A 57,671-nucleotide genomic window follows, 5' to 3' on the forward strand; every position below is an offset into this window, starting at 1 on the left:
ACGTCATCCGCGAACTCGGCAACTCCCGCGCCGTGGAGTACAACGGCGCGACGCTGCAGTTCCCCTGGAGCCGCGGGTCGGAGCTCGAGGTGTGGGTCGCCGCCTACGGACCGCTCGCGTTGAAGCTGACCGGCGAGGTGGGCGACGGCTTCATCCTGCAGCTGGCCGACCTCGACATCGCCGAGTGGATGATCCGCACCGTCCGCCGCGCGGCCGGAGACGCCGGGCGCGACCCCGACGAGATCTCGTTCTGCGTCGCCGCCCCCATGTACATCGGAGACGACACCCCCGAATCCCGCGCGCACATGATCGAGCAGTGCCGCTGGTTCGGCGGCATGGTCGGCAACCACGTCGCCGACATCGTGGCGAAGTACGGCGGCGACTCGTCGGTGCCCGCCGCGCTGACCGACTACATCGCGGGGCGCACCGGGTACGACTACAACTCGCACGGAAAGAGCAACAACGACCACGTCGACTTCGTGCCCGACGAGATCGTGGAGCGCTTCTGCGTGCTCGGCACCGCCGAGGAGCACATCGCCAAGCTCGAGAAGCTCCGCGCCCTCGGGGTGACGCAGTTCGCCGGGTACCTCCAGCACGACAACAAGGAGGAGACGATGCGCGTCTACGGCGAGACGGTCATTCCGGCGCTCACTCCCCCGGTGACGGCGAAGCGGTGACCGACCAGGTGCTCGCGCCGGGGACGACCACCGCGGTCGTCCCCGAGGAGCGGATGCCGCGGGGCGGCCGTTCCTCGCGCGGGCGCGCCACGGCGATCCGCGTCGGCTGGGGAGTGCTCGGGATCGCCGCGGTCGTGGCGGTGTGGGAGCTCTACAAGCTGCTCGGCCCCGCCGACGGCGTGACCGTCGGAAGTGACGGATCGGCCGGATCGGGCGTCATCCTGCTGCCGCGCAGCCACGATCGCGCCATGCCGCACGTGGGAGACATGGTGGTGCGCATGTTCGCGCCCACGAGCGGAGGAGACACCCCGCCGCTGATCGTGTCGGTCGCGGGAGCCGCCGGCATGACGCTGGGCCTCGCCGCCCTCGGCTGGGTGATCGGCGTCGTGGTCGGCTCGCTCCTGGGCGTGGCGATGCAGCGGTGGCGTCTCGTCGAGGCGGGGCTGCTCCCCTGGATCGTCGTGAGCCAGATCGTGCCGCTCATCGCTTTCGCTCCGGTGGTCAACGCCATCGGCACGCAGGTCGACCGCTCCGGATTTCCCTGGCCGCCGTGGCTCTCGGTGGCCCTGATCGCGTCGTACCTGGCGTTCTTCCCCGTCGCCGTCGGCATGTTGCGAGGCCTCTCGGCCCCGGATGCGATGCACCTCGACCTCATGCGGGCGAGCTCCGCCGGGTGGTGGCAGACGCTGGTGCGCCTGCGGCTGCCCGCGGCCGTTCCCCACCTGCTGCCGGCGCTGCGCCTCGCCGCCGCGTCGGCGGTCGTCGGCGCGGTCGTCGCCGAAGTCTCGATCGGCCTGCGGGGCGGCATCGGGCGCATGCTCATCCAGCTCGCCGGCCAAGCCTCATCCGACCCGGCGGCCCCCTGGGCCCCCACCTTCGGCACCGTCGTGATGGGACTCGTCGCGGCCTTCGGCGTCGCCCTCGTCGGCGTCGCTCTACACCGCTTCCGTCGCGGGGAGGACACCGCATGACCGCTCAGACCGCCACCGACCTCGCCGTCCGCGCCGCGGGCGTCGGCAAGGTGTTCCCCAGCGCCGGGGGCGAGGTGACCGCGCTCACCGGCGTCGACCTCACCGTCGCCGCCGGCGAGTTCGTCTCGCTCATCGGACCCTCCGGCTGCGGCAAGTCGACGCTGCTGCGCCTCATCGCCGACCTCGACAGTCCGACCGGCGGCGAGCTGACGCTGTACGGGAAGTCGGCGCGCCAGGCGCGACTCGACCAGGACTACGGCATCGCCTTCCAGCAGGCCGCGCTGCTGCCGTGGCTGACGGTGGCCGCGAACATCGCTCTTCCCCTCGACCTGCACAAGTGGCCCCGTGCCCGCCGCGACGCCCGTGTGGCGGAGCTCGCCGAACTCGTCGGACTCACCGACTTCGTCGGCCGCTACCCCGACCAGCTCTCGGGCGGCATGCAGCAGCGCGTCGCGATCGCCCGCTCCCTCGCCGCCCAGCCCCGACTGCTGCTGATGGACGAGCCGTTCGGCGCACTCGACGAGATGACCCGCGAACGGTTGCAGTCCGAGCTCGCGCGCATCGCCGCCGAGACCGGAGCGGCCGTGGTGTTCGTGACGCACTCCATCCCCGAGGCGGTGTTCCTCTCGGACCGCGTGGTCGTCATGAGCCCTCGACCCGGACGGATCACCGACGTCATCGACACCCGCCCCGGCCGCGAGCGCGACGACGACCTGCGCGAGTCGCCGGAGTTCTTCGCCCGCGTCACCGCCGTGCGCGAAGCGTTGCACGGCACCCCCGTCCACCGGGCCAACGAGCGATGAGCGGGGTGCGCCTCGTGGCGCGGACGTGCGTGGCATCCGGGGTCTCGATCAGCGCATCGGAGGCCATGACCCGGCGCACCGTGGCCTCCCTTCCCGCCGGAGGTGGTCGATGAACGCCACTCCCCTGCCGGGCTGGGCGCGCCTCGCCGCCCCCGTCGTCGTGGGTCTCGCGGGGTTGCTCGCCTGGTACGCGTTCGTCGCCTCGGGCAGCGCGCCCCGCATGCTGCCCGACCCGTTCGCCGTCGCGACCGAGCTCGTCGCGCGCTTCCCCCTGGTGGGGGAAGCCGCCGGCATCACCGGCACCAATGCCCTCGTGGGACTCCTCGCCGGAACCGTCGTCGCCGTGCTGATCGCCGCCCTCGCCGCGACCTGGCGACCGGTCGACGGCATGACCGCCCCGCTGGTCGCGGCCCTCGCGGTGGTGCCGATCGTCGCGCTCACCCCCATCCTCAACACGATGTTCGGGGCCTCCAGTCAGTTCGGCCGGCAGGCCGTGGCCGGGATCGCGGCGTTCGTGCCGGTGTTCGTGAACACGCTGAGGGGCCTGCGCCAGACCCGGCCCGTGCAGCGCGACCTGTTCCGCGCGACCGCCGCCACCGGCGGACAGACCTTCCTGCGTCTGACCCTGCCCACCGCGCTGCCCTACCTGCTCACGGGCGTGCGGGTCGCGGCATCGCTCGCCGTCATCTCCGCCCTGGTCGCCGAGTACTTCGGCGGTCCCGCCGACGGCATCGGCACCGCCATCGCGACCTACGCCAAGTCGGGCCGCGCGGCCCTGGCGTGGGCGTTCGTGGGCGGCGGTATCGCGATCGGTCTCATCTTCTTCGCCGTGACCGCGCTGCTCGAACGCGTCGTCGCGCGACGCCTCGGCGCGCTACGCCCGCCCGGCTGACCGGCATCCCGGTCCTCACAGAGCCTGCACCACCACGACACGCTCCACCCGAACCGGAAGGACCATCCATGAGACACAGCACCCGTCGCGCCCTCGGCGCGGTCGCCGGGGTCGCCGTCGCGGCCCTCACACTGTCGGCCTGTTCGGGCGGAGGCTCCGAACCCGCGGCATCCGAGGGCGACTTCACGCCCCTGACCTCGGTGAAGCTGCAGCTGCAGTGGCTGCCGCAGGCGCAGTTCGCGGGCTACTACGTCGCCCTCGACCAGGGCTACTTCCAGGAGGAAGGCTTCGACGACGTCGAGGTGCTGCCCTCGGGCGGCGACATCGTGCCGCAGGACGCGCTCGTCGCGGGCGATGTCGACTTCGCCGTCGCCTGGGTGCCGAAGGTGCTCGGCACGATGGAGAACCAGGGGGTCGAACTCACCGACATCGCGCAGGTGTTCCAGAAGTCGGGAACCACCCAGGTGTCGTGGAAGGGCTCGGGCATCACGAGCGTCGACGACTTCGAGGGCAAGCGCATCGGCTCGTGGGGCTTCGGCAACGAGTGGGAGATCTTCGCCGCGATGGCCGACAAGGGCCTCGACGCCTCGACCGTGCAGATCACGACGCAGGACTTCTCGATGAACGCCCTGCTCGACAAAGACGTGGATGCCGCCCAGGCGATGACCTACAACGAGCTCGCACAGCTGCTCGAGACGGTCAACCCCGCCACCGGGAAGCTCTACACGATGGACGACATCGACGTGATCTCGTACGAGGACACCGCCGGGGCCATGCTGCAGGATGCCCTCTGGGCCGACACGCAGCGACTGGCCGACGACCCCGCCTACGCCGACGCCGCGAAGCGCTTCCTCAAGGCCGTCGTCAAGGGCTGGGTGTACGCCCGCGACAACCCCACCGAGGCCGCGGACATCACGTACGCGGCAGCGACAGCGCCGGGCGTCGACGCGTTCCCCGTGGGCCCCACCCACCAGCTGTGGCAGATGAACGAGGTCAACAAGCTCATCTGGACCGGCGGCGACTTCGGCATGATCGACACCGCAGCCTGGGACAAGACGGTCGCCGGAGCGATGAAGGCCGTCAACCAGGACGGTCTGAACCTCATCACCACCGAGCCCGCCGACACGGCCCACTCCAACGAGTACATCGAGGCGGCCCTGTCGGAGCTGAAGGACGAGGGTGTCACCGTCGACGGCGACTACACGCCGATCGAGGTGACGCTCACCGAGGGCGGTCAGTAGGACCCCACCGACGGGGCGGCCGGGTCACCGGTCGCCCCGTCGGCGTGCGTGACGGCGTGCGGCCCCGCCCGCGGCCGGGCCGTTCTCACGGGTTCGCCCCGACGCGCCGCGCACAGGTGGGCGCGGGTCAGCGTGGTTGACTGACCCGATGCAGAGCTCGCCCCCCGCCCAGCGCTCGCGGGTCCGCCCGGCATCGCCTCGTCGGCGGTGGATCAGAATCATCGCCCTCACGGTCGCCGTCGTCGTCCTGGCCGCGCTGGTCGTGGGCGGCTACACGGCGTGGTCGCTGTCGCAGAGGCTTCAGGATGCCGCGGTGCCCCTCAACGACGCGCCCTCTCAGGCTCCGTCGCTCAGCACCTACGACGAGCCGTTCTCGCTCCTGGTCGTGGGCACCGACGAGTGCGACGATCAGGTCAAAGACGCCTTCGGCGAGCGCTGCACCGACCCCGGCGCCGAGGGCAACCGCAACGACGTCAACCTGCTCGTGCACGTCTCGACGAACCCGCGGCGCGTGACGGTGGTGTCGTTCCCCCGCGACCTGCAGGTCGCGATCCCGGACTGCACGCGCGAAGACGGCTCGGTCTCGTCGGGCGTGTGGAAGGCCTCGATCAACACCGCGTACGAAGCGGGCGGCCTGACCTGCGTCGCCGACACGGTGTCGGATCTGTCGGGCCAGCCGATCCCGTTCGCCGCGAAGGTCAGCTTCGGCAACGTCGTGAACATCACCGACGCCGTCGGTGGGGTCGAGGTGTGCATCGGCGGCGACGGCATCGACGACTACGACGCGGGCATCGCGTGGGAGCCCGGGCTGCGCGTGGTGAAGGGGTACGACGCCCTGGCGTTCCTGCGCACCCGCAAGGGCATCGGCGACGGCAGCGACCTCGCGCGCATCGGCAACCAGCAGCAGTACCTCTCGCGGCTTCTCAACAAGCTGCGCAGCGACGAGGTGCTCTCGAACCCGGCGACCTTGATCGGCCTGGCCAACACCGCCGTCGACAACATCACCCCGAGCGAGAGCCTGGCCGACCCGCTGCGCCTCGCGCAGCTCGGCTACACGCTGAAAGACGTGCCCCTCGGCGACGTCACCTTCGTGCAGTACCCCGTGGTCGACGACCCGTCCGACACCAACCGCGTGATCCCCGACGACGCGGCGGCGGCCGTGCTCTGGGATGCCCTCGCCCGGAACGCTCCCCTCGCCCTCACCGGTGAGGCGGGAGCCAACGGCGGCGTCGAGATCGATCCGTCGCAGCCGCAGCCGGCACCCGTCGAGACGACGCCGGCACCGGATGCCACGACGGCGACGCCGGCGCCGGAGGTCGTCGAGCTGCCGGGCAACGTCAGCGGGTCGAAGGCCGACCAGTCCACGTGCTCCGTCGGAAACGGCTGATTCCCGGGCGGAGCAGACGGGGGCGTCCTCGATGCGAGACGATCGGGGGGTGAAGAACGCCTCGCGCTCCGCGGTCCTGCTCGTGCTCACCGCCCTGACGTTGACCGGTTGCGTGCCGCCACCGGCTCCGGCGCCGAGTCCGACGGCATCACCGTCACCGACGCCGACGCCGACGGTCACACCGACGCCGACGGCCACGCCCGACCCGGCGGCGGCTCTCAGCCTGGAAGACAAGGTGGGTCAGATGTTCATGGTCGGCACCTCGGTCGACGGAGCCGATCCGACCACCCTCGCCGCCGTGACCGACGATCACATCGGCGGGATCTTCCTGCACGGACGATCGGATGCCGGAACGCAGGCGACCGCCGCGCTCGTCGACGGATTCACCTCGGCCGTCGCCGCGGGCGACCCCGAGCTGTGGGTCGCCACCGATCAGGAGGGCGGGACCGTGCAGGTGCTCTCGGGCCCGGGGTTCGACGAGATCCCCTCCGCCGTCGACCAGGGCGGGCAGGACGACGCCACGCTGCGGGCGAACGCGGCGACCTGGGGCGCGCAGCTCGCGCAGGCGGGCGTGAACATGAACCTCGCCCCCGTCGCCGACATCGTCACGAGCCCCGAGACGGCGGCATCCAATCCCCCGATCGGCGAGCTCGCGCGCGAGTACGGCTACGACGGCGCCATCGTCGCCGCGAAGGCCGGTGCCTTCGCCGACGGGATGCGCGACGGCGGCGTGCTGCCGACGTTCAAGCACTTCCCGGGCCTCGGTCACGTGGGCGAGAACACCGACACCACGGCCGGCGTCACCGACGACTTCGTCACCGCCGACGGCGCCGACGTGGGCGTGTACTCGACGGTGCTGCCCGCGGGTCCCGCGGTGGTCATGCTCTCGACCGCGGTCTACGCCAAGATCGACCCGAACGCCCCCGCCGCCTTCTCGCCCACCGTGGTGGGTGTGCTGCGCGACACGGTGGGGTTCGACGGCGTCGTGACGACCGACGACCTCTCGGCCGCCCAGCAGGTGCAGGCGTGGTCGCCGGCCGACCGGGCGACCCTCGCCGTCGAGGCGGGGATCGACCTGCTGCTGGTGTCGGCCGACTCGTCGGTCTACCCCGAGATGCGACAGGCGGTGCTCGCCCGGGCGCAGGCCGACAGCGCGTTCGCGGCCAAGGTGGACGCCGCGGCCTCCCGCATCCTCGCGCAGAAGGCGTCGATGCCCTGACGGGTCTCGGCGCTCCGCCCGCATCGGGGGGCACGCACGGCACCCGACGGCGGACACCGCGATAGGCTCGAAGGCTGTGTCTGTCGAACCCGTCATCGTCTACCCGCCCGAGCTGCCCGTCAGCGCCGCGCGGGACGAGATCGCGCGCGCCATCCGCGACCACCAGGTCGTGATCGTGGCCGGGGCGACGGGCTCGGGCAAGACCACGCAGCTGCCCAAGATCTGCCTCGAGCTCGGGCGCACCTCGATCGCGCACACGCAGCCCCGCCGCATCGCCGCGCGCACGATCGCCGAGCGCATCGCCGAAGAGATGCAGGTGCCGCTGGGCTCCACCGTCGGGTACAAGGTGCGCTTCACCGACAAGGTGTCGGCCGACACGCGCGTCGCGCTGGTGACCGACGGCATCCTGCTCAACGAGATCCACCGCGACCGCCTTCTGCGCCGCTACGACACGATCATCGTCGACGAGGCGCACGAGCGCTCGCTGAACATCGACTTCCTGCTCGGGTACCTGCGCCGCATCCTGCCGAAGCGCCCCGACCTCAAGGTCATCGTCACCTCGGCCACCATCGACCCCGAGAGCTTCGCGCGCCACTTCGCCGCTCCCCCGGCCGAGCCCGGCGGCGATCCGGTTCTCGCGCCGGTGATCGAGGTGTCGGGCCGCACGTATCCGGTCGAGATCCGCTATCGACCGGCCGGTGGGGCCGAGATCGTCGAGGGTGCGGGCGAAACTCCTGAGGATGGGGATGCCGACGGCACGGACGCCGCGTCATCCCGCCGCCGCGAAGCATCCGGCCCGCAGAAAGTCAGGAGTTCGGCCCGGCCCGCCGCCAAGCCCGGGCGCGACGCCGACGACATCGACGAGGTCGGAGCCGTGGTGGCGGCTCTGCGCGAACTCGACCGGGAGTCGTCGGGCGACGTGCTCGTCTTCTTCCCCGGCGAGGCCGAGATCCGCGATGCGGCGGATGCCATCCGCGGGGCGTACCGGAACGACGCCGCGCCCACCGAGGTGCTGCCGCTGTACGGACGCCTCTCCGCCGCCGAACAGCACCGCGTGTTCGAGCGTTCGAGCGTCGCCGGTGTGCGCCGCCGCGTCATCCTGGCCACCAACGTCGCCGAGACGAGCCTCACCGTTCCCGGCATCCGGTACGTCGTCGACACCGGCACCGCGCGCATCTCGCGCTACAGCAACCGCTCGAAGATCCAGCGCCTGCCGATCGAGGCCGTGTCGCAGGCCTCGGCGCAGCAGCGTTCGGGCCGCGCGGGACGCACGTCGCCGGGCATCGCGATCCGCCTGTATTCCGAAGAGGACTTCACCCGGCGTCCGGAGTACACCGAACCCGAGATCCTGCGCACCTCCCTGGCATCCGTCATCCTGCAGATGCTCTCGCTCGGTTTCGGCGACATCCAGGCCTTCCCGTTCCTGACCCCGCCCGATTCGCGCGGAGTCAAGGCGGCGTTCGACCTGCTCGTCGAGCTCGGCGCGGTGAAGCTGCCCGCCCGCGGGGAGTCGGGAACGCCCCGTCTGACCGAGATCGGCCGCGAGATCTCGCGCCTGCCGATCGATCCCCGCTTCGCCCGCATGCTCATCGAGGCGCGCCGCAACGACGTGCAGTCCGAGGTGCTGGCGATCGTGTCGGGCATGTCGATCCAAGACGTGCGCGAGCGCCCCGAGGAGCGCCGCGACGAGGCAGACCGGTTCCACGCACGTTTCACCGACCCCACCAGCGACTTCCTCTCGCTGCTGAACCTGTGGGAGTACCTGCAGGAGAAGCAGGCCGAGCTCGGCTCGAGCGCCTTCCGACGCCTCTGCCGTAGCGAGCACCTCAACTACGTGCGCGTGCGCGAGTGGGTCGACGTGCACCGGCAGCTGCGATCGTTGGGCGGCGAGCGCGGCTCCAACGACGGCGGGCGCGGCGGTGAGGGCGGGCGCGGGCGCGGCGGGCGGAACCCCGTCCCACTTTCGGCTGTCTCAGACCCCTCCAGGCCGCATGATTCGGGACACGGCTCGCACGAATCGGGACGAGGTTCGCACCGCGGCCCCCAGCAGCACGCCTCCGCCCCCGAGGGCCACGCCGCCGGCGATGCCATCCACCGCGCCATCCTGTCGGGGCTGCTGTCGCATCTCGGCATCCTGGATCCGCGCACCGTCGCGCAGGCCAAGGATCGCAAGGCACCGGGAGAGACCCGCCCCACCAAGGGCGAGTACATCGGCGCGCGCGGTGCGCGATTCGCGGTCTTCCCGGGCTCCGGGCTGAAGAAGCGGCGTCCGTCTGCGGTCATGGCCGCCGAGCTCGTCGAGACCTCGCGGCTGTTCGCGCGCACGGTCGCCGCCGTCGACCCGGCGTGGGCGGAGGAACTCGCCCCCGACCTGGTGAAGCGGTCGCTGAGCGAGCCGCACTGGTCGAAGGATGCCGGGGCCGCCGCGGCCTACGAGAAGGTGACGCTCTTCGGGGTCGAGCTCGTCGGCCGGCGCCGGGTGCAGCTCGCGCGCTTCGATCGTCCGCTCGCGCGCGAGATGTTCGTGCGGCACGCCCTCGTCGAGGGCGAGTGGGACCCCTCGGTGCTCGACAAGCGGCTCACCGCGTTCCTGCGTCGCAACCAGGAACAACGCCGCCTGCTCGAGAAGATCGAGGAGCGCGAGCGCCGCCGCGACATCCTCATCGGCGACGAAGCGGTCTTCGCGTTCTACAACTCGCGGATCCCCGCCGACGTCAGCGACGTGCGCTCGTTCGAGGCCTGGTGGAAAGACGCCTCGAACCGCACGCCGCACCTGCTCGACCTGCGCGAATCCGACCTCACCGGCGACCGCGCGCAGGGCGATGACCGGGCTTTCCCCGCCCGGTGGCAGCAGGGCGACCAGACGCTGAACCTCGCCTACCGTTTCGAACCCGGCGCCCCCGACGACGGCGTGACGGTCGTCGTCCCCCTGCCGTTGCTCGCGCAGCTGCGGCCCGACGGCTTCGACTGGCAGGTGCCGGGCATGCGCGACGAGCTCGTCACGGCGCTGCTGCGCGCCCTGCCCAAGACCATCCGCCGCAACGTCGTGCCGGCCGCCGACTGGGCCGAGAAGTTCAGCGCCGAGCTGGCGGAGAAGGGGCCCGAGCAGGCCAACGGCCTGCCCCGCACCACGCTCGTCGACTCGCTCGCCGCGCTCGTGCAGCGCGTCGCCAACCAGCGCGTGAGCGCCGCCGACTTCGAGCTCGAGCGCGTACCCGGTCACCTGATGGTGTCGTTCCGCGCGGTCGACACCCGCGGCCGCGCGATCGGCAGCGACCGCGACCTCGGCGCCCTGCAGCGCCGCCTGGCCGACAAGGCGCGCTCGAGCGTCGAGTCGACCATCGCGCGCCCCTCGACCCGCGCGTCGGCGCGCGTCGCCGAGGCCTCGCCCGCGTTCGCTTCGCGCGCGAAGCTCACGACCTGGGACCTCGACGAGCTGACCGAGGTCGTCGACACCCCGGTCGCCGGCGGCGTCGTGCGCGGCTACCCGGCTCTCGTCGACGAGGGCGACAGCGTGGCGCTCCGCGTCGAGGCGACCCCCGAGGACGCCGCGCGGAACACCCGCGCCGGCATCCGCCGGTTGATGCTGCTCGCCGTGCCCTCCCCCGCGACGTACGTTCTCGATCACCTCACCGCGAACGAGAAGCTCGCGCTCGCGGCATCCCCGTATCAGAACGCGAAAGCGTTGATCGAGGATGCGCGCGTGGCCCTGGCCGACGACGTCCTGCGGCGCGAGGCCCCCTCGGGCCTGGTGCGCACCCGGGCCGACTTCGAGCGGGTGCGCGACGCGTTCTCGGCGGCGTCGGTGGACCGCACGTTCCAGACGGTCTCGCTCGCGGCGAAGATCCTGCTCGGCCAGCGCGAGGTGGAGCGGGCGATGAAGGATGCCGCGTCCATCACCCTGCTCGGAGCCCTCAACGACGTGCGGGGGCAGCTGAAGGGCCTGCTGTTCTCGGGGTTCCTCTCGCGCGCGGGCCTGCCCCGACTGCAGCACTACCCGCGCTACCTCGCGGGTGCTCTCGACCGGGTGAAGACCCTGTCGGACAACCCCGGCCGCGACCGCCAGCGCATGACCGAGTACGAGCGGACCGCCGCCGGCTTCGTCGAGGCGGGGGGTGCCATGCCCCTCCCGGCGGACGCGCCGGCGAACCTCGTGCAGACCCGCTGGCTTCTCGAGGAACTGCGCGTGAGCCTCTTCGCCCAGCGCCTCGGCACGGCCGAGCCCGTGTCGCCCCAGCGCATCGCCAAAGCCCTGAAGTCCTAGTCCCCGCCGACCCGACCCGGCCCGGCCCGCGGCGCGGGAGGCACGGGGGCTCAGACGCCCAGAGCGCTCCCCCACTCGCGCAGCAGCGACTCCAGGGCGCGGCGCTGGGCGGGAGTCAACGACGCGAGCAGGCGCTGCTCGTTCGCCGCGTGCGCGACCACGGCCTCATCGATCACCCGGCGGCCCTCGGCGGTGAGCGAGACCACGCGACCGCGACCGTCGCCGTCGCTCGCGCTGCGCGAGACGAGACCGGATGCCAGGAGCCGATCGACGCGTTTCGTCACCGCGCCGGTGGTCACCATCGTGTGGCGCGCGAGCTCACCCGGGGCGCAGGCGTAGGGCTCCCCGCCGCGGCGCAGGGCGGCCAGGATGTCGAACTCACCCTCGCCCAGACCGAAGCGTCGGAAGACGCCGAGCAACTCGGCCTCGAGGTGATCGGTGATGCGGCTGAGGCGCCCGAAGATCTGCATCGGTGAGGCGTCGACGTCGGGGCGTTCGGCGGCCCATTGCTCGACGATCCGGTCGACGTGGTCGGCATCCATGCTCCCACTATATCTTCCGCGGAAGCTATAGTGCCTTCCATGGAAGACAAATGACGTCTCGTCGCCGTCACCGCGGTCGCCCCCATCGCCTGGGGAGCGACCTACGTGGTCACGCGACATCTTCTGCCGGCCGATGCCCCGCTCTGGGGCGCGGCGCTCCGCGCCCTCCCCGCCGGTCTGCTGCTGTGGGCCCTCGCCCGCCGCCGGCCGCGCGGCAGCTGGTGGTGGAAGGCGCCGGTGCTGGGGCTGCTCAACTTCGGCGCGTTCTTCGTCCTCGTCTACCTCGCCGCGCAGCTGCTGCCCTCCTCGATCGCCTCGTCGGTGATGGCGCTCTCGCCGCTCACCCTCGCGGGTCTCGCCTGGCCCCTGCTCGGTCAGCGCCCGACCCTGCGCTGGGCCGCGGGAACCCTGCTCGGCGTCATGGGTGTCGTGCTCGTGGTGGGCTGGAGCACCGGAGTGGTGCCGGCGCTCGGGGTGGTGATCTCGGCCACCGCGCTGCTGGTGTTCTCGCTCGGCGGCATCCTGGCCACCCGCTGGAGCGACGAGGTGCCGCTGCTCGCGACCACCTCGTGGCAGCTGATCGCGGGCGGACTGGCCCTGACGGTGGCGGCCGTCGCGGTCGAAGGCGCACCGCCCCGGGTGGATGCCGCGGGGATCGCCGCCTACGCGGGCATCGCCGTCGTCGCGACCGCGCTCGCCTTCGTCTGCTACTTCACGGGCCTGCGTCACCTGCCCGCCGGCACGGTGGGACTGATCGGACTGCTCAATCCCGTGACCGGGGTGCTGCTCGGCGTCATGGTCGGTGGCGAGTCGCTCGCGGTCGCGCAGATCGCCGGGATCGTCCTCGTGCTGGCCGCCATCGCCGCCTCGCGCCCCGCCCGCACCCGCACGTGAGTCGCCGGTGTTCGTCGCCCGCGAGCCGAGCGGGGCGACGAATACCGGCGACTCACGCGGTTCAGGACGTCAGGGACACCTGCCCCAGCTCGGCCTCGACGTCGACGACCGACGTCGCCGACGGTGAGGTGCGCAGGCGGTTGTCGACGTTGCCGAGGCCGCCGTCGATCGTCACGTCGTACGCGTCGTCGGGCAGGGTGACGTCGGCCGAGCCCGCGGTGACCTTCACCGTGGTGCGGGCGGGCGCGCCCCCGTCGAGGGTGGCCGACAGGTTTCCCCCGGCCACCTCGAACGTCGCGGTGTCGACCCCGGTGAGCGTCGTCGACGCGGCACCCCCCGCCACCGAGACGTCGAGGGTGCGCGCGCTGCCCGACAGATCGACCGTGCCTCCGGCCAGTTCCACGGTCAGCGACGCCAGGTCGATGTCGAGATCGAGCGCACCGCCGGCCACGTCGATACGAGCGTCGAGATCGGTGGTCGCCGACGTGCGGGGCAGGGTGAGGGTGGCCGAGGTGGCGTCGCCGGCCCATCCGACGAGTCCCGCCCGGGGCGAGCTCACCCGCAGCGTGTCGCCGTCGCGCTCGAACGTCCACCCGCTCGAGTCGCGCCCGTTCGTGTCGAGCCGGGCGTCGGCGACGTCTCCGTACTCGATGGTGAGCGCCCCACCGGCCACCTCCACGTCGAGGTCGGTGAGACCGTTCGTCGAGGTCTCGCCCGCGTCGAAGGCGGTGCCGCTGTCGCGGAAGGTCGCCGCCGCAGACACGCCCGTGCCGACGACCGCGCCGAGGAGCACGCATCCGCCCACGACGATGGTCGCGATCGAGACGGCGAGGGCCGCGCCGCGGCGGCGGGGAGGGGCGGGCGGGGTGGGATCGAGCGGGGGCTGAACGGTCATGAGGAAGCTCCAGTGTGGTCGTGGCCCAGGTGGACGAGGGCGGCGATGACGCGGCGGTTGCCCGTCTCGCCCTGCTCGAGGCCGAGCTTGGTGAAGATGGCGGTGATGTACTTCTCGACGCTGGCCTCGGAGACGAACAGCGCCTGCGCGATCGACTGGTTCGAGCGCCCCTCGGCGATCAGGGCGAGCACGGAACGCTCGCGCTCGGTGAGGCTCTGCAACCGCTCGTCGCGGCGACGCCGCGCCAGCAGCTGCCCCACGACCTCGGGGTCGAGCACCGTCGCCCCGCCGGCGATGCGGACGAGCGCGTCGAGGAAGTCCCGCACGTCGGCGACCCGATCCTTCAGCAGGTAGCCGAGCGCCCCCTGCCCGTCGGCGATGAGGTCACTGGCGTACTGCTCCTCGACGTACTGCGACAGCACCAGCACGGGGAGTCCCGGATGCCGCGACCTCAGCGCGATCGCGGCGCGGATGCCCTCGTCGGTCCAGGTCGGCGGCAGCCGCACGTCGAGGATGCAGAGTTCGGGTGCGGTCTCGGCGACCGCGGCCTCGAGGCCGTCGGCGTCGGCGAGGGCGGCGACCACCTCGTGGCCGTCGTCGGCGAGCACGCGCACGAGCCCCTCGCGCAGCAGCACGCTGTCTTCGCAGATCAGGATGCGCACGGTACGTTCACCTCCACCGTCGTCGGACCGCCCTGGGGGCTGTCGATGCGGGCCGTGCCGCCGGCGGCGGTGACGCGGTTGACGATGCCGTCCAGGCCCCCGCCGGGGACGATGCGCGCACCGCCCAGCCCGTCGTCCTCGACCCGGGCCCACAGGGTCCCGTCTTCGCGCAGGCGCACGTGCACGCGGCATCCGGTCGCCCGGGAGTGCTTGGCGGCGTTGGTCAGCGCCTCGGCGATCGAGAAGTACACGGCCGCCTCGGCCGGACGGCTGCAGCGGCGCGACAGGCGCACGTCGAGGGTGACCGGGATGTGCGAGCGCGAGGCGAGCGCCGAGAGGGCGGCATCCAGTCCGCGATCGTCGAGCACCGAGGCGTGGATGCCGCGGGCGAGCTGGCGCAGTTCGGTGATGGCCGACTTGGTCGAGGCGTGCGCTTCGGCGACGAGCGCCTTCGCGGCCTCGGGGTCGTCGTCGATCTTGGTCTGGGCCAGGCCCAGCGTCATGCCGATCGAGACGAGGCGCGGCTGGACGCCGTCGTGCAGGTCGCGTTCGATGCGCGTGCGCTCCACCTCGGCGGCGCGGACGGCTCCGGCACGGCGGGTATCGGACGTCCGTGCCTGCTCCTCGAGCTGTGCCTCGCGGGAGGGGACGAGGATGGCTCGGGCGATGACCCCGTGCAGCACCGCCAGGCCGACGATCGCGGCGAGCGACGCCACGAAGACGAGGAGTCCCACGAGCGGGGCGGCGACCCCCTCGAGGGGGACGAAGCCGAGCAGCCGCGTGTTCGACCACCCGAAGATCGGGCTGATCATCAACGCCAGGCCCCAGGCGGCGAGGCCGGCGACGGCGAGCGTGATGATTCCCAGCAGCGTCGCGATGGTGAACGAGGCCACCGCGCGCCACTGCCCGGGGTCTTTCGCCTGCAGCCAGATCGTGTCGAGGACGCCGACGAATCCGGGGCGGGGGCTCCGCCGCGGACGCAGCGGCGGCAGCCCGAAGCCGTAGAGGCCGTCGAGACGCGCGCGCTCGAACCAGGCGATGGCGAAGAGGACGTAGACGAAGGCGACGAGCACGATGACGCCGACGAAGAGGGCGGCGAGCAGTCCGAGACCGGCGCCCAGCATGCCGAACAGGGCGCTGAAGACGGCGGGGCCGATGAGGCCGAGCGCGGCGAGGTGCGCGGCGGCACCGGCCACCCGGCCGGGAGAGGCGACGCGGATGCGCGGCGGGGTCGGCGCAGCCGTGACGGCCGCGGGTGCCGACGCGGGCGCGGTCGTGCTCGCGGCGGGGTCGGTGCCCGAGGGCGCCGGCGGAGGAGGCGGAAGGACGGATGCCGTGGTCATGGGTTCCACGCTAGGGGTGAGCCCCGCGGGGGCACCGCCCGGCCAGCCCCCGTGCGCGTTCGGGTTATCCCGAAAGGTCGTCGGCGCGCAGCCAGCCGGTATCGACCAGGGCGGTGTCGACGTCGTCGGTCCGGAGGATCTCGGGCGACCCGCTCGTCACGCCGGCCTCCGGCGCGCGGCGGGCGAGGAGGGCGTCGATCGCATCGACGGTCGCCGGTACCAGGGCCCGCGGGTCGGCGAAGACGGTCGCGGCGATCGCGCCGTCGTGGAGCGCCCGCGCCGTGACGGTGTCGGCGCCCGAACCGACCACGAGCGGGGCCGGCGCAGGAGCAGCCGTCGACGAGGGAACGGGGGTGGGAGACGGCGAGGCGTCGTCGTCGGCCGGCGGGTCGGTGGTCACCGCGGTCACGACGCCGCGTGTGACGGCATCGCCCAGGGCCAGCAGCGCGGTGGGGGCCGGGTCGGAGCGGCCGAGCGCGCGAGCACGGTCCTCGGCCGCGTCGGCGACGTCGAGGGGATCGTCGGCGACCGCCGCCTCGTCCCACGTCGCTCCCGCCACGAGGGTGAGACGCCCGTCGGCGGCGGCCGGAGCAAGGGTCGCCACGGCAGCGTCGTACCGACGCCGTTCCCACGCGTCGTCGGCCGTCGCCGCGAGCACCGCGACTCGGGCGGGCGCGACGACCGGAGCGGAATCGTCGGGGCTCGTCCCCGCGTCGGGCCCGGTGCTCTCGTCCGGGTCGGGGCCGGCGTCGGGCTCGATCGTCGCCCCGGCGTCGGACCCGGCATCCGGGGTCGCCTCGGGCAGCTCCGCGAGCAGAGCCTCGGCCTGCGCGCGACCCAGCTCCTCCGGCTCGACGACCGCGGTGAAGGCGACGGCGTAGGCGGTGGAGGTCCGCCCGAAGAGCACGACGGGGTCAGTCCCCTCGGACGGGGGCGCCGCCGCGGAGACGTCACCCGGCAGGGGCGCCACGATCACGGCATCCGCACCCTTCGTGCGCATGTTCTGCACCTGAGCGACCTGCGTGCGGGCGTCGTCGGCCGCGAACTGCAGGTCGACGCGATAGCCGCGGTCGCGCAGAGCCGCGGACAGGGCGTCGCCGGCCCGCATCCACTCGGCGTCGGCGGTCGAGGGAAGAGCGATACCGATCACCCCGGCACCGTCGCTCGTCCCCGTGGTGCGCGCGGTCGTGGACGTGCAGCCGGCCAGGGCCAGGGCGAGGACGGCCATGAGGGCGGCGGCGGCACGGAGCGGCGTGCGGGGGGTCACCCGCTCCATCCTGCCCCACACACGGGAAACGCCCCGTCGCGCGAGGCGACGGGGCGTTCCGGGACGAGCGTGGATCACCCGCGGGTGCGGTTCTTGTTCCACACGTCGAAGGCCACGGCCAGCAGCAGCACGAGACCCTTGATGAACTGCTGCACGTCGGTCGAGATACCCATGAGCGACATGCCGTTGTTGAGCACACCCATGACGAGACCACCGGCGATCGCGCCGACCACGCGGCCGACACCACCCTGGACGGCGGCACCACCGATGAACGATGCGGCGATGGCATCCAGTTCGAACAGGTTTCCGGCGCCGGGGCCGGCCGAGTTCAGGCGACCCGTGAAAACGATGCCGGCGAGGGCCGCGAGCACGCCCATGTTCACGAACAGCATGAAGTCGACGCGACGGGTGTTGATGCCCGACAGCTTCGCCGCGGTGCGGTTGCCGCCGATCGCGTAGATGTGGCGACCGAAGACGCTCCGGCTCATGACCGTCGAGTAGCCGATGACCAGCACGGCGAGCACGACGAGAACGATCGGGGTCCCGCGCGAGCCGGGAGCGACACCCAGCAGGTAGGTCAGGTACGCGATGAGCGCGCCGCCACCGACGATCTTGAGGATGAACCACAGCTGCGGCTCGTTCTGCAGCTCGAGCGCGGCGCGCTTGGCGCGCTGGCGCACCTGCGACACGACGAACATGACCAGGGTCAGCACGCCGAGGGCGACGGTGATCCACTCGGCGGGCGAGCTGGCGGCCGGGAACAGGTCGGGGAAGAGGTAGCCACCGCCGAGCTGGCGGTACTCGGTCGGGAAGGGCGTGATCTGCGTGTTGCCCAGCGTCATCTGCGTGAGGCCGCGGAACAGCAGCATGCCCGCCAACGTCACGATGAACGCCGGGATGCCGATATACGCCACCCAGAAGCCCTGCCACATGCCGACCACGGCACCCAGGAGCAGCGACAGCAGGATGCCGAGCCACCAGGGCAGGCCCCACTGCACGATGAGCACACCCGAGACGGCACCGACGAAGGCCGCGACGGAACCGACCGACAGGTCGATGTGCCCGGCGATGATGATCATCACCATGCCGATGGCGAGGATCAGGATGTAGCTGTTCTGGACGATGATGTTCGACACGTTGCCCGCGGTGAGCAGACGACCGCCGGTCAACGCCTGGAACAGCAGGACGATGACGATCAGCGCGATGAAGATGCCGATCTCGCGCAGCCGAGAGGTGAAGAACTGCAGCATGCCGCCGGCACCGCTGCCGGTGCCGCCGCCGACGGGACCCTTCGGCGTGGCGGGACCCTGGGGGGTCACGGTGTTGTCAAGCGCTGACATGGTCGGCTTCCTTTTCCTTGGTCATGAGCACCATGAGGGCCTCGGGAGTGGCCTCTTCGATGGGCAGCTGGCCGGTGATGTGGCCTTCGCTGAGGGTGTAGATGCGGTCGCAGATGCCGAGGAGCTCGGGCAGCTCCGAAGAGATGACGAGCACCCCCTTCCCCTGCGCCGCGAGGGAGTTGATGATCGTGTAGATCTCGTACTTCGCGCCCACGTCGATGCCGCGGGTGGGCTCGTCGAGGATGAGCACCTCGGGGTCGGAGAACAGCCACTGCGACAGCACGACCTTCTGCTGGTTGCCGCCGGAGAGCTTTCCGACCACCACGTCGACGCTGGGCGCCTTGATGTTCATCGACTTGCGGTAGCGGTTCGCGACCAGGTACTCCTCGTCGCCGTCCACGAACCCGCCCTTGACCAGCTTGCGCATCCCGGCGAGCGAGATGTTGCGCTTGATGGTGTCGATGAGGTTGAGGCCGGCGCCCTTGCGGTCTTCCGTGACGTACGCGAGCCCGCTGCGGATGGCGGCGGGAACCGTCGAGGTGTCGGCCTTCTTGCCGTTGATGTAGACGGTGCCCGAGATGCGCGAACCGAAGCTCTTGCCGAACACGCTCATCGCCAGCTCCGTGCGACCGGCGCCCATCAAGCCCGCGATCCCGACGACCTCGCCGGCGCGCACCGTCAGGTTGGCCTCGTGGATGACGACGCGGTTGGCGTCGGTCGGGTGACTGACGTTCCAGTCCTCGATGCGCAGCACCTCGTCGCCGATCTCGACGTCGCGGTCGGGGTAGCGGTTCTCGAGCTCGCGGCCGACCATCCCGCGGATGATCCGGTCCTCGCTCGTGCCGCCGGTGGCGACATCCAACGTCTCGATCGTGCGACCGTCGCGGATGATCGTGACCTCGTCGGCGATCGCGCGGATCTCGTTGAGCTTGTGGCTGATGATGATGCAGGTGATGCCCTGCCCGCGCAGGTGACGGATCAGGTCGAGCAGGTGCTCGGAGTCGTCGTCGTTGAGCGCGGCGGTGGGCTCGTCGAGGATGAGGAGCTTGACGTCCTTCGACAGCGCCTTCGCGATCTCGACGAGCTGCTGCTTGCCGACACCGATCTCGTTGACGGGCACGTCAGGGCTGTCGCCCAAACCCACACGGGCGAGGAGCTTCGAGGCCTCGCGGTTCGTGGCATCCCAGTCGATGAGACCGCGGTGCGTGATCTCGTTGCCGAGGAAGATGTTCTCGGCGATGGACAGGTAGGGGCTGAGGGCCAGCTCCTGGTGGATGATGACGATGCCGGCGGCCTCGCTGTCGCGGATGTCCTTGAACTCGACGGTGTTGCCGTCGAAGACGATCTCGCCGCGGTAGTCGCCCGCGGGGTACACACCGCTGAGCACCTTCATGAGGGTCGATTTGCCGGCGCCGTTCTCGCCGCAGATGGCGTGAACCGTCCCGCGCGCGACGGTCAACGACACGTCGGCGAGCGCGATGACGCCGGGGAACTCCTTGGTGATCGAGCGCATCTCGAGGATGGTGCTCACGAGGTCCTCCTTGCAGAACCGGCTCGTGGCCGGTCGGGATGATGGGGCGGGGGCGCTGCGCGCCGACCCGCAGGAGCCTCCGCCGCGACCCGGTCGGGCCGCGGCGGAGGCGGGGTGGGAGGGTCGGAACCCTCCCGGGGGATCAACCCAGGTCGGCCTCGGTGTAGTAACCGCTGTCGATCAGGAGTTCCTTGTAGTTGTCCTTCGTGACGATCGTCGACTCGAGGAGGTACGAGGGGACGACCTTCTTGCCGTTGTCGTAGGTCTTCTCGTCGTTGACCTCGGGGGTCTCGCCCTTGCGGATGTCGTCGACCATGGTCACGGCCTGCTTCGCGAGCTCGCGCGTGTCCTTGAAGATCGTCGAGTACTGCTCACCGGCGATGATCGACTTGATCGAGCCGGCCTCGGCGTCCTGACCCGTGATGACCGGCAGCGCGTTCGCCGCGTAGCCGCCCGAGGTGAGGGCCGAGATGATGCCGATCGACAGGCCGTCGTAGGGCGAGAGCACGCCGTCGAGCTTGGTGCCGCCGATGACGGTGAGGATGTTCTCCATGCGCTTCTGCGCCGTCTCGGGCAGCCAGCGGAGGATGGCCGCCTGGCCGAACTCGGTCTGGCCGGAGGGAACCGTCAGCACACCCTTGTCCATGTAGGGCTTGAGGGTGTCCATGGCGCCGTTCCAGAAGTACGTGGCGTTGTTGTCGTCGGGGCTCCCGGCGAACAGCTCCACGTTGAACGGGCCGGCGGCGCCGGTCTCGGCGCCCGACGCGTCGAGCACGCCGAGGCCGGTCAGGAGCGACGTGGCCTGCTGGACGCCGACCTTGTAGTTGTCGAACGTCGTGTAGTAGTCGACGTTCTCGGTGCCGTTGATCAGGCGGTCGTACGCGATGACGGGGATGTCGGCGTCCTTGGCCTGCTGCAGCACGTCGGTGAGCGTGGTGCCGTCGATCGAGGCGACGATGAGCGCCTTGGCGCCCGAGGTGATCATGTTCTCGATCTGCGAGACCTGCGTGGGGATGTCGTCGTTGGCGTACTGCAGGTCGACCTGGTAGCCGAGCTCTTCGAGCTGCGACTTGACGTTGTTGCCGTCGGCGATCCAACGCTCCGACTGCTGGGTCGGCATGGCGACGCCGATGATGCCGCCGGCTTCTGCCGAGTCGCCGCTGCCGGCGCCGGTGCGGTCGCCCGCGCAACCGGCCAGGCCGATGCCGAGCGCGAGGACGCCCGCTCCTGCGATCGCCTTGAGCATGCTGTGCTTCTTCACTCTGGTTCCCTCCGTTGGGTGTTTGTCGCGATGTCTCCCGAGGAGCCCATCGCGGGCAGTGCTGACGACGCACGTCGGGCGCACGGTCGGCGGGGCGAAACGGAGGCGGTCGATGAGGCGGGTCACCCGCGTCGTTCGAAACGTCTTCGTCTCGACGGATCCGCTCCGCAGCGAGTCCCGTCGGCCGTGTGACCCGGTCATGTGACCGTTCACATTGTGTGAGTGATGCTACCTCGCGCTGAGCAGTGGCTGTCAAGTCCCGATGCGTTCGCGGTCCAGCCGTTGCCGAAACGTGACGAAAGTCACCACGACGGCGGAGCCGTCGACGAGCGCACGATCAACCGCAGGTGATCGGGCTCGCCCGCGGCGATGTCCTCCACGTCGACCCCGAGGGCGGTGAGCAGATCGATCACGGCGCGCGTGCCGATGCCGGCGAAATCCTGCCGCACCGTCGTCAACGGCGGCCACAGGTGCGCCGATTCGGGAACGTCGTCGAAACCGACCACCGAGATGTCCTCGGGCACCGAGCGACCTATGGCGCGAACGGCATGCATGAACCCCAGGGCCATATGGTCGTTGCCGGCGAAGACCGCGGTGGCATCCTCGGTGCGCAACAGCTCGAGCCCCGCCTCGAAGCCGAACTGCGCGCTCCAGTCCCCCAGCACCGGGGGCCGGGGGGAGAGATCGTGGGCGTCCATCTCGGCGAGGTACCCGCGCATCCGGTGATCGGCCTCGACCCAGTCGCGGGGCCCGGCGATGTGCAGGATGCGGGTGTGTCCCAACTCGATGAGATGACGCACCGCCGCCCGCGCGCCGGCGGTCTGGTGGTTGTGCGACGAGGTCGTGCCCGTCGACGACACGATCTGCACGGGCACCGGGAGCTGCAGCTCGTCGAGGATCGGCAGCACCCGCGTCTGGGGGGCGACGGCGATGAGCCCCTCCACCGACTGCTGCATGAGGTGGTCGATCGAGGCGCGCACGTCGTCGGGAGCGCTGGTGGCGAGGTTGGTCACCGTCAGGCGGTATCCGGCCGCGCGCGCGGCCGACTCCACGGCCTGGATCATGGTCGCGACGCCGAACGTCGTGGTGCGCGGGCCGAGGACGCCGATCAACCGGGAGCGACTGGTGGCGAGGGCGCGGGCCGCCTGGTTCGGCACGAACTTCAGCTCGGCGATCGCGGAGCGCACCTTCGCGGCCGTCTCGGGTCGCAGCTGCGGGCTGTTGTTGATGACACGCGAGACCGTCTGATACGACACTCCCGCCAGACGGGCGACGTCACGGATGCTCGGGGCGCGGCCCGGTGCTTCCGGGGTGTCGGTGTCGCTCATGGTCCGCCTCGTCGCGGGTCGCGCGCTGTTGCGTGACCGGTCACACGAGACTAACCGACGCGCGCGCCTCCCCCGTCGGCCGAGGTTTCCCCCCGTCCACGGGGCGTCAGGACTCCAGCAGAGCGCGGTAGAACCGGATGCCGCGGAGCCACACGTCCACGCGGATGCGCTCGTCGGGAGCGTGCAGCGCGTCACGCTCTGCGCGGGTGAGGTGGAACGGCGCGAAGCGGTACACGGCGTCGGTGAGACCGGTGTAGAAGCGGCTGTCGCTGGCGCCGAGCTGCAGATAGGGCAGCGCGATCACGTCGTCGCCGAGGATCGCCGACACCGTCGCCGACAGCCGCCGCCAGGCCTCGCCCCGCCACGGCGACACCGGCGAGGGTTCCCCGCCGTGGCGCAGCTCGATGTCGACGAGCGGGTCGGCAACCGCGCGGCGGAGGTGGATCGCCACATCGGCGAGGGTATCGCCGGTGAGCAGGCGGACGTTGACCCCGGCGCGGGCGACCGTGGCCAGCACGTTGTCGCCCGCCGCCCCCTCGAGACGGGTGACGACGGCGGTGGTGCGCACGAGCGCGTTCGTTTCGGCACCGGCCCGCGCCAGTGCCCTCGTCAGCAGGGGTGCCGTCACGCGGCCGTGCCGGAACACCGTGCCCAGCGGGGGCGCGGCGTGGGCCGCCGCCGTCGCGAGCATGGCCCGCACGGGTGGGGCGAGGCGCAGCGGGAACGGGCGGCGACGTAGGCGATCGACGGCCCGGGCGAGACGGGCCGTCGCGGGCATGGCCGGGGGTGTCGAGGCGTGTCCGCCGGCCTCGCGCGTCACGAGGTCGAACGTCGCGACTCCCCGTTCGGCGACGCCGATCATGGCGGTGGGCGCGGCGACGCCGGGGACGGCTCCCTCCACCACCGCTCCCCCCTCGTCGAGAACCAGGGCCGGACGCACTCCCCGCGCGGCGAGCAGCGCGGCCATCGCCTGCGCCCCCGTGCCGCGGGTCTCTTCGTCGTGGCCGAGGGCGAGCCAGATGTCGGTGCGCGGGACGACCCCGTCGGCCAGGGCCTGCTCTACCGCCTCGAAGATGGCGACGAGGGCGCCCTTGTCGTCGATCGCCCCCCGGGCGTGGATCGTGCGGTCTGCTCCCTCGCCCACGATCTCGGCCGAGAACGGCGGATGCCGCCACTGCTGCCCCTCGACAGGGACGACGTCCTGGTGCGCGAGGAGCACCAGGGGCGCGGCGTCGGTCGTTCCCGCCCAGCGGTAGAGCAGCGACCGCCCCGCGACGACCTCGCGCTCGAGTCGGGTGTGGACGAGCGGGTAGAGACGTTCGAGTGCGGCGTGGAACGCGGCGAAGGCCTCGTCATCGACGTCGGCGGGGTCGAACCGCGACACCGTCGCGATGGCCAGGAGCTCGCGGAAGCGCTCGACGGGCGTCATGTGACGAGCCTAGACGGCCGCTCCTGTCGCCGTGCGGCCCGGCGGGCCCCCGGAGGGTTGCGCGCCGATACGGTGGGGGTATGACCGGACTGCACTGGGGCATCCTCGCCACGGGCGGCATTGCGCACGCCTTCACCTCCGACCTGCGTACCGCGGGTCTCCACGTCGCCGCCGTCGGCTCACGCCGCATCGAGAGCGCCCGAGAGTTCGCCGAGACCTACGGCATCCCGAACGCGCACGGCTCGTACGACGACCTCGTCGCCGACCCCACGGTCGACATCGTGTACATCGCCACCCCGCACCCCGGCCACGTCGACACGGCGCTGCTCGCCCTCGACCACGGCAAGCACGTGCTGGTCGAGAAGCCGTTCACGCTCAACGAGGTCGAAGCCGCCGCCATCCGCGACAAGGCCGCCGAGAAGGGTCTGCTCGCCATGGAGGCGATGTGGACGCGCTACCTGCCGCACATGGTGCGCATCCGCGAGATCCTCGCCGCGGGAACGCTCGGCGAGATCCGCGTGGTGTCGGCCGATCACACGCAGAAGATCTCCACCGACCCCGCGCACCGCCTCAACGCGCTCGAGCTCGGCGGCGGTGCGCTGCTCGACCTCGGCATCTACCCGATCTCGTTCGCCGTCGACGTGCTCGGTCTTCCCGAACGCATCACCGCGCTGGCGCGCCTGTCGGATGCCGGGAGCGACGCCGAGGTCGCCACGGTGTTCGCTCACGCCGGCGGCGCGGTGTCGACCACCGTGTCGTCGTCACGGGGCGCCGGCACCAACTCGGCGCAGATCGTCGGCACCGAGGCCCGCATCGAGATCGATCGGGTCTGGTACACCCCGACGTCGTTCCGCGTCGTCACGCCCGACAACGCGGTGGCCGAGCAGTTCACGAGCGAGGTCGAGGGACGCGGCATGCAGTATCAGGCACTCGCGGCCGAGCGTCTGATCGCCGCGGGCGCCACGTCGAGCGACGTGCAGCCGATCGATGAGACCGTGGCGATCATGGGCGTGCTCGACGAGGTGCGCCGGCAGATCGGCGTGGTCTACCCCGGGGAGCGCTGAGCCCGCCTCACGGTCCGTGCACGCGCGGGGCGGCACGCGCGGGCGGCACGCCGACAGGGGTGCCGACTACCCATGGACCGCGGGGACGGGTCAGACTGGACGGTATGCCCGATACGCAGACCGCCCGCGTCGCCGTCTACCTCGACTTCGACAACATCGTGATGTCCTGGTACGACCGCGTGCACGGGCGCAACGCCTACTCGCGTGATCGGCAGAAGATCGCCGAGAACCCCATGGATCCCGAGATCGCCGAGCGTCTCACCAAGGCGACGATCGACGTGGGCGCGGTCATCGACTACGCGGCGTCGTTCGGCACCCTTGTGCTCACGCGCGCCTACGCCGACTGGTCGGCGCCCGTGAACGCCGAGTACCGCTCGCAGCTGGTTGCGCGCGCAGTCGACCTCGTTCAGCTGTTCCCCGCCGCGGCGTACGCCAAGAACGGCGCCGACATCCGCCTCGCGGTGGATGCCGTGGAGGACATGTTCCGCCTCCCCGACCTGACCCACGTCGTCATCGTCGCCGGTGACAGCGACTACGTTCCCCTCGCCCAGCGCTGCAAGCGGCTCGGACGCTACGTCGTCGGCGTCGGCGTGGCGGGGTCGACCGCGAAGTCGCTCGCGGCCGCGTGCGATCGCTTCGACGCCTACGACTCGCTGCCCGGCATTCCGAAGCTGGCCGAGACGAAGAAGGACAAGGACGCCGCTCCCTCGCGGCCGCGCACCCGGAGTCGTTCGAAGGATCCCGCGGTCGACCTGCTCGAGCGCGCCATGCAGCTCGAAGCCGAGCGCGCCGACGGCGAGTGGCTGCACGCGTCGGCGGTGAAGGACCTCATGAAGCGTCTCGACCCCTCGTTCAGCGAGAAGGCCCTCGGGTTCCGCAGCTTCTCGGACTTCTTGAAGGCGCAGACCGCCCACGTCGAGGTCGACGAGGAGTCGAACGTGGTGCAGGTGAAGGCCGTCACGCGGAGCTGACCCGGGCGACGGGGGATCTCGTCGGCCGAGGTTCCGGCGGCGGGGATTCCCGCGACCGGGACCCCGTCGACGGGAAGCCCGGCGACGGGGATCGCGGCGACGGCGCGCCCGACGCGCCGACGCCGGGGCTCCGCGCGCGGGGGCCTCAGCGCCTCTCGGCGCCCGGGGCGACGTGGGCGAGCACGCGGTCCCAGACCGACGTCAGCGTCACGTGGCCGTTGACCGATCCGATCTCGTCGTCGGGCACGATCTGCATCTCGGCCGACCGCATCCGCTCGACGTACCACTCGGCATCGCCGGTGGCCGCGGGACCGTCGCCGCCGACGATCACGAGCGCCTCCGCGTCGAGATGGTCGAGCAGGGGCGTGCGCAGGTCGCGGCTGAGCGGGTCGGACGGGCTCTCGACCCCCACGATCGCCAGGCGATCGACGACGGGACCCATCGCCGCGGCCAGGTAGATCGCGATCGCTCCCGCCGCCCGCTCCCCCACCAGGCCGACGGGGACTCCCGGGGCCTCCCGCTCGACGAGCTCGCGCAGGGCGTCGACGGTGAGCGCGGCGGGGGTCTGCCCGCCGAAGACCGGCGGGTCTTCCAATTCGGGGGCGTCGAGACCGACTGCGATGATGCGCACGTCGTAGCCCGAGGTCACCCGCGAGTCGGGGTCGGTCGTGGAGACGTCGCCGGTGCGCAGCACGAACACCGCGCGCGGAGCTCCGGGAGTACCGAAGCTGCGGTAGCCGAGCTCACCGTCGAGCCAGGGGGCCAGACTCATCGAGGGGTCCTTTCGTCGTGCTGTCGTGTCGTCCCCGGCGGGGAGGAGTCATCGGGGCGGTCGGCTCGTCGGTCATCCGGCCGTCGGCCGAGCATCGTCGGTCGAGCATCGTCACTCGACGGTCGCGTCGGCGGCGCTCCCACTGCTGCCCGCGCCCGCCCCGTCACTACCGCCCGCGCCCGCGGGGAGCATCGCCCGGAGAGTGTCGATCGTGTCGGCGTCGACCGCCGTCTTGTCGGGACGGTATGCCTTCACCCGGGCGAAGCGCAGCGCCACGCCGCCCGGATACCGCACCGATCGCTGCACCCCGTCGATCGCGATCTCGACGACCGTATCGGCGACGACCCGGATGCCGCCCGGCACCGCTCCCGTCTCGCGCTCGGCGAAGTGCGCGGTCTGCCACCGCAGGGTCTCGTCGGTCAGGCCCTTGAAGGTCTTGCCGACCATGACGAAACCGCCGGGTTCGCCGAAACGGCCCTCGGGATCGCGCGCCCCCAGGTGCAGGTTCGAGAACCACTCCGCGCGTCGCCCCGAACCGCGTTCGACGCCCAGCACGACCAGGTCGAACGTGTGCACGGGTTTGACCTTGAGCCAGCTCTTGCCGCGTCGACCCGCGGAATAGCTCGCGTCGAGGCCCTTCACCATCACGCCCTCGTGCCCCGCGTCGAGAGCGGCGCGGGCGAAGGAGTCTGCCGCGTCGGCGTCGTCGGTCAGCAGGGCGGGGATGCGGTAGGCGCCGGCCACGCGCTCCAGCTCGTCGAGGCGGGCCTCGAGGGGGTCGTCGATCAGGTCGCGCCCGTCGACGTGCAGGATGTCGAAGAACCAGGGGCGCAGGGCGATCTCGCGTGCCGTCTCGGCCCCGAAACGCGCCATCGTGTCTTGGAACGGGCGCGGGGCACCGTCGTCGTCGAGCGACAGCGTCTCGCCGTCGAGGATCACGTCGTCGACCGGCAGCGCGCGCGCGACCTCGACGATCTCGGGCACGCGGTGCGTGACGTCGGCGAGCGTGCGCGTGTAGACCGTGACCTCGTCGCCGTGTCGGTGCACCTGCACCCGCGCACCGTCGAGCTTGTACTCCACCGAGGCGCGACCGGCCGTCTGCAGCGCCTCGGCCACGGTCGCCGCGGTCGAGGCGAGCATGGGCTGCACGCCGCGACCGACCACGAGGCCCACGGCGCTCAGATCGTCGACCGACCCGGTGAGCGCGACGCGAGCCGTCTCGCCGAGGTCGCCCGACAGCATGGCGGCCCGACGCACGAGCGCGCCGTCGCGGTCACCGGCCCGGGCGATGGCATCCACGAGCACGCCCTCGAGCGCTCCGGTGCGCAGCTCGCCCGTCATGATGCGGATGAGCAGACGCCACTCGTTCGCGGTGGCCCGCGAGGCGAGATCGTCGAGCAGCCCCGTACGGACCGCCGCCGACCCCGCTCCCCCGACCTCGGCCAGGCGCGAGAAGGCGTCGTCGACGTCGCCGACGGTGAGCGTCGAGGTGTCGGCGTGCTCACCGCCGTGTGCCGAGAGCGTGCGCCACCCGACACCCAGGCGACCCTGGCGCGGAGACGCGGTCAGCAGTCCCACGGCGGGCTCGATCTCGTCGGGGGCGAGCGCGCGCAGCACCGCGGCGAGCGCGTCGACCTTGGCCAGGCGGGATCGGGTACCCGTGACCGTCGTGAGGGCCGTGTCGATATCGCCGAGGAGCATGTCGGCATCCTGGCATCCCCCTCCGACATCGCCCGTCGGCTTGCGCGGGCGGGGCGGTCGTGGCATCGGGTTCCCCGGGGGTGGCCGGGGCGCGCGGTCTCGTCGAGAGCGCGGCCGATCGTGCCGGCCCCCGCACGCCCGCCCTGATGAGTGGGCCCCGCGACACCGCTCATCACATGTGGCCCCTGCTCGCAACCCCCGACTCGATGTCGGAGGTTCGGGGTGTGCTGGACGCCTCCCCCAGGAATGAGGCCCCGTGAACGCTCCCGCAACCCTCGAACAGTCCGCCCGCACCGCCCGCGACGTCTTCGGCTGGGACGACCTGCTGCCGGGCCAGGCCGAGGCGATCGACGCGGTCGTGAGCGGCCGCGACACCCTGGTGGTCTTCCCCACCGGTGCCGGCAAGTCGGCCGTGTACCAGATCGCCGGGTGCGAGCTCGGCGGGGTCACGGTCGTCATCTCACCCCTGCTGGCCCTCCAGCGCGACCAGATCGACTCCATCGACGCGGCTCCCGACGCCCCCGCCGCCGTCGCCCTGAACTCCCGTGCCGGTGCCGCCGCACGCGCCACGGCGTGGGCGGCCATCGAGGGCGACGACGCGGTCTACGCCTTCCTGGCCCCCGAGCAGCTCGCGAACCCCGAGGTGTTCGACCGCCTCGCGAACGCCGACGTGCGGCTCATCGTCGTCGACGAAGCGCACTGCGTCTCGGCATGGGGGCACGACTTCCGCCCCGACTACGCGCGGATCGGCGACGTCGTCGACGCACTCGGCCACCCTCCCGTGCTGGCGTTGACGGCCACGGCATCCGCCCCCGTCCGTGACGACATCGTCGCCAGCCTGCGCATGCGCGAGCCGCACCTCGAGGTGCGGGGCATGGACCGCCCCGAGATCCACATGGCCGTGCGGCGACACGAGCACGACGCCGACAAGCGTCGCGCCGTCCTCGCTGACGTGCAGGATGCCGGCGGCCCTGCGCTGCTGTACGTGGCGACCCGCAAGGGAACCGAGACCTACGCCGACGAGCTGGGCGCTCTCGGTCTGCGGGCGGCGGCCTACCACGGGGCCATGGCGCAGAAGCGGCGCGACGAGGTGCACACGGCGTGGAGCGCGGGCGAGCTCGACGTGGTCGTGGCGACCTCGGCGTTCGGCATGGGCGTCGACAAGAGCGACGTGCGCCTGGTCGTGCACGCCGACGTCACCGAGTCGCTCGACTCGTACGCGCAAGAGATCGGCCGGGCGGCGCGCGACGGTCAGCCGGCGCGGGCGATCCTGCACTACCGCGCCGAGGACTTCTCGCTCCGGTCGTTCTTCGCGGGCGGCCACACCAAGCGCGCCGACATCGCGGGCGTCTGGGACGTGCTGCAGCGCGCCGACAGGCCGATGCGCGCGAAGGACATCGCCGATGAGGGCGGTCGTTCCGTGCGCGCCATCGGCCGGGTGCTGAACCACCTGGTCGCGTGCGATCTGGCCGTATCGGGAGCCGAGGGCGTGTCGATCCTGGCGAAGGTGTCGGCCGGCGACGCGGTGAGCGCCGTGCGTGAGCGCGACGAGGCCGAGGAACGCATCCGCGCGTCGCGCATCGAGATCATGCGCGGCTACGCCGAGACGGTCCATTGCCGACGCCGAGCCCTGCTCGAGTACTTCGGCGTCGAGACCCCGAGCCACTGCGGATCGTGCGACCGCTGCGACACCGGAGCCGCCGCGCCGATCGACGAACCGGCCGCCGCGGCCGACGCCGACGGCATCCGCATCGACTCCACGGTCGAGCACGGCGAGTTCGGCGTGGGCACGGTCATGGCGATCGAAGACGACCGGCTGACGGTGTTCTTCGCCGACCACGGCTACAAGGTTCTCGCTCGCGCGGCGTTCGAGCGCGGCATCCTCGAACTCGGCGAGGCGGCGTAGTCGCGGCGGGTCCTCCTCCGCGGCGAAACCGCGCGCGGGACGCACCGCGGCGGTGACACCGCCCTGGGCTCAGCGCGGGACTCACCGCGACGAGGACAGGCTCCGGACGCGGCGCGGGGTCACCGAGCTCGCGTCGACCACCACGCCCACGCCACGAGCGGTATTTGCAGGAACAGCCGCGCGAAGCGGGCACGGTCGGTGTTCAGACCCGGCGCCGAGCGCCCGGTGCGCCACTGGTGCACGTTCCCCGGGAACACGGCGACGAAGAACGCGGCGATCGCGGCTCCGATGCGGCCGCGCTCGCCCGGCAGGGCGACAAGTGCGGTGCCGAGCAGCACTTCGACGGCCCCGGATGCCACGACGATGGCGTCCTTGTCGAGGTGCAGCAGGCGGGTGGCCCACCCCGGCACGACGATGCGATAGCCCCGGCGCCCCCACGTCACGTGGCTGACGCCGGCGCCGACGAGCAGCAGAGCCAGGCCGCCGCGGGCGACGGAGCGGATGGTGAGACCTCGACGTCGTGCCATCGGGTCAGTCTGCCATCCGTGCCGGGGCGCGGGGTCGCCGCGCGGGTCGCGGCTCAGCTCAGGTCGCGCAGGTCGGTCAGCGAGCGAGACGCGAAGGCGATCTCGTCGAACACCGCCGTCGCGCCGGGCCCCATCGGCGCCTGCGCGAGAAAGCCCACCGCGACCGCCGTCGGCTCGGCACCCAGGCGGAACACCCGCACGAAGTGCCACGACACCCCGTCGAGCGAGAAGTGGAAGACGAAGGCCGGGCCGGTGCGCGCGACACGCAGCCACACCGCGTCGGTCGTGAAGACCGGCCCGTTCGCATCGTCGGAGAATCCGTCGGTCACGACGCTGACGACCATGGCCTCCCCCTGCGGCGAGTACTCGTTGCAGAGCTTCGCCCACCGGTCGGGATCGGACCAGAGCGCGAGTGCTCCCGCGTCGAAGGTCGAACGCGCGCCGACCACGCGCACACGCGCCGAGAGGACGAAGTCGGTCCGCGGTGCGGCGAAGGCGAGCGCCGTCGCGCCGTGCTGGGCCGCACCGCCCGCCGAGTCGTTGGTCCAATCGACGCCACCGGCCGACCGCAGGGTCAGCGCGCGCGCGGTCTCGTCGTACTCGGCGTCGCCGTCGACGCCGGTCCAGTGCAGGGCGGGAAGGCCGGGGAGAGAGAGGGTCACGACGGCACCCTATCGGTGCGCTCGCTCGACGTCGCCGACGCTCCGCCGCGGCGGGGTCGCGTGCCGAGGTCGGCCGCCGCGCGCCACAACCACTCGACCGGACCGGCCGAGAACCGCCGAAGCCACAGGTGCGCCGCGGCGGCGACGATCGCGGTGATCACGAGGAAGGCCGCCACCGTCACCGGCACGCGCCAGGGCGCGAGGGTGGACGCGAGCCCGAAGCCCCAGCCGTAGAAGAGCGCCCCGCCGAGGAGGTTCTGCAGCAGGTAGGCGCTGAGCGCGACCCGGCCGATCTCGGTGGCGCGGCGGGCGAACCACCCGCCGGTGCCCCGACGCACGCAGAGCTCGACCACGAGCCCCAGGATGCCGAGAGCCACGACCGGGGCGACCACGTACCGCTCGAGCAGCAGCCCGGCGGAGGTCGCCGACAGCGCGAGGACGAGGTCGACGGGAGCCGCGAAGAGCCCGACGATCATGAGTCGGCGGCGCAGTCGAGCGCCCTCGGCCGAGAACACCCCCGCCCGCAGAAGTGCGGCGCCGGCGAGGAACATCGCCAGCGAGAGGAAGCCGATGAGCACGGGTTCGGCGCGGAAGACCGCCGCGTTGTCGAGGCGGAACGCGGCGAGACCCAGGAACGACGCGTCGGCGTAGGGGCTGGGCTCGGACGGCAGCGGGAGGTCGGCATCCGCCCCGGGAAGAACCGTCAGCACCACGACGAGGAGCGACATGACCGCGAGGTGGATGCCGCCGAAGACGACGATGAGGGCTCGTTGGGCCCGCGGGCGCGTCAGGAGCAGGAACGACACGACCGCGGCGGTGACGGCGTACCCCATCAGCACGTCGAACTCGGCGATGAGGATGTAGTTCACGACGCCGTCGACGAAGAGCAGCGCGGCGCGCCACAGATAGCGCCCGGGCCATCGTCGCTGCTGCCGCACGGCCGAGCGGTGCTGGATCGCGAGTCCGACCCCGAAGGTCAGCGAGAGCAGGGCGAGGAACTTGCCCTGCGCCAACGCCATGAGGGCCAGCTGCGTCGTCGCCGCCGCGGAGGATTCGCTCGACAGCACCGGCGCACTGAGCATGCCGAGCAGGCCCCAGGGGTGCGAGAAGACCCAGACGTTGGTGGCGAGCGTGCCGACGATGGCGATTCCGCGCACGACGTCGAGGGCGGCGAGACGGCCACGATTTGGCAATACGTTCGTATTGTTCACGGCTTCACCGTAGCCTACGACGGTGGACGAATCAGCCCCCTCTTCTGCGCGCGGAGGAAAAGACGCCATCGCCGAGGCGGTGCTGCGCGTGCTCTCGACGGGCGGGGCCGACGACCTGAGCGTGCGCAAGGTCGCCGCCGAGGCGGGCGTCTCGGTCGGGGCGGTGCAGCACCACTTCCCCACGCGCGCCGCGCTGATCATCGGGGCGATGGATGCCGTGAACGCCCTGTTCCGCGCGCGTATCCGCTCCGCACTGGCCGAGGCGGCCACCGCGCGGGAACGCCTCTCCACCGTGTGCGAAGAGCTGGCCTGCCTCGGCGACGCCGGTCCGCGCGACGCCATCGTCTGGACGGCCTTCGCCTCGCGCGCCGGAACGGACCCCCGGGTGCGCGACATCCACGTGCAGGGCTGGCGAGCGGCCGAGGGTTTCGTCCAGACCCTGTTGACGGAGGCCTATCCCGACGCCGGCATCACACCCGACGACGCCGCATTGCTGCTCGCCACCCTCGACGGCATCGCCGTCGCGCGGGGCGCGGAGGGCGATGACCGCATGGCGCGCGACCGCGCGCGGCGGATCATCGCCGCCGTACTGGCGCCGTTCGCCGACCGGCGGTGACGGCCGCCCCTGTCGCCGAGACGCCCGTCGCCGTGCGCCCCGCGCGCCCGACGCCGCCGCTCCGGGCCGTTCGGCTCAGAGGGGAAGCCTCGGTACCGAGGCCAGCAGTCTGGCCGTGTAGGGATGCTGCGGGCGCGAGAGCACCTCGGCCGTCTCGCCCACCTCGACGATCCGGCCGCCCTCGAGCACGGCGATCCGCGCGCACAGGGCCGACACGATCGTGAGGTCGTGCGAGACGAGCAGCATGCCGATGCCGCGCTCGCGGGCGAGCGAGCGGAGCAGGTCGATCACCTGCATGCGCACGCTGGTGTCGAGGGCGCTGACGGGCTCGTCGGCCAGCAGCAACCGCGGCGACGGGGCGAGCGCGCGGGCGATGGCGATCCGCTGCCGCTGGCCGCCCGAGAACGCGTCGGGGTAGCGCTCGGCCGCGTCGGCGGGCAGACCCACGTCGGCGAGCAGGCCCGCCACCCGGGCGCGCCGGTCGCCCTCGATGCCGAGCGATCGCAGCGGTTCGGCGATGGCGTCGCCGACCTTCATGCGCGGGTCGAGCGACGAGAAGGGGTCTTGGTAGATCGGTTGCACGGCCCGGCGGAAGGCCCGCAGCGCCACGCGGCGAGCGGGCAGCGGCGCGCCCTCGAAGTGGACGGCGCCTCTCGTGGGCGCGCGGAGTCCGAGCGCGAGCTGCAGCAGCGACGATTTGCCGGCTCCCGACTCCCCCACCAGGCCGACGCTCTCGCCGGGGGCGATCGCCAACGACACGTCTGTCAGCACGGGGCGGTCGGCCCGGTACGCGAAGTCGACGTGATCGAGCGACAGGATGGGGACCGTCATCGCGTCTCCTTCGGCAGCAGATCGTCGAGGGCGCGGGATGCGGCGACGAGCTCGCGCGTGTAGGGCTCGACCGGCGCCGAGACGAGCGTCGCGGTGTCGGCGACCTCGATCTGTCGCCCGCCCTTCATCACGAGCACCCGGTCGGTCATCCTGGTGACCACGGGGAGGTCGTGGCTGATGAACAACAGCGCCATGCCGCGTTCGGTGACCTCGCGCTGCAGCAGATCGAGGACGCCGGCCTGCACCGTCACGTCGAGGGCGGTCGTCGGCTCGTCGGCGATGAGCAGGTCGGGAGAGCCCGCCAGGGCGAGGGCGATCGCGACGCGCTGGCGTTGGCCGCCCGAGATCTCGTGGATGTACGACCGCGCGACGCGCTCGGGCTCGGCGAGCTTCACGTCGGCGAGCGCGTCGAGGACGGCGCGCTTCAGTTCATCGCCGCGCAGTCCCCGGTGCCGGCGCAGGGGCCAGGCGAGCTGTCCGCCCACGCGCATGAGCGGATCGAGCGAGGCCAACGGCTCCTGGAACACCGCGCCGAGGACCGTGCCCCGGACGCCGTCGAGCGTGCGCTGCGATGCCGTCACGGCATCCACGACGCCCTCCGACGAGCGGACGCGAACCGCTCCGCGGGCACGGAGCGGATGGGCGAGCAGGCCCAGCGCGGCGAGGGCGGTGAGCGACTTGCCCGACCCGGACTCGCCGATGATGCCGACCCGCTCGCCCGGGGTGACCGAGAGCGAGATGGATTCGACGAGGGCGCGGTCGTCGAGATCGACGCCGAGGTCATCGAACTCGAGCAGGGGCGCGGTCATCGGATGCTCCTCGAGGCGGGGTCGGCGACATCGCGCACGCCGTCGGCGAGCAGGTTGATGCCGACGATCGTGGCGACGAGCAGGATGCCGGGGAGCAGCGCCGCCGTCGGAGCGATCGTCACGGTGCTCTGGGCCTCCTGCAGCATGCGGCCCCAGGACGCGTTCGGCGGCGGCGAGCCCAGGCCGAGGTACGACAGGGACGCCTCGGCGATCACGGCGCCGCCGAACTGGAGGGCCAGCGGCACGATCAGCGTCGGCCAGACGTTCGGAAGCACGTGCCGCCAGACGATGCCGAAGGTGCCGGTGCCGGACGTGCGGGCTGCCGTGACGAAATCCCGCCCGAGCACCCGAACGGCCGTGACGCGGGTCAGCCGCGCGATCACGGCGGATCCGGCGAGCCCTATCGCGAGGATCGCCGACTCCACCGACGCTCCGCGCCACGCGACGATGAGCATGGCCAGCAGCAGGGTGGGGAAGGCGATCGCGATGTCGAGAAGGCTCGAGATCGCGTCGTCGATCACGCGACCGGTCACCGCGGCGACGAGGCCGACGACGATACCGACGACCGCGGCGATCACGACGGACCCGACGCCCACGAGCATCGCCAGGCGCGCGCCGATCATCAGCTGAGAGAAGAGGTCGCGACCGAGCCGGTCGGTGCCCGCCCAGTGCTCCGCGCCCGGTGGGAGCAGACGGCCACCGCCGGTGTCTTCGGGGGCGAACGGGGTCCAGAACGACGAGACGATCGCGATGACCGCGATCGCGCCGAACAAGACGGCGCCGATGGTCAGGTTGAGCGAGCGGCGACGCCGGGGGGCGGGGCGCTGCGCCACGATGACGACGGGGGGAACGGCGCTCATGCGACGGCCTTCGCCCGGCGGTTGCCCGACAGCGTCCCCCGCAGGCGCGGGTCGATGAGACGTTGAGCGACGTCGGCGACGAAGCCCAGCAGCAGCACGAGGGCGGTCGAGAACAGGATCACTCCCTGCACGCTGGGGAAGTCCTGCTCGCGAATGGCGACGAGGAGCATATCCCCGAGTCCGGGGAGGGCGAACACGCGCTCGATGATGACCGCGCCGACGAACGTCGTCGACAGTTGGATGGCGAGGATCGAGATCACCGGCACGACCCCGTTGCGGATGCCGTGTCGCCACAGCGCCGTCGAGAAGCTCTGCCCCGTGGCCCGGGCGGCGCGCAGGTACTGCTGGCCGAGCACGTCGAGCGTCGCGCTGCGCACGTAGCGGGCCAGGTCGCTGCCGGCGACGATGGCGATGGTCAGCACGGGAAGGGTCAGGGCGAACAGAGCGGCTCCCGGATCCTCCCAGTCGCGACGGGGGAAGCCACCGGCGGGGAATAGCCGCCAGTTCAGCGAGAGCACGCCCACGAGCAGGATGCCGACCCAGAACACCGGCACGGCTCCGCCCAGCTGCGACAAGGCCGAGAACGTGGTGCCGTACCAGGTGCGCGACTTCCACGCCGCGAGGAACCCGACCGGTACCGCGATGATGACCGACAGCGCGAACGACAGCAGCGTCAACGGCAGGGTGACGTTGAGCCGGCGGAGGATCTCGTCTCCCACCGACAGTCGGTTGGTGAAGCTCTGCCCCAGATCGAGTGTCGCGAGCTGGCCGACGTAGTCGGCGAACTGCACCCAGATCGGCCGGTCGACGCCCAACCGGGCTGCCGCCGCCTGGATCTCGGCATCCGTCGCCCCCACCGAGATGAGAGCGAAGACGGGATTGCCGAGCACGCGCAGCACGACGAACAGGATCACCACGGCCAGCGCGAACGCCAGCAGCAGCAATCCTGTCCGTCGAATCAGATATCGCCCGATGATCAGGCCTTCTGGATGCCGTAGACGTAGAACAGCGAGTTCAGGCCGTTCTCGGGCACGCCCGTCACGCCGGGCGCGGCCACGCGCAGCTGCGGGTTGAGGTACAGCCAGACGCTCGCGGCATCGTCGGAGATCTGCTGGTTGACCTGACGGATGAGCGCGGTCTGCTCCTCGACGCTGCCGGCCGCCTCGGACTCCGCCAGCCACCGCTGCACATCGGCGTTGTCGTAGCCCCAGTAGAAGTCGGGGTTGCCGTAGAAGTTGATGTCGCGGTCGTTGACGTGGCCCTGGAGCGTCGCCTGGAAGTCCTTGTCGGTGTAGACCTGCTGGTACCACTGGTCGTCGGTGATGATCTCGATGTCGACCGTGATGCCGACCTTGGCCAGCTCCGACTTCAGGAACTCGGCGACCGTGGAGTGCACGCCCGAGTCGGGCGTCTTGATCGAGAACGTGAACCCGCCCGCGTACCCCGCCTCGGTGAGCAGCTGCGCGCTGAGGGCCGGGTCGTAGGGGTTGTTGTCGGCGAGGTCGATGTACCACGGCTCCGACGGCGGGACCATCGAACCGATGAGCTGGCCGCGGCCGTCCCAGATGGCATCCAGCAGCTTCTGCCGGTCGATCGCCGAGTAGATCGCCTTGCGCACCTTCACGTCGTTGAACGGCTCGATGCGGTCGTTGAAGGCGAGCAGCTCCTTGGTGGTGGAGGTGCCCTCGATGATCTGGAAACCCGCCGCCTCGAACTCGGCCAGGCTGTCGGGGTTGGCCTGGCTCGTGACGAGGTCGACGGCGCCGGTGAGCAGCGCGTTGTTCAGCGCGGTGGGGTCGGCGTAGTACTGGTAGACGACGCCTCCGTTGGCGGGCGCGTCCGCCCAGTAGTCGGGGAACACGTCGAGGCTGATCGAGTCGCCCTTGCGGTAGTCGGCCAGCTCGTAGGGGCCGGTGCCGTCGGCGGTGGCGGTGAGGTCGCCCGCCTCGGAGTTGACGATCCAGACGTAGCCGAGGTTGTAGGTGAAGCTGATCGACGGCTGCTTCAACGTCACCTCGACCGTCGAATCGTCCACCGCGGTCGCGGTGTCGATGACGCTCAGCTGACGCTTGCGCGCGGCGATGGAGTCGTCGCCGATGAAGCGCTCCAGGCTGTAGACCACGTCGGCGGCGGTGAGGGCCTTGCCCGAGTGGAAGGTGGCGTCGCGCAGCGTGAACGTGTAGGTCAGGCCGTCATCCGACACCGCGGTCTCGGCCGCGAGCAGGGGCTCGACCTCGGCGTCGTCGGTGATCTTGAACAGACCCTCGTAGACGTTGCCGGTGAACACCTCGGTGACGCCCGACGACCCGCCGAAGATCTGGTCGAGGTTGGTGGGCTCGTTCTGCGAGCCGACGACGATCTCGGCCTGCGGGTCGGACGCACCGCCCGAGGCGGAGCCGTCGCCCGAGGCGGAGCCGCCTCCGGCGGCGCATCCGGCGAGCACGAGCAGTCCGGCGGTGGCGACCGCGATGGCGGCGCCGAGGCGGGTGGAGCGGAAGCGTGAGGACACGTCGATTCCTTCTGGTGGTGAGGGGCGGGGACGCGCCGAGTGCTGTGGGCGCGGGTGGAGCGGGGTGAGCGATGCCAGGGGCTACCGGCATCCGGATCGGGTCACGGGTGGAAGTCGCCCTCGAAGCGCACGCGCTTCTCGCCCGCGCGAACGGGGAACGGCAGACGGTTCTGCGCGGGCGGAAGCGGGCAGTTCATCTGGCTGGAGAAGCCGCACGGCGGGACGATGGCGCGGTTGAAGTCGACGTCGATCTCGACGCTCTCCCCCGCGGCCAGGGGGCGGTCGGATGCCGGGCGGTCGAGGAAGAGGAAACGCCCGGCGCCGTAGCTCTCCACGCCATTGGTCGTGTCGCCGAAGACCAGCTGCAGCTTGGCCGTGCCCGCGTAGGTCGTGTCGAAGGCGGCCAGGCGGAACTCGCGACCGTCGACCTCGAAGACCAGGTCGCCCGAGACGGGGAGGGCGCGCGTCGCACCGTCGTCGCGAATGTGCTCGAACGGAACCACGCGCTCTTCGTCGACGAGCTCGAAACGTCCCCGCAGAACCCACGACGGGTCGTAGTCGTAGGTCTCGATCACCTCGAACGCCTGGTTGGCGGGGGAATCGCGCCGCCAGATGCGGTACCCCTGCTGCGTCTCGCCCGAGTCGATGTCGGCGCGCTGCAGGCGGGTGAGCAGCGCGTCGTCGGGATGACCCGCGCGGGCGGCGGCGTCGTCGACGGCCGGGGTGCCGGCGGGCGACCAGTGGGTCAGCACGAGAGCGAGCGGCCCCTGCGGGGCGGTGACGGCGGCGTGGCGCGCGGAGATCCACTGGGCGTGGGCGGCCGGAGCCGTGTCGTTCGAGGAGGTGGGGGGCGAGGAGGACATCATCATCAGTCTCACAACGCCGCGCCCGTCGCGAGAAATTCCGTGACGGACTGTTTCCGTTCCGGAGCCCGTCCGGTGACTCGACCGCGCGATCCGTTGCCACAGCCGAGGTGCGCTCCGTGACGGCGGCGCCCGCCGGGAGTACGCGGTGGCACCTGCCCGCCCTCCGGCGCGCCGGATCGCTCAGCCGGGGCCAGGGGCCACGCGCCGGGCGAAGTCGACGTACGCCTCGACGGTGTCTTCGGGCACGATCGCGCGCAGCACGACCTCGTCGGCGGCCGCCGTGTACGCCGCGAGCGCGTCACCCAGCTCGGCGGCATCGCGGATCGTCGTGTCGACGGCATCCACCCCCATCCGTGCGAAGTTGGCCGCGTAGTTCGGGAACGAGGCGTAACGGGCCGTCTCGACGTCGAGACGCTCGCGCGCGGCCGAGTCGATCGCCGTGCGCACGTAGACCGCGACGTGCGCGGAGGGAGCGACCGTGTGCAGCGCCTCGGACTGCGCGTGCGCCTCGGTGGGCGGCACCCAGTTCAGCAGCACGCCCTCGGCGTGCTCGGCGCCCGTGCGACGCATCTTCGGGCCCAGCGCCCCGACGAGCACCCGTGGGATACCCGCGGCGCGCAGCACCTCGATGGCCCCGCGCACCCGCGCGAGCGCGCCCTGCTTCGCCATCCCCGAGCCGATGCCGAGGGTCAGGCGGTCCAGCGGAAGACCGAGCGATGCCACCGCGGCGGCGATCTCGTCGGCGGGGCGCCGGTCGACGGGAACGACGCCCGTGGCCAGACGCAGGCGTTCGGTCACGCGGGCCGCGGCCGCGAGGGCGGCGAGGGCATCGCCGTCGGGGGTGTCGTTGATCCAGAGCGTGTCGAAGCCGGCGCTCTCGACCGCAGGCGCGATCTCGGCGATGGCCTCGGGGCCCAGCGAGCCGGCGAGACCGAGAGAGACGGCACCCCGCGTCACGAGACGCCTCCGGCGCGGGGGACGGCCACCGCGACCTGGCCCACCGCCGAGAAGAACGCCGCCAGGTCGACGTCGTCGGTCGGCAGGAGCACGACGTCGTCCACGCCGGCCGCTTGGAAGCGCGCGACCCCCTCGGCGACCTCGGACACCGAGCCGGCGAGGACCCGGTCGGCGGCATCGTCGCGATCGGCGAGCACCGCGGTGGCACGAGCGCGGGCGTCGGGACCGAAGGCGGTGAGCACGTAGGCCACGATGTCGGCCCGACCCTCGCGGCCGGCCTCGGCCCGCCCTGCCTGCACGGTCGCGACCGCGGAGGCGATTTCGGCGACGGTGTGCCTGCTGTCGAGCACCACCCCGTCGGCCACGGCACCCGCGAGCGCCAGTGTCTTGGGCCCCTCGGCCGCGGCGTACACGAGCGGCGCCTGAGCGGGCGGCCAGTCGAGAGCGACGTCGCGCAGCTTCACGTAGCGTCCCTCGGTGCTCACCGTCTCGCCCGCCAGCAGAGACCGCAGGGCCGGCAGGTGCTCCTGCATGAGCGTCAGGGGCGAGGCGGCCTTCGCCCCGACCTGTCGCATCCAGTCCTGCACCCCGTGGCCGAAGCCGGGCAGCAGTCGCCCGGGGAACATGCGCTCGATCGTGGCGACCTCCATCGCCGAGGCGGCGACGTTGCGCAACGGCAGGGGGGCGATGCCGATGCCGATGCGCAGGTGATCGGTGACGGCGAGCGCCGCGGCGGCGGCCGCCCACGCCGACGAGCGGAAGCAGTCCTCCCAGAGCCACAGCTCGTCGATCCCCGCGTCTTCGGCCGCGCGCGCAGCGTCACGCAGTTTCTCGGGCGGGTGCGGGTACGGGCTGAAGATCGTGCCGATACGACTCATGCGTCTACTCTGCCGGGCCCCTCCGACATCGGGCGAGGGGGTGGCGCGCGTCGTGCCGATCCGGCTGGGTCCTTCACGGGCCGGGCCATCCGAGGGACCACCCTTGCGGCGCACGCACGGACGACGAACGCCCCGGGACCGACGTCCCGGGGCGTTCGTCCTGTCTTACGCCGCGAGCGCCTGTGCGGCCGCCCCGACCACGAAGCCCGTGGGGGTGGCGTCCACCGTCACCGCTCCGCCGTCGACCAGCTCTCCCGACACGAACAGGTCGGCGACGCGATCGTCGACCTCGCGCTGGATGACGCGGCGCAGGGGCCGGGCACCGTACTCGGGCTCGTAGCCCACCTCGGCCAGCCGGTCGACAGCCGCGTCGGTGACGTCGAGCGCGACGCCCCGTGCCGAGAGCCGCCGCGAGGTCGCGTCGAGCAGCAGGCGCACGATCCGGCGCAGCTGCGTCTTCTCGAGCTTGCGGAACAGCACGATGTCGTCGATGCGGTTGAGGAACTCGGGCCGCATGGCCTCGCGGAGCTTTCCCATCACGCGATCGCGCAGATCGTCGTCGGCGAACTCGCGGCCGGTCGTGGTGAAACCGATCGCCCCGGAACGGGATGCCAGCACCTCGGCGCCCAGGTTGGAGGTCATCACGATCACGGTGTTGCGGAAGTCGACCGTGCGCCCCTGGCCGTCGGTGAGACGACCGTCGTCGAGCACCTGCAGCAGCAGGGTGAAGACGTCGGGGTGGGCCTTCTCGATCTCGTCGAAGAGAACCACCGAGTAGGGAGCGCGACGCACGCGCTCGGTGAGCTGGCCGGCCTCGTCGTAGCCGACGTATCCGGGAGGGGCACCGATCAGCCGCGACACCGTGTGACGTTCGCCGAACTCGCTCATGTCGAATCGGATCACGGCGGCGTCGTCGTCGAAGAGCGAGCCCGCCAGTGCCTTCGCCAGTTCGGTCTTCCCGACGCCGGTGGGGCCGAGGAACAGGAACGATCCGACGGGACGGCTCTCATCCCCCATGCCCGTGCGGTTGCGGCGCACGGCCTTGGCGACGGCCGCGACGGCATCGTCCTGCCCGATGACCCGGGCGTGCAGTTCGTCCTCCAACTGCGACAGGCGGCCGCGCTCGGTGGCCGTGAGGCGAGCGACGGGAATCCCGGTGGACCGGCTGATCACCGCGGCGATCTCGGGCTCGTCCACCACCGCCGCCGATCGCGGCCGGGTGGTGGCCGCGTCGAGCCGCGCCTGCACGTCGGCCATCTCGTCTCGCAGACGTGAGGCTTCCTCGTAGTGCTCGGCCGACACGGCGGCGTTCTTGTCGGCCTCGAGGGTCGCGAGTCGGGCGAGCAGATCCGTGGTGTCGACGCGCACGCCCAGCTTCAGCCGCAGACGGGCGCCCGCCTGGTCGATGAGGTCGATGGCCTTGTCGGGCAGCACGCGGTCGGGCAGGTACCGGTCGCTCAACTCGACGGCGGCCCGGAGGGCGTCGTCGGTGTAGGACACGGCGTGGTGCTGCTCGTAGGCCGCGCGGAGCCCGTGCAGGATCTCCACGGCATCCGGGATCGACGGCTCCCCCACGCGCACGGGCTGCAGGCGGCGCTCGAGCGCGGGGTCCTTCTCGATCGTGCGGTACTCGCGCAGGGTGGTGGCGCCGATCAGGTGCACGTCGCCGCGGGCCAGGCGGGGCTTGAGGATGTTGCCGGCATCCATCGACCCGTCGCCGCTGCCGCCCGCACCGACGAGCGTGTGCACCTCGTCGATGAAGACCACGAGCTTGTCGGATGCCGCGATCTCGTCGAGCGTCTGGGTGAGGCGCTCTTCGAAGTCGCCGCGGTACCGCGCTCCGGCGAGCATGGCGGCGAGATCGATCGAGACCACGCGCGTGTCGCGCAGCTGCTCGGGCACGTCGCCGGCGACGATCGCCCGCGCGAGTCCCTCGACGACGGCGGTCTTTCCGACGCCGGCCTCGCCGATGAGCACGGGGTTGTTCTTCGTGCGACGGCTGAGGATCTCGAGGGTCTGCTCGATCTCGTCGGAGCGCCCGATCACGGGGTCGAGTGCGCCCGCGGCCGCGCGCGCCGTGAGATCGGTGCCGAAGCGGTCGAGGTTCGGGGTGACGGATGCCGACTCGGCGGGCGCGTCGACCTCGTCGCCGCCGACGACGGTCTCGCGCACGCCCTGGGTCAGGGCTTCGGCGGTGACGCCGGCCTGGGCGAGGATCTGGCCGGCGGGGGCGTCTTGGGCGAGGACGAGGGCGAAGAAGAGGTGGTCGGGGTCGACGTAGGTCGATCCGGCCGCGCGGGCGACCTGGAAAGCGTGGAACAGCGCGCGCTGCACCGAACCCGCGACGACCGCCCCGTCGACGTCGGCGGCGGGACCGGCCGCCGGCAGACGGCTCTCGGCCGCTCGGGCGATGGCGGCGGGGTCGGCTCCCAGGCGCGCGACGGCGTCGTTCGCGGGGGATCGTCCCACGAGGACGTGCAGCACGTGCAGGGCGTCGAGCTCGCGCTGGCCGCGGCCGAGCGCGAAGCGGCCGGCGGCCTGCAGCGCGTCTTGAGTGCGGGCGCTGAGGAAGCGGCTCAGATCGATCGAGCGTTCGGCACGCGCCTGCTCGCCCGCCAGGTAGCGCGCGAGGAACTCGTCGAACGACTGGGCGCCGTCGTCTGCGGCGCCGGGGGTGACATTCTCGGGCAATTCCGTCTCCTGATACGTGAGTGCAACGGACTCAAGTTTGATACTTGAGCGTCGACGTATCAAGGTAACGCCGCTGCTCGCGGCGTATTCCCGGTCACGACCGCAACGTCGGATCGACCTCGTTCCACAACTCGATGGTCTGCACCAGCCAGAACACCGCGAAGAGCCCCACGGCGACGGCCTCCCCCCACAGGATCACCGGGACGACCGACGTGTCGACGCCCGCGAGCAGCGCCGCCACGAGAACCGCCAGCGTCAGAACGATGGCCGCGGCGACCGCGCCGTACGCGAGGCGGACCCCCCGTCCGCGCGACGAGCGCGGATGCGGGCGCCACGCGGCGAGGGCGGCGACGGCGGCGATGAGGAGGAAGAACCCCACGGCGGCCGCCTCGTGCGCGATCACGAAGAACGACGTCGGCGACACCCCCGCCCAGACCGCACCGGCGACCACCAGCCCCGCGACCGTCGCCGCCGTCAGCGTCACCCCGCGACTCGTCGTGCCCTGCACCCGGGCGAGGATCAGTGCGGCGATGACCCCGAGCAGCACGACGGATGCCACGGCCACGGCGTTGTTGACCACGGTCGGCACCACCGCGTCGGGAACGCATGCCGTCGCCCCGGGGCAGCCCGAGCCGGGCCCCGCGACCGCCGTGGGCAGGTAGGCGATCGCGAGGGCGAGGACCGCGGCGACGTCGAGAAGAGCCTGCTCGAGACTCCGCCCCGACAGCGCCAGCAGCGCGAGGGCGATGGCACTCAGCGCCCCGACGAACACCGGTCCGGCGGGCGTGTAGTACGCCGAGCTGATCGACGGCAGCGGGTCGCCGCCCGCGATCTCGATCCCGACCGAGAGGGCGAGCAAGACCGTCGCGCCGATCAGCGCCAGGCGCACGTACCGGTACGTGCGCTGCGTGGACGTCGTGCGAAGGCGCATACCGACATCGTGGCAGCGGCTTCCGACATCGTCACCGAGGCGCCCGGGCCCCGGAGAAGCGCGGGAGGACCGGAGGCACCGCGAGGGGCGGGGACGCGCAAGGGTCGCCTGTGATGTCGGGGGGTTCTGCCACACTCGTCGGCATGCGCGAATTCCTCTCCGGCGCCGGGCTCCTGGCCCGCGGCCTCGGTCAGTGGCGCCGCACGCCCGGCGCGATGGCCCTCGGACTCATCCCGGGAACGGTGGTCGGCCTGGTCTTCGCCGCAGCTCTCGTCGCGTGGGGTTTCGCTCTGCCCGGCCTCGTCGTGGGCTGGACGCCGTTCGCCGACGACTGGGTACCGTTCTGGGCCGACGCGGCCCGCACCGCCCTGGGCCTCGCGTCGTTCGGCGCGGCCCTGCTGCTCGTCGTCGTGTCGTTCACCGCCGTCACGCTGCTGGTCGGCGAGCCGTTCTACGACCGCATCTGGCGCGCCACGGAACGCAGTCATACGGGTCGCGTCCCCGACACCGATTACGGGTTCTGGCGCGCCGTGGGCGACAGCGTCCGATTGATCTCCCGGGGCGTCCTCGCCGCAGCTGCGGCCTGGCTGCTCGGGCTCATCCCCTTCGTCGGCGGCGTCCTGGGCTTCGTCACCGGAGTGGTGCTGACCGGCTGGCTGCTCGCCGACGAGCTCACCTCGCGCGCCCTGTCGGCGCGGGGTCTCGATCGCCGTGCGCGCCGCGACATCCTGCGCGCGCATCGCGCTCGCGCCCTCGGTTTCGGGGTCGCCACGCAGCTGTGCTTCCTGGTGCCCCTCGGTGCCGTCGCGGTCATGCCCGCCGCCGTCGCGGGCAGCACCCTCTGGGCGCACGCCGCTCTCGACGAGATGCCCCGTCGACCCGCCGCGCCGCGCCCCGTCGCGGTCCCGCCGGCCGACCCGGCGCGATAGCCTGGACCGACCGAAGGGATCTTCATGTTCATCGTCTCGCTCATCCTGTTCGTCGGGGGCATGCTGCTCACCGGCCTCTCGTTCTCGCTCGCAGCCCCCGCGCTGTTCTTCGCCCTGGGCATCATCCTGGTCTCGGCGTCGTTGGCTCTCCCCTTCCACTTCGGCACCCGGTAAGCCGCTCGGCGGCACGGCACACGGCAGAGAGCGCGGGCGACGATGTCGACGTACACGGTGGCCGATTACCTGCTCGATCGGCTCGCCGAGTCGGGCGTCCGTCATCTGTTCGGCGTTCCCGGTGACTTCACCCTCGCGTTCCTCGACCATGTCGAGCGGCATCCGCTGATCGAGTGGGTGGGATGCGCGAACGAGCTCGGTGCCGGATACGCCGCCGACGGCTATGCCCGCCTGCACGGTCTCGGGGCCCTCAGCACGACGTTCGGCGTGGGTGAGCTCTCGGCCATCAGCGCGGTGGCGGGCAGCTTCGCCGAGCACGTTCCCGTGCTCCACGTCGTCGGCGCACCGACCACCGCCGTCCAGGCGGCGGGACGCGCGAGCCACCACTCGCTCGGCGACGGCGACTTCGGCCACTTCGCCCGCATGACCGCCGAGGTCACCGCGGCGCACGAGGTGCTGTCGGCGACCGATGCCACGACCCAGATCGACCGTGTGCTCGCCGAGGTGCGCCATCGGCGCCTGCCGGGCTATCTGCTCATCCCGGCCGATGTGAGCGAGGCTCCGGCTTCTCCCCCGGCCGCCGCGCTCCCCGCCCCCGACGTCGTCACCGACCCCGCCGTGCTGGCCCGGTTCCGCGATGCGCTGGGTGCCCGCCTCGAGGTGGCCGACTCGGTCTCGGTGCTCGCCGACATCCTCGTCGCGCGTCTGTCGGCCGAACCGTCCCTGCACCGCGTGCTCGCGCAGGGCGTGCCGCACGCCTCGCTGCTGTGGGGGCGCCGAGTCGTCGACGAGTCGGCTCCGGCCTACCTGGGGTCATACCTCGGCGCAGCCAGTGCCCCCGCCGTGCGCGACGGGATCGAGACCGCCGATCTGCTCGTCATGGCGGGTGTGCAGTTCACCGACCTCACCAGCGGGTTCTTCTCGCAGCGCATCGATCCGGCACGCACGGTCGAGATCCGCGGCGAGCACACGCGCGTCGGAGACGACGACTTCCGCCCGCTCGCGATGCGCGACGCGCTCGACGCCGTCGCCGATGCCCTCGCCGCACAGGGCGATCGCTTCCGCGCCCCCGCGGTCGACGGGGTGCCGGCCGCACGCGAGCCCCTCGACCCCTCGGCCACGCTGAGCCAGACGGCACTGTGGCGCGAGATCGCCGGTTTCTTGCGCGACGGCGACACCGTGCTCGCCGACCAGGGCACGTCGTTCTACGGCATGGCCGGCGAACGCCTCCCTCACGGCGTGGTCTTCGGCGGACAGCCGCTGTGGGCGGCCATCGGCTTCACCCTTCCCGCGATCCTCGGCGCGGCCCTCGCCCGCCCCGAACGGCGTCCCGTACTGCTCATCGGCGACGGCGCCGCTCAGCTCACGGTCGGCGAGCTCGGCACGCTCGTGCGCCAGGGCATCCCCGCCGTGATCGTGGTCGTCGACAACGCCGGGTACACCGTCGAACGGGTGATCCACGGGCTGCACGAGCGGTACAACGACATCGCCACGTGGGACTGGACGGCCCTCCTCGCCGCCATGGACCCCGCCGGCACGAGTGTCGGCGTGCGCGTCGACACCGTCGGCGCGCTGACCGAGGCCCTGGCAACCGCCCGCTCGGCGACGGGGCTGACGCTGGTGCAGGCCGTGGTGCCGTCCGACGACGTGCCGCCCGTGCTCGCCGACCTGGCCTCCGCGGCGGCGGCGGCCAACCGCCGCGCCTGAGGCCAGGAGCAGCGGGTACCGTGGCACGGTGCCCTTCTCCTTCGAAACCCTCCGCCGCTGGCCCGATCTCGAAGGGCCCGAGCTGTACGCCGCCGACGCGGCTGATCGACTGATCCTCGACGAATCGGCCGAGGCCCGCGCCGCCGCCGTCGACGGTCAGCTCGTGGTGATCGGCGACGACTACGGGGCGCTCACGCTCGCCGCGGCCGACGCCGGTGCCCGTGGCATCCGAGTGCACCAGGACGGCGTCATCGGCGAGAAGGCCCTGGCGGCGAACGCCGAGACCGCGGGCCTGTCCGACACGTTCATCTCGCGGGACCGGGATGCCGCTCTGCTCGCCGACGCGCGCGTCGTGCTGCTGCGCCTCCCCCGCTCGCTGCGCGAGCTCCGTGACCTCGCCGGGCTGATCGCGCTGCACGCGCACCCCGATGTCGTCGTGTTCGCGGGCGGCCGCCTCAAGCACATGACGGTCACCATGAACGAGGTGCTGCGCGAGTACTTCGATCGGGTCGACGTCTCTCACGCCCGGCAGAAGTCCCGTGTGCTCCTCGCCCGCGGCCCCCACGACGGCGCCGAGCCCCAGCCCGAGCGCGCCACGGTCGACGGTTTCGAGATCCGCGCGTTCGGCGGTGCCTTCGCCGGCGCCTCGATCGACATCGGCACCCGCCTGCTGCTGGCGCACCTTCCGGCACCGAGCGGCGACGACGCCATCGACCTGGCCTGCGGCACCGGCGCGGTCGCCGCAGCCCTCGCCGTACGGCATCCCTCGCTTCGCGTGATCGCGAGCGACCAGTCGGCGATCGCCGTCGCCTCGGCGCGGGCGACGGCCGACGCGAACGGCGTCGCCGACCGCATCGAGGTCGTGCGCGACGACCTTCTCCGCTCGCAACCCGAGGCCTCCGCCTCGTTCATCGCGCTGAACCCGCCGTTCCACGTGGGCGCCGCCATCCACGAGGGAGTCGCCCCCCGCATGTTCTCGGATGCGGCCCGGGTGCTGCGCTCCGGCGGCGAGCTGTGGACGGTGTGGAACTCGGCCCTGCAGTACCGACCGGCGTTGACCCGACTGGTGGGCCCCACGCGTCAGGTCGCCCGCGATCGCAAGTTCACGGTGACGGTGTCGACGAAACCGTGAGTGCGCGGCCGCCGCGGACGGCGGAGGTCCTCAGGCCCGGGAAGGAGCTGTCATGCACCATCGCCTCGCGTACGCGGTCGCCGTGAGCGTCCTCAGCGCCGCGCTGGCGACCGGCTCCCCCGCCCCGGCCTCTGCCGTGGCGCGCTTCGACCCGCTGAGCGCGAGCGACACGGTCGCCCTGCTGGCGGACTGCTCGCGGGTGACGCCGAACGGCCGCGATTACGCCGAGATGCACGACCTCGACCTCTGCGGCGTGCAGGACACCCCCGAAGACCGGCCACTGCCGACCGAGGCCGTGGGCGGCGAGGAATGCGGATCGCTGACCCTCACAACGACCGGGCGCGGCGCGGGGCTCGTCGCCGTGGAGTGGAGGGTGGCCTCGCGTACCGGTCCGATCCTGGGGATGGAGCTCGACCTGACGGTCTCGGGACGCGCGGGTGACACCGTGCACCACTTCGCGACCGCGGTCGGCAGCCCGCTCGCGTCGGACGGGGTGGTCGTTCCCGCGGGGGTCGGCAACGCCCGGGTCACGCTGTCGGGGACGGTCGAGACCTTCACCACGACCTGCACGGTCGCCTCGGCGAGCGCCCGCACGTTCGTCCGCTGAGTGCGGGAGCCGCAGGAGGAGTCACCGACGGACGACCGAGCGTCGCACAACCCCGCGCAGGCGACGAGTGTCAGCCCTTACCGCCCGGGGGACCCACGACCAGCAGCACCACGAACACCACGGCGACCACGGCGATCAGCACCGCCGCCAGCACCCAGGGTCGACGCAGGAAGAAGCGCAGCAGCCGGTCGATCGGCCGGCGATCCCGCGGGTCGTCGCCCGCGTCGCGACGCCAGGCTCCGCGCAGGCGGCCGCTGCGCTGCAGCCAGATCTCGGTGGGGATCGTCGCGTAGGGGATGACGGCGCTCACGACCGCGACCGCCGCGGGCCCGAGGCCCCACCGCTGGTTCAGGGCGACGAGCACCGCGGTCGCGCCGTAGGCGAGGAACACGAAACCGTGGATGCCGCCCCCGATCGACACCGCGATGGGCAGATCGGCCGTGGCACGCAGGATCAGTCCCGCGATCAGCAGTGTCCACGAGATCGCCTCGGCGATCGCGAGCGTGCGAAACAGGGTCAGGGGCGTGCGGAACACGTCTCTCCTCGTTCGGGTCGGGGCCTCCCACCCTACGGACTGCGCGGCGGCGATGCCCGCCGACCGTTCGACGTCGAACGACGATGAGGACTCACTCGATGGGCTGGTCCTCGCCGTCGAGTGAGGGATCCGACTTCTCCCCCTCGGCGGCGGTCGAGGTGTCGGGCTCGGGGCCGGGTTCGATCGGGGGCTTCTCGCGTTCGGCATCCATTCCTCCACACCATCAGAAAGTGAGAGGGATGCCACACCCTTGACGCCGTCCCCCGATCGCCCGTTGCGCGGCGCGTAGGCTGAAGCAATGGCGGAATCCCGGGGGCGCGTGTGGACCGGAGTCATCCGGGTGGGACCGCGACAGGGCGATCATCGCGTCGCTGTGCGTGCCGTGATCAGCGTCGGCGTCCCGCTGCTGGTGCTCCTGCTGCTCGGTCGCCTCGACCTCAGCGTCTACGCGAGCTTCGGCGCCTTCGCCGCGCTGTACGGCCGCAACGACGTGCCGCGGGTGCGCCTGCGCATGCAGGCGACGGCCGGCGGCATGCTGTTGGCATCGATGCTCGTGGGCACCGCCGTGTCGTTCCTGTCCACCCCGGCGCTGGGGAGCGTGGCGGTCGTCGCCGTGCTCGCGGCGGCCGTGACGCTGTTCGCCTACCGCAAGCAGTGGCACCCGCCCGGAGCGCTGTTCGCGGTGTTCGCCGCGGGTGCGACCGCGAGCTTCCCCGCCACGGCCTCGACGTTCGTCACGGTGCTGGTCGTCGGCGGTGCGAGCGTGCTGTGGAGCCTGCTCGTCTCGGCGGTGTCCGTGGTGGTACGTCGCGGATCGTGGCAGCGTCCCGCCCGCCCGCGCCCGCCGATCGGCGCCGTCGCGTGGGAGATGACCGCCACGGTCGGCGTCGCCTCGCTGCTCGCGGGCATCGCCGGCGCACTGCTGGTCGGCACCCACTGGTACTGGGCCATGGTCGGCGCCGTCGCCGCCGTCGGCGGGGCGCACGTGACCGCGCGCCTCATCCGCGGGGTGCAGCGACTGGTGGGCACACTGCTCGGCGTGCTGATCGCGGCGGGACTGCTCGCCCTGCACCTGCCGCCGTGGCTCGTCATCGTGATCGCCGTCGCCCTGCAGGCCGGGGCCGAGCTGTTCGTCGGCCGCAACTACGGCATCGCGATGATCTTCATCACCCCGCTCGCGCTGCTCATGGTGTCGCTCGCGTCGCCGGTGGGCCCCGACCTGCTGCTGCGCGACCGGGTGATCGAGACGATCATCGGCGTCGCGGTGGGAACGATCGTCGCGATCGTGTCGGCGGTGCTCCGCCGCCGTTCCTCGCTAGGGTGACCCCCGACATGAACGACCACCACGACTCGCCCGCGCGCCGCGCCCTCGGACACGACGCCGCCGAACGCATCAGCGCGGGATGCTACGGCGCCCTCGTCTCGGCATCCACTCTCATCGGTCTCGGCAACGCCGAACTCAGCGACGTGATCGCCGTGGTGGCGCTCACCAACGTCGTGTACTTCGCCACCCACGTCTTCGCGTACTCGCTGGGCGACGTGTCGTCGAAGCGTCCGTGGCAGATCGTCCGGCACCACCTCGCGGTCGGTGCGCCGATGGTTTCGGTGACCTTCCTGCCACTGCTGGTGGTCGTCGCGCTGTCCGCCGCGGGGGCCGACCTGCAGACGGCCCTGCTCTGGGGCGTCGGCGTGGCCATGGCCTACCTCGTCGTCGTCGCCACCGCCGGAGCGCGGCTGCGCGGCTACCCCGCCGTCGCCGTGGTGCTCACCGCGATCGGATCCGTGGTCATCTCGGGACTGCTGATCGTGGCGAAGCTGCTGTTGCACTGAGGCCGTCCGGCCGCGTCACCCCGATTGTCGGCGGGTCGTGCGAGGGTGGGTTCTCGTGACCCCCGGTTCCTCCCCGCCCCTCACCGTCGTCGGCGCCGTCAACGTCGACCTCACCGCCCGCGTCGAGCGCGCTCCCGCTGCCGGAGAGACGGTCGCCGACGGCGTGCTGCAACGCGGCCCCGGCGGCAAGGGCGCCAACCAGGCGGTCGCGGCCGCCCGGCTGGGCGCCGCCGTGCGGCTGATCGGCGCGGTGGGCGACGACGCCGACGGTCGTGGCATCCGGGATCGGCTCGCCGCGGTCGGCGTCGACGCATCGGGCGTGCAGACCGCCGGGGCCGCGACCGGCACCGCCCTCATCGTGGTCGACGCGACGGGTGAGAACTCGATCGTCGTGTGCGCCGGCGCGAACGCCGCCATCGACGCGACGACGCTCGGGATCGAGCCGGGCGCCGCGGTGCTGATGCAGCTCGAGGTGTCGGATGCCGTCGTCTCGGCCGCCGCGGCCGCCGCCGGCTTCTTCGCCCTCAACGCCGCCCCCGCCCGCCCGCTCCCCGCCGGAGTGCTCGAGCGATGCGACCTCGTGATCGTCAACGAGACCGAGTACGCGCAATTGCCCGAGGTGCACGACGCTCCCCTGCTCTGCGTGACGCTCGGCGCCGACGGCGCACGGCTGTTCCGTCACGGCGAGCTCGTGGCCGCAGCCGCCGGTGTCGCCACGACCGTGCGCAACACCGTCGGCGCGGGCGATGCGTTCTGCGCGGCTCTCGTCGTCGGGCTGCTCCGGGAAGACGCCGAGGCCGACGCCCTGGCGCGCGCCTGCGCGGTGGGGTCGGCGGCCGTCGCCGACGAGGCCTCGCAGCCGGCGCTCGGCCCCCTCGACACGTACGGAGCGTCCGCATGACCCGCCGCCGGATCCTCGTCGACTGCGACACCGGCATCGACGACGCCCTCGCCCTGGCGTACCTGCTGGCCGAACCGAGCGTCGAGATCGTCGGGGTGACGACGGTCTCCGGCAACACGGATGCCGCCCGCGCCGCCGCCAACACCCTCTCGCTCTTCGAGCTCGCCGGCGAGAACGACATCCCCGTGGCCGTCGGCGCCCACGACTTCCGCGGCCGCGCCTACGCCGGCGGCGCGCCCCACGTGCACGGCGACGACGGGCTCGGCGGCATCGCACTGACCGCCGCCGCCCGGGCGCACGATGCCCGCGCCGCCGTCGAGCTGATCGACCACGCGGCCACCCGGCATCCGGATCTCACCGTGCTCGCCCTCGGGCCGCTGACGAACCTCGCCGCGTACGCCGAGGCCCCCGGCGTCGCCCGGTTCGACCGTCTCGTCGTCATGGGCGGCGCGTTCGCCCACTCGGGCAACGTCACCGCGTGGGCCGAGGCGAACATCCACAACGACCCCGAAGCGGCCGCCGTCGTTCTCGCGCAGGACTGGGACACCACGCTCGTCCCCCTCGACGTCACGATGACGCAGACCCTGGATGCCACCGACCTCGTGCGTCTCGAAGCGATCCCCGGCGCTCTGCCTCAGGCGTTGGCCGCGATGCTGCCGTTGTACCTCGACTTCTACGCGGGCCGCGTATTCCCCGACCGTCGCTGCGCGCTGCACGACCCGCTCGCCGCGATGGTGGCCGCGGGAGTGCTGCGCGGGGTCAGCGTCTCGTCGGGACAGGTCGAGGTGCGACTCGAACGCGGAGAGCGCGGGCGCACGGTGTCGTCGCGCGGTTCGTCGACGCAGCGGTGGGTGCGCGGCATGGAGGGGTCCGCGATCGAGGTGCTGCTGGAACGGCTGGAATCGCGGGAGTGGCCGGGCTGAGGTGCGGCCGTCGGTTCAGGAGCGGTGCAAGCGGCGCTTCAACCAGGCCGTCATGCGACCGGTGTGACGGTCGGTGAACTCGTTCGCGAGCTGGAACGCCTCGTCGCCGATGTTCGCGCCGGCGGTGATGGCCTCGATCGACCGCAGTGCGCGTTGTTCCTGTTCGTCGTCGTGGGCCATGGTGTCCAGCTTACGAGCGTCGGGAGGTCGGGGCGTCGGTCGTTGCGGTGAGAACGACGAAGCCCGCCTCGCGAGACGCGGGGCGGGCTTCGTGGTGATGCGGGGTGTGCCGGGATGTAGGTTCGCCGTGTTTCTTTCAATTTCGTCCGTTTCTTGCAGCGGCAATTCCGCGGCTGAGGACTCGAATCTCATATGACTGCATCTTTCAACGAACGACTACGTCGTCGTACCCTCGGTCAGCACACAGCGCGGATTTGTCTGCTGTGGACAACTCGTCGAGAACCAGACGCCGCGTCCGTGCCCAGCGTCGGAGCTGGTCAGTGCACTGCCTGCAGTACCGATCAGTTCGCATGTACCGAACCTCGCATCTGTACGGAACATCGCAGAGGCACGTGAAGTACACCTGACGCGGAGATCCCGGGTGCACGTCCGCCGGCTTGAGGGAACCATTTGCCGAGGTGTGCCAGCGAGCAGCAATCTCGGCCCTGAGGGTCCCGAAGTCAGTCTCACCTTGAACGATCTGCCTGCCGGTGCACTTCGTACAACCTATGCCGAGTGTGGTGCGCTCTCGTGGCGACAGGTGGTAGAGGTGCCCTTTTGCGCGGCATACCCAGAGGTATTGGGTCGGTGAGTTTGGCCACACGAAATCAGGCGTCAACCCGCCATTAAACGCGAGGGAGAACTCCTCAGCAGCGTCCGCGTGCAGCGTTTGCAAATCGTTGACCCCGCGAACGAGCCGTCGGTGAACGCACACGGGGCAATATCCGCCACGGCGTTGCAGATTGGCCAATGTGTCAGAGAATGGATGTTGCTTCGCTGGACATCTCCAGTGCACTTCCTCAGACCACACGGCCAGGTCGCGCGGGTCAAGGTCAGGGTTGGCAACACCATCCCACCAGGCCAAGAAGTGCCCTAACTCTTGTGTCAGGTCGACTCGCCGCTGATTCGAAACCTCACAACGCTTGCAGTGGGGGTTTGCCACGAAGTAGTCGATGGGAAGTTGAAAGCAGTGTCCTTCCGAACACTTCCAATGGGCGGCGCGGGAGCGTCCGGTCGTCTGCTCCCAGTAACGAAGCCCGTCCAAAAGGTTGGCGGAGTGGTCCCAGTACGCAAATACGCGAGGGTCTGTGGTGGCGATGTCCGTGACGCCAGGAACTGCGATCCGCCCGGCGCAAGCCCCACAACCGTTTCTGCCCGAGCGGCGTCGGGTTGCGAGCAGGGCCGAGGATACGTGTCCCGCCCTGCATATCCAGGTGCTCGGACTGCGATGGCCGTTACCCAGCTCGTCGTATTGATGACCGGTCGCGCTGTACCAAAACTCGTGTCGAAACCGCCCTTTCGCAGCGGGCACGATGTACATCGGCGACGTTGGCGAATCAAAACCCGGAAACCCGGGAGCGATACCTGACCGTCGAGTGGGCCACCTCTTGAAATCGATACCGGACAGGTCCCGATCATGTGGTGCTAGAAGCTTGGGTGGATAGGCGGCCTTGCCGCTGACGTGCCAACCAGGCGTGGAAGCCAGCGCAACGCGGAAGAAGTCGGACCTCAAGCTGTACCTGACCGTCCGAACGAGGTCCCGCTGGAAGGGAGCGCGCAACGCTATGGCGATCAGCTTAGCCAAAGCGTTCTCTACCGAGTCGAGGTCATTCCGCGGATCGAGGACACCGGTGAGCAACCGCGGGTCTTCGAGCAACCGGTACAGGAAGATGGCAGCTGGATAGACGACGGTCGCCGCATTGAACGGGAGGCAGACATGTTCGCCGCAGAGTTCCTCACGCCGGCTCGAGTCATGGAGTCTCGCCTGAAGTCGCGGCTGGACATGACCGACGTGCTCGCGGTCAGCGAAGAGTGGGGCGTCGAACCGCGCTCTGTCGTCTACCGCAGCAGAGAGCTCGGTAAAGTTTCCGAAGCCACCGCCCGGCGCGGATACATCCGTCTCAATCAGATCGATATACCCCACGAGCCGGTGGCCCGATTTCCTGGCGAACTTCCTTCGCTTCTGTCAAAGGCAGTCGAGTTGGCTGAGCAACGAGGCACAACGATTCCCAAGCTTGCACGCGAGCTAGCTTGGACTCCCGCCCATGTCCGTCGAATGCTCGGCGCTCAGGATGACCGGCCGCACTTGACCTTGGCCGTGTAACGCGGTCGTCGAGTTCTCATCCACCCCCGCGTCGGCCTCTATGCCGGTCATCAACTCATCCTCGACCAACGGGGGCTTACGTCCCGCGTCAAGAACGACCACCTCAGCTCGGCGATTCCGCACCCAGTGCGATGACGGCCCGGCTCCGTCTCAGCGCGCGCCGCGAATCGGATACCCCGTCAGCCGATCCTTCACCTGCGTCGCAAGCACCCGGTGGTCCCAGAGATGTTGCTGGACCGCGTCGCTCGCGCCAGGGTCACCGAGGTTTACGCCAGCACGAATGGCAGTGAGCGCGCGATGAGCAGAGTGCCCGAGGTCTAGGAGTTCGTCGGGCGTGCACAGGTAGAGATGCGGCGCCGCGATGGGTACCGCTCTCGGATCAATTAGCCGGGACGGAGCGACGATAATGCCCACCGAATTTGGAGGGTAGGTGTCGACGTCCTTTTCGTCGGCAAGCGAATCGAGTTGAGTGTTCGCTTTGCGTACGTACTCCATGCTCAAACGGTCCGCGGTTTGGTCGCTCTTCGCCTCCACGGCCAGCCATAGGCCGTCCCAGAGCCAGGCGGCGTCGGTGTTTCCCGCGGCCGTCGGCTTGAAGGAGTCGGCGCCAAGGAAGCGGCCGAGCTCGACGAGCCCCAGTTCGTACTGGCGCGGCTCGGTCTGCGCAAGCCGACCGAGCATCACCTGGGAGCGGCTAGCGAAGGTGCCGCTGGAGCGAAGAGGTCCTCGCACCAGAGCTAGGACCCGCTCCACCGCTTCGTCGTCGCAGGGCTCGGCTATGACGGCCTGTGGGGCAAGCGGCTGAAGTTCGCGCAACCAGACAGCACCAGTCGCCGCACCGTGGGCGATTTTCAGTAGCTCAGCCGAACGCGCTCCGGCAGCGAAGTTCCCGTTCTCGGCCGAGAGACCAAACCAAGCGCTTGCGAGATAAGCCCACAGAGCGCGATACGACCGCGCCCCGCTGTCACGCAATCCTTCGAGTACCGCCACGGCGGCCCTAGCCGCCCCCTCCCAGTCTGCTTGCCATGCTTTCTGCCAGGCCGCTACCTCGCGCGCGGCGCTCTCGGCTAGCTGCCCCGACAGTGGTTGAGGAACACGCTCAGCCGTCAGTCGGCGGTCGGCGATGGCTTGCTCACCGTAGGTGCGCCAGTCCTCGTCTTGCTCCAGGGCACTATAGGTGAGCGCCACGAGGTTGCTGAAATTTGTCGCACTCGCCTCGAGGCCGAACTCGATCTCAGCTTGCAGCTCGACGGGCATCGACCTGACGTTGTCAGGATCGGAGAGGTACTTGAGAAGATCCTGACCGTGCACTGCGACCACAGCCCAGTCCTGCGGACCGCGGGTGCAACGGCCGGCGCCTTGCACGATCCGGGTACGGACTCGCTCCGCCAGGACCTCCCCCGCCCGGAGCTTCCCGCCGAGGAACCGGTCCTGGAGGTGCGACGCAGCGGGCACCTCGGCAAGAACCATGAACCGACAACTGTTGTCCGCCAGGTCCATGCCGTCGTAGCGGTTCGGAGCAAGCAGGGTCCCGCGATCACCTTCCTTGAAGGCGTCCACCGCTGTGTCGGAGGCGATGACTTGCTCCGACCGAGGCACGCCGATCAGCTTCGCAATCTGCTTCGCGGTCGACTTAGCTTGCGTCAGAATGAGGCGCTTGTCTGCGAGGCCGGCAATGCGCTCGATGGCCGAAGGCTCTTCGACAGCATCTACACCGTCGAGCTCATCTGGAGTCATCGGCGCCAGCTCTTCTGTGGCGTCCTGGGATGGATCGAACTGCGCGAGGTCGGGAAAAACAAAGAATCTACGCCCACTTCCGGTCCGCTCCCACACCTCGGGGGCCGCAATCCGAGAAATTGACGAGCGCCCGAAAGCCCGCTCGAGTTCGCCAGCCTCTCCGAG

General features: G+C 71.3%; 52 protein-coding genes (2 of these 52 cut by a window edge). 23 read left to right on the forward strand and 29 right to left on the reverse strand.

Annotation, left to right across the window (positions count from 1 at the left end; genetic code table 11):
* The 8 genes from ASF96_RS07820 to ASF96_RS07855 all read left to right on the forward strand — a co-directional run.
* Positions 1–677, forward strand: the 3' portion of a protein-coding gene (locus tag ASF96_RS07820) for a TIGR03842 family LLM class F420-dependent oxidoreductase (protein WP_055937857.1). 352 nt of this gene lie to the left of the window's left edge; only the last 677 of its 1,029 coding nucleotides appear in the window; its start codon lies off the left edge, out of view; it ends in the stop codon at positions 675–677.
* Positions 674–1,648 carry an ABC transporter permease gene (locus ASF96_RS07825; RefSeq protein ID WP_082509469.1) on the forward strand — a complete coding sequence of 325 codons (975 nt, stop codon included), beginning with the start codon at positions 674–676 and terminating at the stop codon, positions 1,646–1,648. The genes ASF96_RS07820 and ASF96_RS07825 overlap by 4 nt, the downstream gene beginning before the upstream one ends.
* A complete protein-coding gene (locus ASF96_RS07830; RefSeq protein ID WP_055937860.1) occupies positions 1,645–2,451 on the forward strand; it encodes an ABC transporter ATP-binding protein in 807 nt (268 codons plus the stop codon). Before ASF96_RS07825 ends, ASF96_RS07830 begins: the two co-directional genes overlap by 4 nt.
* Positions 2,452–2,560: 109 nt before the next feature.
* A complete protein-coding gene (locus tag ASF96_RS07835; protein ID WP_055937863.1) occupies positions 2,561–3,343 on the forward strand; it encodes an ABC transporter permease in 783 nt (260 codons plus the stop codon).
* Positions 3,344–3,411: 68 nt separating this feature from the next.
* A complete protein-coding gene (locus ASF96_RS07840; RefSeq protein WP_055937866.1) occupies positions 3,412–4,584 on the forward strand; it encodes an ABC transporter substrate-binding protein in 1,173 nt (390 codons plus the stop codon).
* A 148-nt stretch (positions 4,585–4,732) separates the two neighbouring features.
* A complete protein-coding gene (locus ASF96_RS07845; protein WP_055937869.1) occupies positions 4,733–5,971 on the forward strand; it encodes an LCP family protein in 1,239 nt (412 codons plus the stop codon).
* 31 nt (positions 5,972–6,002) lie between these two features.
* Positions 6,003–7,190, forward strand: a complete 1,188-nt coding sequence (locus ASF96_RS07850) for a glycoside hydrolase family 3 N-terminal domain-containing protein (protein WP_055937872.1) — start codon at positions 6,003–6,005, stop codon at positions 7,188–7,190.
* A 76-nt stretch (positions 7,191–7,266) separates the two neighbouring features.
* Positions 7,267–11,454, forward strand: coding sequence for a DUF3418 domain-containing protein (locus ASF96_RS07855; RefSeq protein ID WP_055937875.1), 4,188 nt, complete (start codon positions 7,267–7,269; stop codon positions 11,452–11,454).
* A gap of 50 nt (positions 11,455–11,504) precedes the next feature.
* Here the strand turns inward: ASF96_RS07855 and ASF96_RS07860 are convergent, their stop codons facing one another.
* Positions 11,505–11,996 (reverse strand): MarR family winged helix-turn-helix transcriptional regulator, encoded by a 492-nt coding sequence (locus ASF96_RS07860; RefSeq protein ID WP_055937877.1) that lies wholly within the window; start codon positions 11,994–11,996, stop codon positions 11,505–11,507.
* A 105-nt stretch (positions 11,997–12,101) separates the two neighbouring features.
* Between ASF96_RS07860 and ASF96_RS07865 the strand changes: the two genes are divergently transcribed.
* The gene (locus ASF96_RS07865; RefSeq protein WP_235560552.1) at positions 12,102–12,890 is read left to right on the forward strand and encodes a DMT family transporter; all 789 of its coding nucleotides are present in this window, start codon (positions 12,102–12,104) and stop codon (positions 12,888–12,890) included.
* A gap of 61 nt (positions 12,891–12,951) precedes the next feature.
* On the opposite strand, the gene ASF96_RS07870 is transcribed toward ASF96_RS07865, so the two are convergent.
* From ASF96_RS07870 to ASF96_RS07910, 9 genes are all read right to left on the reverse strand, one after another.
* Positions 12,952–13,785, reverse strand: coding sequence for a DUF2807 domain-containing protein (locus ASF96_RS07870; protein ID WP_055937883.1), 834 nt, complete (start codon positions 13,783–13,785; stop codon positions 12,952–12,954).
* Positions 13,782–14,447: a response regulator transcription factor gene (locus tag ASF96_RS07875; protein ID WP_055839770.1), complete on the reverse strand. Its 666-nt coding sequence runs from the start codon at positions 14,445–14,447 to the stop codon at positions 13,782–13,784. The genes ASF96_RS07870 and ASF96_RS07875 overlap by 4 nt, the downstream gene beginning before the upstream one ends.
* Entirely contained in the window at positions 14,435–15,790 is a 1,356-nt protein-coding gene (locus ASF96_RS07880; protein WP_055839772.1) for a sensor histidine kinase, read from the reverse strand. Before ASF96_RS07880 ends, ASF96_RS07875 begins: the two co-directional genes overlap by 13 nt.
* Before the next feature lie 64 nt (positions 15,791–15,854).
* Positions 15,855–17,057, reverse strand: coding sequence for a substrate-binding domain-containing protein (locus tag ASF96_RS07885; protein WP_055937885.1), 1,203 nt, complete (start codon positions 17,055–17,057; stop codon positions 15,855–15,857).
* A gap of 74 nt (positions 17,058–17,131) precedes the next feature.
* Positions 17,132–18,307 carry a multiple monosaccharide ABC transporter permease gene (mmsB, locus tag ASF96_RS07890; RefSeq protein ID WP_055839920.1) on the reverse strand — a complete coding sequence of 392 codons (1,176 nt, stop codon included), beginning with the start codon at positions 18,305–18,307 and terminating at the stop codon, positions 17,132–17,134.
* Positions 18,308–18,383: 76 nt separating this feature from the next.
* Positions 18,384–19,910, reverse strand: a complete 1,527-nt coding sequence (mmsA, locus tag ASF96_RS07895; RefSeq protein ID WP_055839923.1) for a multiple monosaccharide ABC transporter ATP-binding protein — start codon at positions 19,908–19,910, stop codon at positions 18,384–18,386.
* Positions 19,911–20,070: 160 nt separating this feature from the next.
* Positions 20,071–21,174, reverse strand: coding sequence for a multiple monosaccharide ABC transporter substrate-binding protein (gene chvE / locus ASF96_RS07900; protein ID WP_055839925.1), 1,104 nt, complete (start codon positions 21,172–21,174; stop codon positions 20,071–20,073).
* Positions 21,175–21,491: 317 nt separating this feature from the next.
* Positions 21,492–22,517 (reverse strand): LacI family DNA-binding transcriptional regulator, encoded by a 1,026-nt coding sequence (locus ASF96_RS07905; protein WP_055937888.1) that lies wholly within the window; start codon positions 22,515–22,517, stop codon positions 21,492–21,494.
* Positions 22,518–22,623: 106 nt separating this feature from the next.
* Complete coding sequence (locus tag ASF96_RS07910; RefSeq protein ID WP_055937890.1) at positions 22,624–23,946, reverse strand: M20/M25/M40 family metallo-hydrolase; 1,323 nt, start codon at positions 23,944–23,946, stop codon at positions 22,624–22,626.
* Between the two features lie 80 nt (positions 23,947–24,026).
* Here ASF96_RS07910 and ASF96_RS07915 point away from each other — a divergent pair, with 80 nt between their 5' ends.
* A complete protein-coding gene (locus ASF96_RS07915; protein WP_055839783.1) occupies positions 24,027–25,010 on the forward strand; it encodes a Gfo/Idh/MocA family protein in 984 nt (327 codons plus the stop codon).
* Between the two features lie 104 nt (positions 25,011–25,114).
* Positions 25,115–25,981 (forward strand): NYN domain-containing protein, encoded by an 867-nt coding sequence (locus tag ASF96_RS07920; protein ID WP_055839786.1) that lies wholly within the window; start codon positions 25,115–25,117, stop codon positions 25,979–25,981.
* Between the two features lie 145 nt (positions 25,982–26,126).
* On the opposite strand, the gene ASF96_RS07925 is transcribed toward ASF96_RS07920, so the two are convergent.
* Positions 26,127–26,753, reverse strand: a complete 627-nt coding sequence (locus tag ASF96_RS07925) for a hypothetical protein (RefSeq protein ID WP_055937892.1) — start codon at positions 26,751–26,753, stop codon at positions 26,127–26,129.
* A gap of 111 nt (positions 26,754–26,864) precedes the next feature.
* Positions 26,865–28,454 carry an ATP-dependent DNA ligase gene (locus tag ASF96_RS07930; RefSeq protein ID WP_055937895.1) on the reverse strand — a complete coding sequence of 530 codons (1,590 nt, stop codon included), beginning with the start codon at positions 28,452–28,454 and terminating at the stop codon, positions 26,865–26,867.
* A 256-nt stretch (positions 28,455–28,710) separates the two neighbouring features.
* Here ASF96_RS07930 and ASF96_RS07935 point away from each other — a divergent pair, with 256 nt between their 5' ends.
* Complete coding sequence (locus ASF96_RS07935) at positions 28,711–30,360, forward strand: RecQ family ATP-dependent DNA helicase (RefSeq protein WP_055839797.1); 1,650 nt, start codon at positions 28,711–28,713, stop codon at positions 30,358–30,360.
* A gap of 119 nt (positions 30,361–30,479) precedes the next feature.
* Here ASF96_RS07935 and ASF96_RS07940 read toward each other — a convergent pair whose 3' ends face one another.
* From ASF96_RS07940 to ASF96_RS07950, 3 genes are read right to left on the reverse strand one after another with little or no spacing between them, the layout of a single operon-like run.
* Positions 30,480–30,887 carry a DoxX family protein gene (locus ASF96_RS07940; RefSeq protein WP_055937898.1) on the reverse strand — a complete coding sequence of 136 codons (408 nt, stop codon included), beginning with the start codon at positions 30,885–30,887 and terminating at the stop codon, positions 30,480–30,482.
* 53 nt (positions 30,888–30,940) lie between these two features.
* Positions 30,941–31,549, reverse strand: coding sequence for a DUF1349 domain-containing protein (locus ASF96_RS07945; protein WP_055937901.1), 609 nt, complete (start codon positions 31,547–31,549; stop codon positions 30,941–30,943).
* Complete coding sequence (locus tag ASF96_RS07950; RefSeq protein WP_235560553.1) at positions 31,546–32,760, reverse strand: DUF418 domain-containing protein; 1,215 nt, start codon at positions 32,758–32,760, stop codon at positions 31,546–31,548. Before ASF96_RS07950 ends, ASF96_RS07945 begins: the two co-directional genes overlap by 4 nt.
* A 22-nt stretch (positions 32,761–32,782) precedes the next feature.
* Between ASF96_RS07950 and ASF96_RS07955 the strand changes: the two genes are divergently transcribed.
* The gene (locus ASF96_RS07955) at positions 32,783–33,376 is read left to right on the forward strand and encodes a TetR/AcrR family transcriptional regulator (protein WP_082509473.1); all 594 of its coding nucleotides are present in this window, start codon (positions 32,783–32,785) and stop codon (positions 33,374–33,376) included.
* Between the two features lie 75 nt (positions 33,377–33,451).
* Here ASF96_RS07955 and ASF96_RS07960 read toward each other — a convergent pair whose 3' ends face one another.
* From ASF96_RS07960 to ASF96_RS08005, 10 genes are all read right to left on the reverse strand, one after another.
* Complete coding sequence (locus ASF96_RS07960; RefSeq protein WP_055937907.1) at positions 33,452–34,207, reverse strand: ABC transporter ATP-binding protein; 756 nt, start codon at positions 34,205–34,207, stop codon at positions 33,452–33,454.
* The gene (locus tag ASF96_RS07965) at positions 34,204–35,016 is read right to left on the reverse strand and encodes an ATP-binding cassette domain-containing protein (protein WP_055937910.1); all 813 of its coding nucleotides are present in this window, start codon (positions 35,014–35,016) and stop codon (positions 34,204–34,206) included. Before ASF96_RS07965 ends, ASF96_RS07960 begins: the two co-directional genes overlap by 4 nt.
* Complete coding sequence (locus tag ASF96_RS07970; protein WP_055937913.1) at positions 35,013–35,876, reverse strand: ABC transporter permease; 864 nt, start codon at positions 35,874–35,876, stop codon at positions 35,013–35,015. Before ASF96_RS07970 ends, ASF96_RS07965 begins: the two co-directional genes overlap by 4 nt.
* Positions 35,873–36,820 (reverse strand): ABC transporter permease, encoded by a 948-nt coding sequence (locus tag ASF96_RS07975; RefSeq protein WP_235560554.1) that lies wholly within the window; start codon positions 36,818–36,820, stop codon positions 35,873–35,875. The genes ASF96_RS07970 and ASF96_RS07975 overlap by 4 nt, the downstream gene beginning before the upstream one ends.
* A 32-nt stretch (positions 36,821–36,852) precedes the next feature.
* A complete protein-coding gene (locus tag ASF96_RS07980) occupies positions 36,853–38,385 on the reverse strand; it encodes an ABC transporter substrate-binding protein (RefSeq protein ID WP_055839815.1) in 1,533 nt (510 codons plus the stop codon).
* A 101-nt stretch (positions 38,386–38,486) separates the two neighbouring features.
* Positions 38,487–39,248: a DUF1684 domain-containing protein gene (locus ASF96_RS07985; protein ID WP_055939313.1), complete on the reverse strand. Its 762-nt coding sequence runs from the start codon at positions 39,246–39,248 to the stop codon at positions 38,487–38,489.
* 183 nt (positions 39,249–39,431) lie between these two features.
* Positions 39,432–40,208, reverse strand: coding sequence for an LLM class flavin-dependent oxidoreductase (locus ASF96_RS07990; protein WP_055937915.1), 777 nt, complete (start codon positions 40,206–40,208; stop codon positions 39,432–39,434).
* On the reverse strand, positions 40,205–41,086 hold the full coding sequence (locus tag ASF96_RS07995; protein WP_055937919.1) for an LLM class flavin-dependent oxidoreductase: 882 nt from the start codon (positions 41,084–41,086) through the stop codon (positions 40,205–40,207). Before ASF96_RS07995 ends, ASF96_RS07990 begins: the two co-directional genes overlap by 4 nt.
* A gap of 165 nt (positions 41,087–41,251) precedes the next feature.
* Complete coding sequence (locus ASF96_RS08000) at positions 41,252–43,777, reverse strand: ATP-dependent Clp protease ATP-binding subunit (protein WP_055937921.1); 2,526 nt, start codon at positions 43,775–43,777, stop codon at positions 41,252–41,254.
* Positions 43,778–43,871: 94 nt separating this feature from the next.
* Positions 43,872–44,708 (reverse strand): hypothetical protein, encoded by an 837-nt coding sequence (locus tag ASF96_RS08005; RefSeq protein WP_055937924.1) that lies wholly within the window; start codon positions 44,706–44,708, stop codon positions 43,872–43,874.
* Between the two features lie 143 nt (positions 44,709–44,851).
* On the opposite strand from ASF96_RS08005, the gene ASF96_RS08010 reads away from it, so the two are divergent.
* From ASF96_RS08010 to ASF96_RS08025, 5 genes are read left to right on the forward strand one after another with little or no spacing between them, the layout of a single operon-like run.
* Positions 44,852–45,637 (forward strand): EI24 domain-containing protein, encoded by a 786-nt coding sequence (locus ASF96_RS08010; RefSeq protein WP_055839935.1) that lies wholly within the window; start codon positions 44,852–44,854, stop codon positions 45,635–45,637.
* A 24-nt stretch (positions 45,638–45,661) separates the two neighbouring features.
* Positions 45,662–45,811, forward strand: a complete 150-nt coding sequence (locus tag ASF96_RS16870) for a hypothetical protein (protein WP_013585971.1) — start codon at positions 45,662–45,664, stop codon at positions 45,809–45,811.
* A gap of 42 nt (positions 45,812–45,853) precedes the next feature.
* Complete coding sequence (locus ASF96_RS08015; protein ID WP_055937927.1) at positions 45,854–47,518, forward strand: alpha-keto acid decarboxylase family protein; 1,665 nt, start codon at positions 45,854–45,856, stop codon at positions 47,516–47,518.
* Between the two features lie 28 nt (positions 47,519–47,546).
* Positions 47,547–48,650 (forward strand): class I SAM-dependent methyltransferase, encoded by a 1,104-nt coding sequence (locus ASF96_RS08020; protein WP_055937930.1) that lies wholly within the window; start codon positions 47,547–47,549, stop codon positions 48,648–48,650.
* Positions 48,651–48,702: 52 nt separating this feature from the next.
* A complete protein-coding gene (locus ASF96_RS08025) occupies positions 48,703–49,257 on the forward strand; it encodes a hypothetical protein (protein WP_055839834.1) in 555 nt (184 codons plus the stop codon).
* 70 nt (positions 49,258–49,327) lie between these two features.
* Here ASF96_RS08025 and ASF96_RS08030 read toward each other — a convergent pair whose 3' ends face one another.
* A complete protein-coding gene (locus ASF96_RS08030) occupies positions 49,328–49,792 on the reverse strand; it encodes a DUF3817 domain-containing protein (RefSeq protein WP_055839837.1) in 465 nt (154 codons plus the stop codon).
* 298 nt (positions 49,793–50,090) lie between these two features.
* Between ASF96_RS08030 and ASF96_RS08035 the strand changes: the two genes are divergently transcribed.
* From ASF96_RS08035 to ASF96_RS08050, 4 genes are read left to right on the forward strand one after another with little or no spacing between them, the layout of a single operon-like run.
* Entirely contained in the window at positions 50,091–51,116 is a 1,026-nt protein-coding gene (locus ASF96_RS08035; RefSeq protein WP_055937933.1) for an FUSC family protein, read from the forward strand.
* A gap of 8 nt (positions 51,117–51,124) precedes the next feature.
* Positions 51,125–51,622 carry a hypothetical protein gene (locus ASF96_RS08040; protein ID WP_156458777.1) on the forward strand — a complete coding sequence of 166 codons (498 nt, stop codon included), beginning with the start codon at positions 51,125–51,127 and terminating at the stop codon, positions 51,620–51,622.
* A 55-nt stretch (positions 51,623–51,677) separates the two neighbouring features.
* Positions 51,678–52,523, forward strand: coding sequence for a PfkB family carbohydrate kinase (locus ASF96_RS08045; protein ID WP_235560555.1), 846 nt, complete (start codon positions 51,678–51,680; stop codon positions 52,521–52,523).
* The gene (locus ASF96_RS08050; protein ID WP_055937939.1) at positions 52,520–53,446 is read left to right on the forward strand and encodes a nucleoside hydrolase; all 927 of its coding nucleotides are present in this window, start codon (positions 52,520–52,522) and stop codon (positions 53,444–53,446) included. Before ASF96_RS08045 ends, ASF96_RS08050 begins: the two co-directional genes overlap by 4 nt.
* Positions 53,447–53,461: 15 nt before the next feature.
* On the opposite strand, the gene ASF96_RS16875 is transcribed toward ASF96_RS08050, so the two are convergent.
* Together ASF96_RS16875 and ASF96_RS17620 are read right to left on the reverse strand one after the other, a co-directional pair.
* A complete protein-coding gene (locus ASF96_RS16875) occupies positions 53,462–53,626 on the reverse strand; it encodes a hypothetical protein (protein WP_156458778.1) in 165 nt (54 codons plus the stop codon).
* A 205-nt stretch (positions 53,627–53,831) separates the two neighbouring features.
* On the reverse strand, positions 53,832–54,986 hold the full coding sequence (locus tag ASF96_RS17620) for a zinc-ribbon domain-containing protein (RefSeq protein ID WP_442922483.1): 1,155 nt from the start codon (positions 54,984–54,986) through the stop codon (positions 53,832–53,834).
* Between the two features lie 141 nt (positions 54,987–55,127).
* Here ASF96_RS17620 and ASF96_RS16880 point away from each other — a divergent pair, with 141 nt between their 5' ends.
* On the forward strand, positions 55,128–55,769 hold the full coding sequence (locus ASF96_RS16880) for an ImmA/IrrE family metallo-endopeptidase (RefSeq protein ID WP_156458779.1): 642 nt from the start codon (positions 55,128–55,130) through the stop codon (positions 55,767–55,769).
* A 150-nt stretch (positions 55,770–55,919) separates the two neighbouring features.
* Here ASF96_RS16880 and ASF96_RS08060 read toward each other — a convergent pair whose 3' ends face one another.
* On the reverse strand, positions 55,920–57,671 hold the 3' portion of the coding sequence (locus tag ASF96_RS08060) for a DEAD/DEAH box helicase (protein WP_162239413.1). 876 nt of this gene lie beyond the right edge of the window; the window shows 1,752 of its 2,628 coding nt (coding positions 877–2,628); the start codon falls outside the window, past its right edge — the gene reads right to left on this strand; the stop codon is at positions 55,920–55,922.

This window comes from Microbacterium sp. Leaf179 (genome assembly GCF_001423785.1).
Taxonomy (GTDB): Bacteria; Actinomycetota; Actinomycetes; order Actinomycetales; family Microbacteriaceae; genus Microbacterium.

Coding starts and splice junctions, on each gene's coding strand:
- ASF96_RS07830 (WP_055937860.1), top strand. CDS start 1,645: ATGACCGCTCAGACCGCCACCGACCTCGCCGTCCGCGCCGCGGGCGTC.
- ASF96_RS07835 (WP_055937863.1), top strand. CDS start 2,561: ATGAACGCCACTCCCCTGCCGGGCTGGGCGCGCCTCGCCGCCCCCGTC.
- ASF96_RS07840 (WP_055937866.1), top strand. CDS start 3,412: ATGAGACACAGCACCCGTCGCGCCCTCGGCGCGGTCGCCGGGGTCGCC.
- ASF96_RS07845 (WP_055937869.1), top strand. CDS start 4,733: ATGCAGAGCTCGCCCCCCGCCCAGCGCTCGCGGGTCCGCCCGGCATCG.
- ASF96_RS07850 (WP_055937872.1), top strand. CDS start 6,003: ATGCGAGACGATCGGGGGGTGAAGAACGCCTCGCGCTCCGCGGTCCTG.
- ASF96_RS07860 (WP_055937877.1), bottom strand. CDS start 11,996: ATGGATGCCGACCACGTCGACCGGATCGTCGAGCAATGGGCCGCCGAA.
- ASF96_RS07870 (WP_055937883.1), bottom strand. CDS start 13,785: ATGACCGTTCAGCCCCCGCTCGATCCCACCCCGCCCGCCCCTCCCCGC.
- ASF96_RS07880 (WP_055839772.1), bottom strand. CDS start 15,790: ATGACCACGGCATCCGTCCTTCCGCCTCCTCCGCCGGCGCCCTCGGGC.
- mmsB (WP_055839920.1), bottom strand. CDS start 18,307: ATGCTGCAGTTCTTCACCTCTCGGCTGCGCGAGATCGGCATCTTCATC.
- mmsA (WP_055839923.1), bottom strand. CDS start 19,910: ATGCGCTCGATCACCAAGGAGTTCCCCGGCGTCATCGCGCTCGCCGAC.
- chvE (WP_055839925.1), bottom strand. CDS start 21,174: ATGCTCAAGGCGATCGCAGGAGCGGGCGTCCTCGCGCTCGGCATCGGC.
- ASF96_RS07905 (WP_055937888.1), bottom strand. CDS start 22,517: ATGAGCGACACCGACACCCCGGAAGCACCGGGCCGCGCCCCGAGCATC.
- ASF96_RS07910 (WP_055937890.1), bottom strand. CDS start 23,946: ATGACGCCCGTCGAGCGCTTCCGCGAGCTCCTGGCCATCGCGACGGTG.
- ASF96_RS07915 (WP_055839783.1), top strand. CDS start 24,027: ATGACCGGACTGCACTGGGGCATCCTCGCCACGGGCGGCATTGCGCAC.
- ASF96_RS07920 (WP_055839786.1), top strand. CDS start 25,115: ATGCCCGATACGCAGACCGCCCGCGTCGCCGTCTACCTCGACTTCGAC.
- ASF96_RS07925 (WP_055937892.1), bottom strand. CDS start 26,753: ATGAGTCTGGCCCCCTGGCTCGACGGTGAGCTCGGCTACCGCAGCTTC.
- ASF96_RS07930 (WP_055937895.1), bottom strand. CDS start 28,454: ATGCTCCTCGGCGATATCGACACGGCCCTCACGACGGTCACGGGTACC.
- ASF96_RS07940 (WP_055937898.1), bottom strand. CDS start 30,887: ATGGCACGACGTCGAGGTCTCACCATCCGCTCCGTCGCCCGCGGCGGC.
- ASF96_RS07960 (WP_055937907.1), bottom strand. CDS start 34,207: ATGACGGTCCCCATCCTGTCGCTCGATCACGTCGACTTCGCGTACCGG.
- ASF96_RS07965 (WP_055937910.1), bottom strand. CDS start 35,016: ATGACCGCGCCCCTGCTCGAGTTCGATGACCTCGGCGTCGATCTCGAC.
- ASF96_RS07970 (WP_055937913.1), bottom strand. CDS start 35,876: ATGAGCGCCGTTCCCCCCGTCGTCATCGTGGCGCAGCGCCCCGCCCCC.
- ASF96_RS07985 (WP_055939313.1), bottom strand. CDS start 39,248: ATGTCCTCCTCGCCCCCCACCTCCTCGAACGACACGGCTCCGGCCGCC.
- ASF96_RS07995 (WP_055937919.1), bottom strand. CDS start 41,086: ATGAGTCGTATCGGCACGATCTTCAGCCCGTACCCGCACCCGCCCGAG.
- ASF96_RS08005 (WP_055937924.1), bottom strand. CDS start 44,708: ATGCGCCTTCGCACGACGTCCACGCAGCGCACGTACCGGTACGTGCGC.
- ASF96_RS08010 (WP_055839935.1), top strand. CDS start 44,852: ATGCGCGAATTCCTCTCCGGCGCCGGGCTCCTGGCCCGCGGCCTCGGT.
- ASF96_RS16870 (WP_013585971.1), top strand. CDS start 45,662: ATGTTCATCGTCTCGCTCATCCTGTTCGTCGGGGGCATGCTGCTCACC.
- ASF96_RS08015 (WP_055937927.1), top strand. CDS start 45,854: ATGTCGACGTACACGGTGGCCGATTACCTGCTCGATCGGCTCGCCGAG.
- ASF96_RS08025 (WP_055839834.1), top strand. CDS start 48,703: ATGCACCATCGCCTCGCGTACGCGGTCGCCGTGAGCGTCCTCAGCGCC.
- ASF96_RS08035 (WP_055937933.1), top strand. CDS start 50,091: ATGGCGGAATCCCGGGGGCGCGTGTGGACCGGAGTCATCCGGGTGGGA.
- ASF96_RS08040 (WP_156458777.1), top strand. CDS start 51,125: ATGAACGACCACCACGACTCGCCCGCGCGCCGCGCCCTCGGACACGAC.
- ASF96_RS08050 (WP_055937939.1), top strand. CDS start 52,520: ATGACCCGCCGCCGGATCCTCGTCGACTGCGACACCGGCATCGACGAC.
- ASF96_RS16875 (WP_156458778.1), bottom strand. CDS start 53,626: ATGGCCCACGACGACGAACAGGAACAACGCGCACTGCGGTCGATCGAG.
- ASF96_RS17620 (WP_442922483.1), bottom strand. CDS start 54,986: ATGTACATCGTGCCCGCTGCGAAAGGGCGGTTTCGACACGAGTTTTGG.